The following is a 55,286-nucleotide window of genomic DNA, read 5'->3' as shown; positions in this document are numbered from 1 at the left end:
TCGCGCTCAACCATTCAGAATGGCCCCCTCCGCTTCTCGCGGAGAGGGCCACTGAGGCACTGCGGGCATGAGCCGGTGGAATCAGCCTCCGGCGACGGCGGGGATGATCGAGACGCCCGCGCCCTCCGGGGTGGCGGTCTCCAGGCCCTGCTCGAAGCGGACGTCGTCGTCGTTCACGTACACGTTCACAAAGCGGCGCAGCTTGCCCTGGTCGTCCAGGACGCGGGCGGCGATGCCGGGATGGCCGCTCTCCAGGGACTGGATGACCTCGGAGAGGGTCGCGCCCTCCGCCAGGACCTCGGCCTGACCACCGGTGTAGGTGCGGAGAATGGTGGGGATGCGGACCTTGACGCTCATGGTGGGGTGCCTTCCTTCAGTGGTGGGCGGTGCTCAGCGGGCCAGGCCGGCGTCGCGGAACGCGTCGAGGCTCGGGCGGATCGTCGCCGTCGGGCCGGTCGTCGGCGCCACGGCGTCCAGTGTCTTCAGGCCGTCACCGGTGTTGAGGACCACGGTGGTCAGGGCCGGGTCGAGGACACCGGCCTCGATCAGCTTCCTGGTCACGCCCACGGTCACACCGCCGGCCGTCTCCGCGAAGATCCCTTCGGTGCGCGCCAGCAGCTTGATCGCGTCGACGATCTGCTCGTCGTCGACGTCCTCGACGGCGCCTCCGGTGCGGCGGGCGATGTCCAGGACGTACGGGCCGTCGGCCGGGTTCCCGATCGCCAGGGACTTCGCGATGGTGTTCGGCTTCTGCGGCCGTACGACGTCATGGCCCGCCTTGAAGGCGGTGGAGACCGGCGAGCAGCCCTCGGCCTGGGCACCGAAGATCTTGTACGGCCGGTCCTCGACCAGGCCCAGTTTGATCAGCTCCTGAAGACCCTTGTCGATCTTCGTGAGCTGGGATCCGGAAGCGATCGGGATGACGATCTGGTCGGGCAGCCGCCAGCCGAGCTGCTCACAGATCTCGTACGCGAGCGTCTTGGAGCCCTCGCCGTAGTACGGGCGGAGGTTGACGTTGACGAAGCCCCAGCCCTCGCCCAGCGGGTCGCCGATCAGCTCGGAACAGAAGCGGTTGACATCGTCGTAGTTGCCCTCGATGCCGACCAGTTCACCGCCGTAGACGGCGGCCATGACGACCTTGCCCTGCTCCAGGTCGTGCGGGATGAACACACAGGAGCGGAATCCGGCCCGCGCGGCGGCGGCGCCGACCGCGCCCGCGAGATTGCCGGTGGAGGAGCAGGAGAGCGTGGTGAAGCCGAAGGCGCGGGCGGCCTCGACGGCGATGGCGACGACCCGGTCCTTGAAGGAGTGCGTCGGATTGCCGGAGTCGTCCTTGACGTACAGACCGCCGGTGACGCCCAGCTCACGGGCGAGATTGTCGGCCTTGACCAGCTTGGTGAAGCCCGGGTTGATGTTCGGCTTGGTGGCCACGTCGGCCGGGACGGGCAGCAGCGGAGCGTAGCGCCAGATGTTGTCCGGGCCGTCCGCGATGCGCTTCTTCAGCTCTTCCGGGGTGCCGCTCGGCAGGTCGTATGCCACTTCGAGCGGCCCGAAACAGCTCGCACAGGCGAAAATGGGACCGAGGTCAAAACGCTCTCCGCATTCGCGGCACGAGAGGGCGGCGGCGGGGCCGAGATCGACGGATCCGGGAAGGACGTCGGTGTGGTGAACGGTCTGCGCAGACATGGAGGCGAGGCCCTTTCCTCATCTTCCTCACGACGCGTTTCGCCGCGAGACGGAATTGGCACCTTCCCCACCGTGACCTCGCGGTCGGCGGGAGGGTTGCCGGGGCTTCAACGGGCCGTTCCCTCTGCCCCTCTGGATGAGCGCTATGGCACCGGACCCGGGGTCCGGCGCGTTTTTCCACGTAACGACCCCCGACATGCGGTGGCCATTCGTGTTGTTCAAGACTGTAACCGAAGGACCGGACGGTTGAGATAGTCGTCCGCACCGCGAGATGGATCACTTTCAGGGAGTACCGACCGTGCTGGAAGAGGTGGAACGCTGGCTGACCAGGCGTTCCTGGTCCGTCGCCGACCGTACGGTCGACCAGCTTCTGGTGGCGAAGGCCACGTGCGGCAGCACGGTGAGCGTGGTGCTGCCGGCGCTCGACGAGGAGGAGACGGTCGGCGAGATCGTTTCCGTGATCCGTCGCGAGCTGATGGAGAAGGCGCCGCTCGTCGATGAACTGGTGGTGATCGATTCCGGTTCCGCCGACCGGACGGCCGAGGTCGCGGCGAAGGCCGGCGCGCGGGTGGTGCACCGGGACGCGATACTGCCACGGCTGCCCGCGCTGCCCGGCAAGGGCGAGGTGCTGTGGCGCTCGCTGCTCGTGACGAGCGGCGACATCGTGTGCTTCGTCGACGCCGATCTGCGGAACTTCTCGGCGGATTTCGTGTCCGGCACGGTGGGTCCGCTGCTGACCGATCAGGACGTGCAGTTCGTCAAGGCGATGTACGACCGGCCGCTCGGCTCGGAGGCCGGAGGCCCGGCGGGCGGCCAGGGCGGACGGGTGACGGAGCTGGTGGCGCGGCCGCTGCTGAATCTGCACTGGCCCCGGCTGGCCGGCTTCGTCCAGCCGCTGGGCGGGGAGTACGCGGCGCGGCGCTCGCTGCTGGAGCGGCTGCCCTTCCCGGTCGGATACGGCGTGGAGCTGGGACTGCTCGTGGACGCGCTGCACACGGTGGGCCTCGACGCGCTGGCCCAGGTCGACGTGGGAGTGCGCGTGCACCGGCATCAGGACGACCGCGCTCTCGGACGGATGGCCGCGGCGATCTACCGTACGGCTCAGCTACGGCTGTCCCGGGCGCACTTGGTACGGCCGGAGCTGACGCAGTTCGAGCGAGGTGCGGACGGCTTCGTACCGCGCACACACGCCGTGGACACGGAGGAGCGGCCGCCGGTGCGGGAGATCTCGGAGTACCCGGCCGGACGTGCGGCGTAACCGCCGACCGTCATGGTGTCTGCCTAGATTGCGCCTCATGGGCGTGAGGCATCGGTTCGTTGTGGCGCTGACCGTGGCGCTGACCGTGGCGGTGGCGCTGCTGTATCCCGGCTGGGCGAGCGCGGCGGGCCCCGGGCGGCCGGCCGGGACCGGCGCTGTCGCCGAGCGGTGGTGGCTGCTCGGCGGGATGGTGGTCGCGCTGGCCGGCGCCGGAGTGGTCGCGCTGGCCGCGGCCCGTGGCCGCCGCCGGGGCTGAGCCGTCACCGGCCGCGGCCAGGAGTCACCCGCATGGAGTTCCGTCCGTACGTTTGAGCGTTTCCGGGACGGGCTAGGTTCGGCACATGGTCACCGAGCAAGCCGCCCAGGTCCTCGTCGCGTCCAACCGCGGCCCTCTGTCGTACACGCTGCGCGACGACGGCGCGCTGGAGCCGAAGAGGGGCGGCGGCGGGCTGGTGTCCGGCCTGTCCGCCATCGGGCCCGAGACGGACGCGGTCTGGGTGTGCGCGGCGCTCGGAGACGGCGACCGGGAGGCCGTACGCCGCACGGGCGGCCGGCTGGATCCGGCCGACACGGGCGGACAGCGCGTCCGCATGCTGGACATCGCGCCGGAGGTCTACGCGGACGCGTACAACGGCGTCGCCAACTCCACTCTGTGGTTCGTGCACCATCTGCTCTACCAGACGCCGCTGGAGCCGGTCTTCGGCCCGGAGTTCCGCGCCCAGTGGGCCTCGTACGAGACCTACAACCGCGCCTTCGCCGAGGCGCTGGCCGACGAGGCGGGCGAAGGCGCGTCGGTCCTGGTGCAGGACTACCACCTGGCGCTGGTGCCCGGGATGCTGCGCGCGCTCCGGCCCGATCTGCGGATCGGGCACTTCTCGCACACGCCGTGGGCGCCGGTCGACTACTTCCGGCTGCTGCCGGACGACATCGCGCGCCAGCTTCTGCGCGGCATCCTCGGCGCGGACCGCGCGGCCTTCCTGACCCGCCGGTGGGCGGACGCCTTCACCGCCTGCTGTGCGGCGCTGCTGGGCGGGACGGGAAACACCAGGATCGGCGTGCACGGCCTGGGCGCGGACGCGGACTTCCTGCGCGAGCGCGCGCACCGCCCGGACGTGGACGAACGCATGGAGTCTCTCCGGGCACAGATCGGCGGCGCCGACCGGAAGACCATCGTCCGGGTGGACCGCACGGAACTGTCCAAGAACATCGTCCGCGGCCTGCTCGCCTACCGCCTGCTGCTGGCCGACCGCCCGGAATGGCGCGAACGCGTCGTCCATGTCGCCTTCGCCTATCCCTCCCGGCAGGATCTGGCGGTCTACCGCGACTACACCGCCGAGGTGCGGCGGCTGGCCGACGAGATCAACGCCGAGTTCGGCACGGACGGCTGGCTGCCGGTCGTCCTCCATGTGAAGGACGACTTCGCCCGCTCGCTGGCCGCCTACCGGCTGGCGGACGTGGCCCTGGTCAATCCGATCCGCGACGGCATGAATCTGGTCGCCAAGGAAATCCCGGTCGTCTCGGAGCACGGCTGTGTGCTGGTGCTGTCGCGGGAGGCGGGCGCGTACGAGGAGTTGTCCGAGGACGCGCTGGTGGTGAACCCGTACGACATCACGGCCACGGCGTCGGCCCTCCACGAGGCGCTCACCATGGAGCCGCACGAGCGGGCGGAGCGCACCAAGCGGCTGGCCGCCGCGGCGACCGCGCTGCCGCCGCAGCGGTGGTTCCTGGACCAGCTCGACGCGCTGCGGGCCTGACCGTGCGGCGGTCGCGGCCGGCCGCGACCGCCGCACGCGGTCAGGCGTCGGCCGCCGCTCGCGCCACGGCCGCGAGGAAGTCCACCACCGCCGCCGGTCCCGGCAGCAGGAGGTCGGCCCGCTCCGCGAGCTCGGGCACTTCCGTGCCGCTGCACACCAGCAGGCCCGGATGGCCTTCCTCGCGCAGCGACTCGACGGCCGCGTACGCCGGGAGGTCTCCGAGGTCGTCGCCCGCGTAGAGGACCGTCTCGGCGCCGGTCTCGCGTACGTACTCCGCCAGCGCCACGCCCTTGTCCATTCCGGGCGGGCGCAGTTCCAGGACCATGCGGCCCGGTTCGACGATCAGGCCGTGCCGGGCGGCCAGCTCGCCCAGCGGGCCGCGCAGCGCGTCGAAGGCGGCCTCCGGGTCGGAGGCGCGGCGGGTGTGGACGGCGACCGCCTGGCCCTTCTCCTCGATCCAGGTACCGCGCCAGGCGCCGAACCGGTCGAGGAAGCCGGGAAGTTCGGCGCGGGCCGCCGCCACACCGGGGTTCGCGGCGGGCGCGTGGACGGTGCCGGTGACGGCGTCCCAGCGCTCCGCGCCGTAGTGGCCGAGGACGACGAGATGCTCCAGGCCCGGCACGCCGGCGAAGCCGCCGTACCGGACCGCGACCCCGGCCGGCCGGCCGGTGATCACCGCGACGGACGCGACCCGCGGCGCCAGTGCGGCCAGGGCCGCGGCGGCGCGCGGATGGGCGCGGGCCTGCTCGGGGTCGGGGACGATCTCGGCGAGGGTGCCGTCGAAGTCGAGGGCGACGACGGCCTTGCCCGGCCGGGCGAGAAGCGCGGCCAGACCGTCGGCACCGGCGGAAGTGGCCGGAGCCGGCAGAGGATACGGAGTGCTGCCCATGTCTTCGACCCTATCCGCGGATCCCGGATCACCACCACGGAAGGCGGCAGCCGCGCACCGGACACGGCTCGCACGGCCGGCGGTCTCAGCGGCGCTTTCTGCGCTCGTCCCTGATCCGGCGCAGCCGGTTCACCGTCACCGGATCGTGCGCCAGCGCCCGCGGATCGTCCAGCAGCGCGCCCAGTAGCTGGTAGTAGCGGGTCGGCGAGATACCGAGCCGCTCCCTGACCGCCCGCTCCTTGGCGCCCGGCCCCGGCCAGCCGCGCCGCTCCATGGCGAGGACGGCGCGGTCCCGCTCGGACAGCTCCGCGGGACCGCGGGCATCGTCGGCCCCGGCCGGTTCTCCGGGCTCGGGCGGGTGCGCGGTCATAGGGACGTCACGCTACTCGGCGGCCTCCGCCGACGACGCGTCGCGGGCTATCTGCGCGAGGACGTTCGCGGGGCTGGCGCCGGGTTCGACGGCCTCGCCGATGTTCCTCTTGATGCTCTCGCTGACGCTCGCCCAGGTGTCCTTGCCGTACGGGTACAGCTCGGAATTGGGCAGCGCCGCCAGGAATTTGGCCAGGCCCTTGTACTTCGGGTCCGCCGACATCGCGTCGTCCGCGCTGTAGGTGACGGGCAGCAGGTCGTACTGGCCGACGAAGTCCAGGACGTTCTTGTCCTCGTACACGAAGTCCAGGAACTTGCCGATCTCCACACCGTGCTTGTTCTGCTTGAAGGCCATCATCCAGTCGGCGACGCCCATCGTCGGCATGGGCTTGCCGTCGCTGCCGGGCAGCGGCACCGTACCGACCTTGATGCCCGCCTTCTCGGCGTCCTTCATCAGCGTCGGATGGCCGTTGAGCATGCCGACCCGGCCTTCGGTGAACGACTTGAAGGCATCGGCGCGGTCCAGCTTCGCCGGAGCGACCGGGCCGGTGAGCTTCTCCTCGACGAGATTCTTCTTGAGCCACTGGAAGGTCGCGACGTTCTCGGCCGAGTCGATGCTGTACGAGCCGTCGGCGGTGTCGGTGTAGCCGCCTCCGCCGCTCAGCAGCCACATCATGCTCTCGGCCTGGGACTCCTCGGAGCCCAGCGGCAGCGCGAACGGCGTCGGCACGCCTGTCGCCTTGAGGGCCTCGGCGTCGCTCCTGATGTCGTCCCAGTCCTTCGGGGCGCTGAGCCCGGCCTGGTCGAAGAGCTTCTGGTTGTAGAAGAGCAGCCGGGACGAGGCGATGAACGGCAGTCCGTACTGGATCCGGTTGACCTTGCCGGCGTCGGAGAGCTGGGAGAGGAAGTTCGCCTGCGTCGGTATGGAGAGCGTTTCGTCGGCGCTGTAGAGCTTGCCGTCCTTGGCGTAGTCGGCGTAGGCGCCGATCTGCGCGATGTCCGGCGCGTTGTTCCGCCGCACCATCTCGGCCACATCGCTGTCGACGGTCTTCCACGAGCGGACATCGACATCGATCTTGATACCGGGGTTCTTGGACTCGAACTCCTCGGCCAGCTCGGACCAGTACTTCTCGGAGCTGTTGGCCGCGCCGGTGCCGTAATCGGCCGCCACGAGTCTGAGGGTGACGTCCGCGCTGCCTGCCGTGCCGCCGCAACCGGCCAGCGCCATCGTCATGCCCAGTGCGGCTGAGGCCGCGGTCACTCCCAGATAGCGCTGCTGCACAGGTCTGCTACCGCCTTTGTTCTTTACATTGTCCGTAAGGCTCACGACGGTTTCCCGTGAAGCCCCGTTGTGAAACAGCGATTTTCCCTCATCCGGAGGTTTGCGGTCCACGCGGGGTCGGTTTCGCTTCGGCAACGTCTGTCCCATGCGTAAACCAGCTCGTAAGAAGGCAGGCGTTTGTATGGGCGCACAACAATCCCGAGCAGTGGACTAGACCTTTCCATGGTCGACGCGCGAGACTGTGTCCCGTGAGACACGTCATCGCCCTGGATGTGGGCGGCACCGGCATGAAAGCCGCCCTGGTCGGGTCGGACGGCGCGCTGCTCCACGAGGCGCGGCGGCCGACCGGCAGAGAGCGGGGCCCGGACGCGGTCGTCGAGACCATCCTCGGTTTCGCCGCCGAGCTGCGCGCGTACGGCATCGAGCACTTCGGCGAGAGCGCCGCCGCCGCCGGAGTCGCCGTACCGGGCATCGTCGACGCGGAACACGGGACGGCGGTGTACGCGGCCAACCTCGGCTGGCGCGACGTACCGCTGCGGGACCTGCTCGGTGAGCGGCTCGGTGGCGTACCGGTGGCGCTGGGCCACGACGTGCGCACCGGCGGACTCGCCGAGGGACGGCTCGGCGCGGGCAAGGGCGCCGAGCGGTTCCTGTTCCTGGCGCTGGGCACCGGGATCGCCGGCGCCATCGGCATCAACGGTGTCATCGAGGCCGGCGCGCACGGCTCGGCCGGCGAGATCGGCCATGTCGTGGTCCGGCCCGACGGCCCGCTCTGCGGCTGTGAGCAGCGCGGCTGCCTGGAGACGCTCGCCTCCGCCGCGGCCGTCACCCGCGCCTGGGCGGCGGCGAGCGGCGACCCGCGGGCGGACGCCGCCGACTGCGCGAAGGCCGTGCGGTCCGGCGACCCGGACGCCGTACGGGTGTGGCGGGACGCGGTCGACGCGCTCGCCGCCGGGCTGGTCACCGCGCTCACCCTGCTGGACCCGCGCACGCTGATCATCGGTGGCGGTCTCGCCGAAGCAGGAGAAACCTTGTTCACACCCCTGCGGGCCGCGGTCGAGGAGCGAGTGACGTTCCAGACGCTGCCCGAGATCGTCCCGGCGGCCCTCGGGGACACCGCCGGATGCCTGGGCGCGGGGCTGCTCGCCTGGGACCTACTCGCCACGGAGGTATCCGCCTGATGGCCGTACGCGCCGAAAGCACCGTTCTCACCGGCGCCCGGGTGGTGCTGCCCACCGGGACCGTGGAGGGCGGCCGGGTGATCGTCGAGGGCGGCCGGATCGCGGGCGCCGCCCCGGCCGGCGCCACCACGCTGGATCTGTCGGGACACTGGGTGGTGCCCGGCTTCGTGGACACGCACAACCACGGTGGCGGCGGCGCCTCGTTCACCTCCGGCTCGGTGGACGAGGTCCTCACGGGCGTCCGTACACACCGCGAGCACGGCACCACCACGCTCGTCGCCTCCACCGTCACCGGCGAGATGGACTTTCTCGCCCAGCGCGCGGGCCTCCTCTCCGAACTGGTCGAGCAGGGCGATCTGGCGGGCATTCACTTCGAGGGTCCGTTCATCTCGCCGTGCCGCAAGGGCGCACACAGCGAGTCCCTGCTGCGCGACCCGGATCCGGCGGAGGTGCGCAAGCTGCTCGACGCGGCGCGCGGCACGGCCAGGATGGTGACGCTCGCCACCGAACTGCCGGGCGGCATCGAGTCCGTACGGCTGCTCGTGGAACACGGCGTGATCGCCGCGATCGGGCACACCGACGCGACGTACGAGGAGACCGTCGAGGCCATCGACGCGGGCGCGACGGTCGCCACGCATCTCTTCAACGCGATGCCGCCGCTCGGCCACCGGTCGCCGGGTCCGATCGCCGCGCTGCTGGAGGACGAGCGGGTCACCGTCGAGCTGATCAACGACGGCACCCATCTGCATCCGGCGGCTCTGGAGCTGGCGTTCCACCACGCGGGCGCGGGCCGGGTCGCCTTCATCACGGACGCGATGGACGCGGCGGGCTTCGGCGACGGGCTGTACCAGCTCGGCCCGCTCGCCGTCGAGGTCAAGGAAGGTGTCGCACGGCTGGTGGAGGGCGGCTCGATCGCCGGCTCCACACTGACCCTGGACACCGCCTTCCGGCGCGCCGCGACAGTGGACCGGCTGCCGGTCGAGGACATCGTCCGGGCGGTCTCCGCCAACCCGGCGAAGCTGCTCGGCCTGTACGACCGGATCGGCTCGCTGGAGCCGGGCAAGGACGCGGACCTGGTCGTCCTGGACGCGGACTTCTCGGTCACCGGCGTACTGCGCAAGGGCGAATGGGTGGTTGAGCCCCACCTGGGGTGATTTCGCCATAAGAACATACGAGTACGACGAAGGCGGTCGGCCCGGGGTCTGGGCCAACCGCCTTCTTTTTGACATGATCGCCCCGGTAATCGGCCGAACAAGCTCGTCTCCCGGGGGTGTGACGGATGATCCTGACGGTCACGCTCAACACCGCGCTGGACATCACCTACCGCGTCCCCGCGCTTCTCCCGGCCACCACGCACCGCGTCGGCGAGGTCATCGAACGGCCCGGCGGGAAGGGCCTGAACGTCGCGCGCGTGCTGTCCGCGCTGGGCCACGAGAGCGTGGTGACCGGATTCGCGGGCGGCCGGACCGGCGACATACTGCGGGACCTGCTCGCCGGCTCCGGCGGCGGACGCGGCGCCGCGGCTCCGGGCCCCGTCGACGCGCTCGTCCCGATCGCGGGAGCCACCCGGCGCACCGTCGCCGTCGTCGACGAGACGACCGGCGACACCACACAGCTCAATGAACCGGGCCCGACCGTCTCGGCCGCCGAATGGACCGCCTTCCTCACCGGCTACGAGCGGCTGCTCACCGGCGCCGACGCCGTGGCCCTGTGCGGCAGCCTGCCTCCCGGCATCCATGTCGGCGCGTACGCCGAGCTGATCCGCCGGGCCCGCGCCGCCGGAGTGCGCGTACTCCTCGACACCGGCGGCGAACCCCTGCGCCGGGGCATCGCCGCACGGCCCGACCTGCTCAAGCCGAACGCCGTCGAACTCGCCGGGCTCACCGGCTCCCGCGAACCGCTGCCCGCCGCGCTCGACGCACGCCGGCGCGGCGCCCACTGCGTCATCGCCTCACTCGGCGCCGACGGCGTCCTCGCCGTCACGCCGGACGGCATCTGGCAGGCGGCCCCGCCGGCCGCGGCGCGGGGCAATCCCACGGGCGCGGGCGACTCGGCGGTGGCCGGTCTGCTCTCCGGGCTCGTGGAAGGGCTCCCCTGGCCGGCCCGGCTGGCCCGCGCGGTCGCGCTGTCCACGGCGACGGTCCTGGCCCCGGCCGCGGGCGAGTTCGACGCGCGGGCATACGAAGAGCTGCTGCCGCGCGTCGCGGTGACGGAGCATCGGGCGGCCTGAGCACGGGCCGCACGGCGGGCAATCCTGGGGGACGGACGCATGCCACTGGTCAGCACGGGTGAACTCGTCTCGGCCGCCGCGGCCGGAGGACGCGGGATCGCCGCCTTCAATGTCATCACCCTGGAGCACGCGGAGGCCATCGCCACCGGCGCCGAGCGGGCCGGCGCGCCCGCCGTCCTCCAGGTGTCCGAGAACGCGGTGCGGTTCCACGGCGGAGAGCCCGGTCCCGTCGCGGCGGCCGTCGCCGCCGTCGCCCGTGCCTCCTCCGCGCGGCTCTCGCTCCACCTCGACCATGTCGAGTCGGCGGAGCTGCTGCGGGCCGCGCCCGCCGCGGGCTTCAGCTCGGTGATGTTCGACGCCTCGAAGCTGCCGTACGCGGAGAATCTGAAGGCCACCGCGCAGGCTGTACGCCACTGCCATGACCACGGCGTCTGGATCGAGGCCGAACTGGGCGCGGTGGGCGGCAAGGACGGCGCGGGAAACGACGGACCGTCCCTCGGCGCGCACGCTCCCGGTGTGCGCACGGATCCGGCGGAGGCGCTCGTCTTCGTCGCCGAGACCGGCGTCGACGCGCTGGCCGTCGCGGTGGGCTCCTCGCACGCGATGACCCGGCGCACGGCCGCTCTCGACCACGCGCTGATCAAGGCCCTGCGGGACGCCGTCCCCGTACCGCTCGTGCTGCACGGCTCCTCCGGCGTCCCCGACGAGGAGATCCGCCGGGCCGTCGCGGCCGGCATGGTCAAGATCAATGTCGGCACGGCACTCAACTCGGCCTTCACCGGCGCCGTACGGCGGTTTCTGACCGCGCATCCGTCGACGGTGGACCCGCGGAAATACCTCGTCCCGGCTCGCGAGGCGATGGCCGGGACGGTGGCGGGGTTCCTGCGGGTGATCAGCGGCTCCGGAGAATGATCACGCCTTGGGAGGCGTGACCTCCAGCCAGTCGAGGATGGCGTCGCACTGATTGCCCGGCTCGCAGGAGATCTTGATCGTGTTCTTGCCCTGCTGGAGATCGACCGGCGCCCAGGTGGTCTGCCAGTTCTTCTCCCAGTTGGGGTCATGGGAACTGATGAAGTTCTTCAGACCGAGCGGAGAGGAGTTCGCCTTGCCGTTGACGGTCAGCGTGGCGTTCGCGTCCTTGGCCGGGATGGCGTAGCGCACGGACAGCGCGTACCGGCCCTCCTTCTCGATGTCCGCGGTCCAGGTCACCGAGGCACCCGGGGCGTTGAAGCCCGACACATACGCGCCGCCGGTGCCCTGGGCGCCCTTGATGTCCGTCGCGAGGACGGCGGGCGGCCCGAGCTTGAGGGTGGCCGCGTCCTGCTTGGGCAGCCGCTCCTCCTTGTCCGGCTTCTGGTCCTTGTCGTCCTGCTGGTCGCCGGGCTGCGCCGACTGGCCGACGGTCGGGCCGTCCGACGGCGCCGCGTCATCCAGCTTGTCGTCACCGCCGCCGGAGAGCGCCACCGTGATTCCGATCACCACCACGGCGACCACGGCGATGGCGCCGATCAGCAGGCCCCTGGTGTTGGGGCCGCTGCCGCGTCCGCCGCCGCGCTGAGCGGGCACCTGGCGGGTGGTGGCACCGCCGGGCTGGGTCTCGGGCGCCGCGTAGTTCGTCGGTGGCTGCTGGCCGTAAGGAGCCTGGCCGTACTGCTGCTGGCCGTACTGCTGCTGCCCGTACGGCGGCTGCTGCGGCGGGACCTGCTGCTGACCGTACTGGCGCTCGCCGACCGTTCTGACCTGGTTGTACGAAGTCCTGGGCACGCCGGGCTGCCCGGCCGCCGGACCGGGGTAGCCGTAGCCGCCCTGGCGTCGCTGACCGGTGCCTGCCGCCTGTCCGTCCTCGTACAGATAGCCGAACGGATCGTCGTCCTCGGGCGTGCTAGCGCCGTTGTTCCCGGCCGTCATCCCTGGTCACTCCTTACCATCTCGCCAGCGTCGCCGACCGGCCGAGCCTACCTCGAATGAGCAAGTCCCCGGACGGGCCTTGACTCATGGGAGCCCACTGTGCGGGCCCTTGATGAACAACGCGTCGCGCCCATGTCCCAGCCGTGTCCCGAACACGGCAGGCCGGACCGGGCCACGAAGACCGGCCGGACAGGACGCAGGCCCCGACCGGTCGGACAGGACCTAACCGGCCCGGCGGTGGACCTTGCTACGCGATCGCTTCTCGATGTACATCCGCTGGTCAGCGGATTGCAGTACCTCCTCGACCGACATTCCGCAGCTCGCCCAGCTAATTCCGAAACTCGCGCCGACCCGCACGGCCCGCCCGTCGACCCTGATCGGCGGAATGATCGCGTTCCGCAGCCGGACGGCGAGGTCGGCGGCGTCCGCCGCGCCCAGGCCGTCGGCGAGAACGACGAATTCGTCACCGCCGAGCCGGGCGACGGTGTCTCCGTCCCGTACGCCGGTGGTCAGCCGGTGCGCGACCTCGATCAGCACGGCGTCACCGGTGTTATGGCCGAAACGGTCATTTATCGACTTGAAACCGTCAAGGTCGCAGAAGAGGACCGCGAGGCCCTTGCCGCCGTCGTCGCTCTCCGCGTCCTCGCCGGGCGCGACCATGTGCACATGGTGGTCGAAGGGGCCGCCGTCGGGGCCGAAGCCGCCGTGCGCGCCTCGCTCTTCGTAGCCGTCGTATCCGTCATAGCCGTCGTAGGCGTCGTATCCGGGCTCGTACAGGACGGTGCCCTCATATCCGCCGTACGCCGCGTCCAGGGCCTCGACCGCGGTCTCCCGCGGAGCGTGCGGGCGCGAGCAGAGCCGGGCGCTGAGGCGCGCGCGCAGTTCCGCGCTGTTCGGCAGGCCCGTGAGCGAGTCGTGCGAGGCCCGGTGGGCGAGCTGGAGCTCGCGGCTCTTGCGCTCCTCGATGTCCTCGACATGCGTGAGCAGGAAGCGAGGGCCGTCCGCCGTGTCCGCGACGACGGAGTTGCGCAGCGAGACCCAGACGTACGAACCGTCACGGCGGGCCAGCCGCAGCTCGGCGCGACCGCCTTCGGCGGAGGTACGGAGCAGGGTCCCGATGTCCTCGGGATGGACCAGATCGGAGAACGAGAGCCGGCGCATCGCGGAGGCCGGCCGGCCCAGCAGCCGGCAGAGCGCGTCATTGGTCCGCAGCAGCCGGCCGTGCTGATCACCGCCCATCTCGGCGATGGCCATACCGCTGGGCGCGTACTCGAAGGCCTGCCGGAAGGACTCCTCACTGGCCCGCAGCGCCTGCTGTTCACGCTCCAGACGGACGAGTGCGCGCTGCATGTTTGCTCGCAGACGAGCGTTGCTTATCGCAATGGCCGCCTGGGACGCGTACATCTGGAGGGCCTCCTGGCCCCACGGGCCCGGACGGCGGCCACCGCGCGGCCGGTCGACCGAGATCACGCCGAGGAGCTCGTTCCCGCCTCCCGACGCGTACATCGGGGCGTAGAGACGGTCCTGAGGGTGCCATTCGTCCTCGAACCGGGGGTCGGGGCCCTCGGTGTACCACTGCGGGACGTCGTCCTCCAGCAGGACCCAGCCCTCGGTGTGCGGTATGAAGCGCAGCGAGCCCCAGCTCTCGCCCATCGCGAGACGCCGTTCCCAGGAGCCTCGGGAGCCGACCCGGCCGGTGATCAGCGCTTCCGCGGCGGCGCTGCCGGCGAAGGCGGCGACGACGAGGTCACCGTCGGCCTGGACGACATTGACGCACGCGAGCTGGTAGCCGAGCCCTTCCACCACGCCGTCGGCGACGGTCTGCAGGGTGTCTGCCAGACTCCGGGCCGTGTTGAGTTCGGCGACGGCCTGATGCAGTTGCCGCAGGGTCGCAAGACGGACATACGGCTCCGACTCGGTCTCCATTACTCGCTCTCCCCGAGACCTCGACAGCAACTCCAGGAATCTCATCGGCTCTCGTATCGCACTGTCCTCGCCACTGAATCACAGCGAGCTGTGCGCCCGGTACACAGGGTCAACAAATACTGCACTCTGTGAGTCAAGTCACATCACATGATGAACGGAGCAGCGCGCCCGCCGGAACCGCTCCACAGATTTCCTGAACGCAAATTCCGGCCGTCCGCCGGCCGTTCCCGGCCGCCGGGGAGCGCCCGCCGCGCGCCGACTGCGGCGCTGGTCCTAGGACCAGGCTGGTCCCCTGGCCCGATGCGGCCGCGGGAGAGCCGAGACTAGCGTCTCCTCCGTGTCCCAGACGACCCCCGCTCCCCATGCCGAGGCCATCCCCCATCCTGAGGGGGTGAGCAACGACGAGTTCCGCGCCGCCCTGTCCCGGCTGGCGGCGGGTGTGGTGCTGGTGACGGCGCATGAACCCGCACTGAGTCCTGGCAGTCCTCGCGGCGAGGACGCCGGGATGACGGCGACCTCCTTCATGTCCGTCTCGCTGGACCCGCCGCTGGTGCTGGTCAGCGTCCGCAACGGCTCCCGCATGGACGACCTGCTCGCCGAACAGCCGCTGTGGGCGGCCTCGTTGCTGACCGAGAGCCAGCGCCACATCGCGGGCCGGTTCTCGATGAAGGGCCGGATCAGCGACCGGCTGCTCTTCGCGGACATCCCGTACCGCCGTGGGGAGTTGAGCGGAGCGCCACTGGTCGAAGGAGCGCTGGCGGCGCTGGAGTGCCGTACGGAACAGCGGGTCGAGGCGGGCGATCACACGCTGGTCATCGGCCGCGTCCTGGCGGCGGACCTGCCGAGCACGGAGGGCGGACCGCTGGCTTACTTCAAGGGTCGCTACCGCCGGCTCAGCGAGGGCTGAGCCGCCGGGATCCGGCAGACCGTCCGACGACCGATCCGTCCGACGACTGATCTGATCCCTACGTCCAGTCGCGGCCGGTGCGACCGCGCTTGGTCTGCGCGCGCTGCTTCTTCTCCCGCAGCCTGCGCTCGTTGATACCGCGCGGGATCTTCGTCGTGCGGCGCGCTCGCGGCGGCGGCGCCGTCGCCTCGGCGAGCAGGGACACCAGCCGGACCGCCGCCGTCTCGCGGTTGCGCCACTGAGAGCGGTGCTCCGACGCGCGTACGGTGATCACGCCGCCCACCAGCCGGTTGGCGAGCCGCTCCAGCGCCCGCTCCTTCCACACCGGCGGAAGCGCCGCCGTCCTGGCGAGATCGAACCGCAGCTCCACCTGCGAGTCGCTGGTGTTGACGTGCTGGCCGCCGGGCCCGGACGAACGCGAAAAACGCCACATCAGTTCGGTCTCCGGCAGGGAGACCGAACCGCGGATGACATACGAAGGCCCGGACATACCTCCATGGTCCCGTGTCCGCGGCGTCCGCGTCACCCTCTTTTCCCGGCCTGCCGTCCACTTGGGTAAAGAAAGTAAAGCGTCAGGAACCTCCGGGTCCTCTGTCTGCGTTATGCCGGGTGACGGTAACTTCGGGAGTGCTCGAAGCCCGCAGACGACAACGAAAGGGACATCCCATGGCTGTAAGCCTGTCCAAGGGCGGCAACGTCTCGCTCACCAAGGAGGCACCTGGCCTGACCGCCGTCACGGTGGGCCTCGGCTGGGACGTCCGCACCACCACCGGCACCGATTTCGACCTCGACGCCTCGGCCATCGCGGTGAACCCGGGCGGAAAGGTCGTCTCCGACAGCCACTTCGTCTTCTTCAACAACAAGTCGACGCCGGACCAGACGATCGTCCACACCGGTGACAACCGCACGGGCGCGGGCGAGGGCGACGACGAGGCGATCAACGTCAATCTGGCGGGTCTGCCGGCCGATGTCGACAAGATCGTCTTCCCGGTCTCCATCTACGACGCCGAGACGCGCAGCCAGAACTTCGGCCAGGTGCGGAACGCGTACATCCGTATCGTCAACCAGGCCGGCGGCACCGAGATCGCCCGCTACGACCTGAGCGAGGACGCCGCCACCGAGACCGCCATGGTCTTCGGCGAGCTGTACCGCAACGGTGCGGAGTGGAAGTTCCGCGCGGTCGGCCAGGGTTACGCCTCGGGTCTGGTGGGCATCGCCACGGACTTCGGCGTCAACCTCTGACACGTACGCCGCGGTGACAACGGGTGGGTTCCGGCCTCGGCCGGGCCCACCCGTTCGCGTCCGCGCCGGACACGAACGGATGGGCCCGGGCGCGCGACACCGGAGCGGACAGCGGCCGGGCCAGTCCTCGCCGGGCCAGTCCTCGCCGGGCCAGTCCTCGCCGGGCCAGTCCTCGCCGGGCCGCGCCGCTGATCGGTAGCCTGCGCCGCATGATCGTCGAACCGCTGACGCCCGTGGACGGCGCCCTTCCCGGGCCCCTGCTCACCGAACTCGCCGCGCTGTACGCCTCCAACCATGAATTCCAGCAGCTCAGCGGCGACTTCCCGGATCCCGACGAGATCCGTCCCGAGCAGGTCGCGGCCTCCCTCGCCGATGAACTGGCCCATCCGGACGCGGAGGTGCTGCTCGCCCGTTCGACAGGACGCCTGGTCGCGATCGCCGTCACTCTCGCCCGCCACCCCGACCCGGACGACCCCGATGCCTGGATCGGCCTGCTGATGGTGCACGCGCGCGAACAGCGCTCCGGTCACGGGCGGGCGCTGGCCGGAGTGATCGAGGAGCGGTTCCGGACGGCTGGGCGCACGGGCGTCAGGATCGCCGTACCGGAGAACAACCGGAAGGCCGTCGCCTTCTGGACCGCGCTCGGCTACACGGAGATCGACCGCCGCCAGGACCGCGCGCGGGACCACCTCTGTCTGGTGCTGCGCAAGGCTCTCGGATGACGGACCCGGGCGCGGGCCTCAGTCGCGGGCCGGCCTGCCGTGGCCGTACAGCCATGGCTCCCACACGTCCCGGAGATCCCGTCCCGACTCCCGCTCCGCGTATGCCGTGAAGTCGTCGGTGGAGGCGTTGTCGTGACGGCGCGTCCGCAGCCAGCCGCGCAGGATACGGAAGAAGGTCGTGTCGCCCACCGTCTCCCGCACCCGGTGCAGGACCATGGCGCCGCCGCCGTACACCGGCGGCCGGGAGATGTCCGCGGTGGAGGGCGGATCGGCAGGAGGGAAGACCCAGTTGTCGTCGTCGTCATACGCCTCGTCGAAGCTCTGCCGCACCGGTACGTCCTTGGTGTCCTCCTCCCAGAGCCATTCCGTGTACTCCGCGAATCCCTCGTTGAGCCACATGTCGTGCCAGGACTTGGGAGACACGGAGTTGCCGAACCACTGGTGGGCCAGCTCGTGCACCAGCGTTCCCACACTGGTCGGGCCGGGAAGGAAGGGCCTGTTCTGGGTCTCCAGGGCATAGCCGGAGTCACGCGGCCGTCCGATGATCACACCGGTGGAGGAGAAGGGATACGGGCCCAGAGTCCGCTCGGCCCACTCGATGATCCCCGGAACCGCCGCGACCAGATCCGCGCTGTCCTCGGCGACGGTCGGATCGACCGCCGTATAGACGGGCACCGAGATCTTCTTGGGCCGCTTCCTGGAATCCTTCGACGCCTTGGCCCCGTTGTCCGGTTCGGCCGCGCTGGTCGACACGGTCCGGTACGGGCCGATGGCGACCGTGGCCAGATAGCTCGCCATCGGCTCGGCCGAGTGCCAGACGAAGGCGGTCCTGCCGCCTTCCGTCAGCTCATTCGTCAGCTCACCGTTGGAGACGGCCTTGAGCCCGCGCGGGACGGTGATCCGGATGTCGTACGCCGCCTTGTCGCTCGGATGGTGATTGCCCGGAAACCACGCCATGGAGCCGGTCGGCTCGCCCAGCGCGACCGCCCGGGACCCGGATCTGAGCCAGCCCTCCTCCGAGGTGTCCGGATCGGTGATCTTCTCCGGCGTACCGGAGTAGCGGACGACCGTACGGAAGGTGTCGCCCCGGTCGATGCCGTCGCGGGGCCGCAGCGTGAGTTCCGTACCGGCCCGGTGGACGGCGGCCTTGTCACCGTCGACGGTCGCGGAGTCGACCGACATCCCGGCGAAGTCGAGATTGAAGGCGCTGAGGTCCTGGGTGGCGCGAGCGGTGATCTCGGCGACGCCCTGGAGCCGGCCGGTGGCCGGGGCGTAGTCGAGGGTCAGGCCGTAGTGCCGGACGTCGTAGCCGCCGTTGCCGAGCCGTGGGAAGTAAGGATCGCGCAGGCCCGCGGCACCGGGCTTGCCGTCGTTGGCGCAGCCGGTGAGGACGAGCAGAGCGAGAGCGAGGGCTACAGGAGTGCGCTGGTCCACGCGGTGATCGTAGGCCGCGAAGCGCTCCGGCGCGGCTCCACGGCGCGGCGGCGCCCGCCGGCCGCCCGGCCGTGCGGACGGGCGTTCGGAAGCGGTCCCGGCCCGGTACGGCGGGCGGTCGCGGCCCGGTACACGGAGCGCGGGCGCCATGGTCGGCAGCCGGTGGGAGCTTTTACCTCGTTGCGGTGAACGCACGACTGATCACGGTTGGTGACGCACCCCGCGTAGGAGATCTTCCTCTGAACGGGCGCCTCCCGCGCCCAGACGGAAGGACATCACCATGCTGCGCACCGTCGCTGGAACGCTCGCCGCCGTGGCGGCCCTCGGTATCGGCATGGCCGCCCCCGCGGTGGCCGCTCCGCTCCCGAAGGCCGCTCCGGTCCCGGTGACCGGCTTGACCTGTGACGGCGATACCTACAAGTGCACGGCGGCGCTCAAGTTCGGCGACGGCAACTGGAAGGCGACCTGGGCGGTGGCGGTCGCCCACCAGGCCACCAGCACGGCCTCCACCAACACGACCACGAACAACACGGCCACGAACAACATCGCCGGCAGGACGCCGACCAACACGGCCTCTATGACGCCGGCCATGACGGCCACGACCGGTCCGGCCGCGGCCAACACGGCGACGCTGGGCTTCAGAGCCCTGGCTCCGGTCCCGGCCACCGCCGTGACCTGTGACGGCAACACCTACAAGTGCACGGCCGCGCTCAAGTTCGGCGACGGCAACTGGAAGGCGACCTGGGCCGTGGCGGTCACCCACCAGGCGACCAGCAGCACGGGCACCACCAACACGACCACGACGCACAAGACGCCTACCACCACGACCAACACGACCAGCACGACGCCGACCACCACTCCGGCCAACACCGTCACACCGGGCCTCAGGGCCGCGGCTCCCGTCCCCGCCACCGCCGTGACCTGCGACGGCGACACCGGCAAGTGCACCGCCGCGCTGAAGTTCGGCGACGGCAACTGGAAGGCGACCTGGAACGCCACCATCGCCCACCAGAAGTGACGGCCCGCTCCGCCGCGGCGGACGCTTGGTGACAGCGCGCGGCGGGCGAGGGACCGGATACTCTCGCCCGCCGGCGCGGATCGAGGGCTCAGCCGGGCTCAGCCAACGAGGTCGTGGCCGGCCTTGACCGCGTCGGATCCGGCCTTCACCGCGCCCTTCACGGCGCCCACCTTCTTGCCGACCTTGTTCCCGATGACGCCTTCGGCCACCGGCTTGGCTTTTTCACCGGCGACGGTCGCGGTCTTCGCCGCTCCGCTCAGGGTCCCGCCGAGGTCGGACGCGTGGGCACAGGGAGCGACAGCGGCAAGGAGCGCGGAGCCCGCCGCCGCGGTGGTGAGAAATCGACGTACGTTCATGGTCGGTACAACGCGCGGAGAGGCCGCAGGACACGCGGCCGCGGACCGGTCCGGCCGTCCGCGTCCCGTACCGGCGCCGCCGGACACGGGCTCCGGAGAGGTACGGCCGTCCGCCTGCCGGGCCGCCGCGAGGCCATGACACCATCGGGCGGTGCTCGACATCGGCTACTCACTCTCCCGCCGCTTCCCCGATCCGCCACAGACGGACTACCGGCTCGCGGACGTCCGCGCGCTGCGGCACGACCTCTTCTGCGGAGACGTCTATCTCGCCGACACCAACGCGGACCGCGAGGTGTCCACAGCCTGGGGATGGGTGCCGGTGCTCGACTTCGCCTGGGCGCTGTGCGACATCGTCGAGCAGCTCGACCGCGACCCGCGCGGCAGCCGCTCGTCCAAACCTCAGTACGCCGAGCTGGACTTCACGGAATCGGCGGACCGCATGCTCTTCCAGCGGCGCTTCGGCTGGGTCGATGTGGAAGCCGACTGGATGCCCGGCGACGAGCCTCCGCTGACCTTCAGCCACCGGCTGCTGCGCCGTGAGGCACGTGACTTCCTGCACGACCTGATCGCGGACCTCGCCGATATGCACGAGGGCCTGGCCGACAACCCGATCGTCTGGGATCTCCAGTCGCGCTTCTCCCGCGTCTGAGCCTTCTCCCGCGCCGGAGCTTCCCGCGCCGGGCCTGCCGCGCTTCCGAACAGCTCGGTCCGCCCGCAGGCGCTGCCGTTGATGCCACTGCCGGTGTACCGCCCACGTAACTTCCTCACACGGTGGTCACAGAGCCCACCCAGTGAATTCCGCGTCGGCAGGCGTACATCCTTCGACGCCGGGCACACGAGCATGTGCCGGGGCACTGCCGGGAACCGGGCGACCGCTTCCTCCCCCCACACAGGCCGTGTCTCTGGAGCACACGAAGACCCCGACCCCATCCCCCCAGGTCGGGGTCTTCGAAGTATGTGGCCCCGCACCTCACCCGGCCTGATCCTCCACTCGCACACCTATCTGGGCAGCGAACGCCGGTGCGAGCTGGAGCAGTTGAGCCGAGCTGATGACGGCGCCCGCCAGCCGGTCCAGACCTCGCGCGATATCCAGCTCGGCCACCGTCCGCAGATCGACGTCCTTCATCCGGACGCTGCTGAAGTCGGCCCGCCTGAGCACACAGCCACGGAACTCCACCCGCTCCAGCTCCGCTCCTCCGAAGTCCGCCTCGGACAGGACGCAGCCCTCGAACACCACGTCCTTCAGCCGGGCCTTGCGCAGATTCAGATAGTCGATCTTTCCACCGCGGAACAGCACCCGCTCCAGCACCGCGCCATGGGCCTGCGTCCCGCCCAGCCGCGCGTCCACCACCTCCACGTCCCGCAGCGACGCCCCGGCCAGCTCCGTGCCGACTCCTCGCACACCGCTGAGCAGGCAATCGATGAACCGCGCCCGCCCCAGCGCCGTCTCGTCCAGCACGCACTCCCGCAGCGCGCAGTCGATGAACCGCGATCCCGGGCCGCCCTGCCCGCTCAGGTCGAGATCCTTGAACTCCAGCCCGTCGTAATCACCGTCCGGCTCAAGACCGCCGCGGTACGGACTCAGCGGCGGCAGCCGTACCTCCGCACGGCGTACCGCCACCGGTTTCGATGCGGTCCCGCTCCTCGTCGTCTTCCGTGCCATGCACCCATGGTGACGCACACCACTGACGGCGTCCCCGATGTCACGGATCACGACCCGTCAGCCACCGTGCCGGCGGGACCGGACACCAGGTCCCTCACGCCCTGTCGGGCCCGGGACGGTCGAGAAGACTTGACCTCAAGCCGACTTGAGGTCGGAGGCTGGTCGCCCGCGACCGGACGATCCCAGGGAGCCCGCATGCACGCCGTCCGCCTCCACGCCTTCGGCCCCGCCGAGAACCTCACGTACGAGCGGACCGACGACCCGGCGCCCGGTCCCGGCCAGGTGCGGATCGCCGTCGCCGCCGCCGGCGTCCATCTTCTCGACACCGCTCTGCGCCAGGGCCTGACCGGGCCGTATCCCGCGCCGGCCGTGCTGCCCACGATCCCGGGCCGCGAGGTGGCCGGTACGGTCGAGTCGCTCGGCGAGGGCGTCGGCGCCGACTGGCTCGGCAAGCGTGTCGTCGTCCATCTCGGGATGGTCCCGGGCGGTTACGCCGAACTGGCCGTCGCCGACACCACCCGGCTCCATGAGATCCCCGCCGGACTCGGCGAGGCCGAGGCGGTAGCCATGATCGGCACGGGCCGTACGACGCTGGGCATCCTCCAGTTCACCGACCTGGGCCCCGATGACATCGCTCTCGTACCGGCCGCGGCCGGCGGCATCGGCACGCTCCTGGTGCAGTACGCGAAGAACGCCGGCGCCACCGTCATCGGCCTCGCGGGCGGCCCCGCGAAGGCCGCTCTCGTCGCGGCGAACGGCGCCGATCTCGCCGTCGACTACACCCGGCCCGACTGGGCCGGCGAGGTGAGCGCCTATCTGGGTGACCGCGGCGCGACCGTTGTCTTCGACTCCGTCGGCGGCGCGACCGGACTGGCGGCCGTCGGACTCCTCGCCAAAGGCGGCAAACACCTTGTCTTCGGCTGGTCGGGCGCGGGTCCGCACGACGGAGAGCCGCTGTCCTTCACCGAAGAGGAGCTGACGGAGCGCGGCATCACCTCGGAGTCGGTCCTCGGCCCCGTGATGCTGGAGAAGGCGGGCGGTGACATACGCGTACTCGAAGAGCGTTCACTCGCCGAGGCCGCCGCCGGCCGGCTGCGGCCCGCCGTACAGCGCTTCCCGCTCGCGGAGGCCGCGCGCGCCCACCGGGCGCTGGAGACGCGGGGCACCGTCGGAAAGGTCGTCCTGGAGCCGTGAGGCGACCAGGGCCCGGACACCGTACCGGCGCGGGCACGGGGGTCTCGCGCCGGTACGGAGGCCGGTCCATGGACGGCGAAGCGAGCGGAAAGCGCGATTCGAGACGGTAAGGAGCGAAGAAGAACGATTCATGATGTTCTGGGCGGAGCTTCCGGCGAGACGCCGGGAGTGAACAGCAGAGATCCACTGCGCGGAGATCCACTGTGAGGGAAGATCTCTATGAGCGACCCGGCGATGTCCGGCCGACCGCCCGGCCCCAGGACCGGTCCTCCGCCCGGCACCTCGGGCCCCGAGGCCGACGTCCACCGCTGGTGGGCGCTGGCCGTCATCGCGACCGCCCAGCTCATGGTCGTACTCGACGCGACGATCGTGAACATCGCTCTGCCGTCCGCCCAGCGCGAGCTCGGCCTCACCAACGGCAACCGGCAATGGGTCATCACCGCCTACACGCTCGCCTTCGGCGGGCTCCTGCTGCTCGGCGGCCGGATCGCCGACCTCGTCGGCCGTAAACGCACCTTCGTCATCGGGCTCATCGGCTTCGCCGCCGCCTCCGCGCTCGGCGGCGCGTCCGTGAGCCCGCTCATGCTCTTCGCGGCCCGCGCGCTCCAGGGCGTTTTCGCCGCGCTCCTCGCGCCGTCCGCGCTCTCCCTGCTCACCACCACCTTCACCATCGGCAGAGAACGCGCCAAAGCCTTCGGGATCTACAGCGCCATCGCCGGCGCCGGCTCCGTCATCGGCCTGCTCCTCGGCGGTGTCCTCACCGAATACCTCTCCTGGCGCTGGTGCCTGTACGTCAATGTGCCGATCGCCGTCCTCGCCGTCTTCGGCGCGTTCGCGCTGCTGCGCGACCGGGCCGGCCAGCGGGGAGCACACCTCGACATACCCGGAGCCGTCCTCGGCTGCGGCGGGCTCGTCGCGCTCGTCTACGGATTCAGCGAGGCCGAATCCGCCGGCTGGACGGCTCCGCTCGTCCTCGGCCTGCTCGGCGGCGGCATCGCGCTCCTCGCCGCCTTCACCTGGTGGGGAACCCGCGCGCCGGGCCCACTGCTGCCTCCGCGCGTCATCAGCGAACGCAACCGCGGCGGCTCCGTACTCACCATGTGCCTGACCACCATCGGCCTCTTCGGCGCGTTTCTCTTCATGACGTTCTTTCTGCAGAACATCCTCGGCTACTCGCCGCTCAGAACCGGCCTGGCCTTTCTGCCGATGTCCGCCGGAATCATCGTCGGCTCGACGCAGATCTCCGCACGGCTGCTGCACCACGTACCGCCGCGCCTGCTCCTGGGCCCGGGACTGCTGCTCGCCGCGGCCGGGCTCTACTCGCTGACCTTCATCGACACCCACTCCAGCTACTCCGGACACATCCTGCCCGGCACCCTGATGCTGGGCCTCGGACTCGGACTCACCTTCATGCCCGCCATCGCGACCGCCACCGGCGGAGTCCCGCCGAAGGACGCGGGCGTCGCCTCCGCCACCGTCAACACCGCCCAGCAGGTCGGCGGCTCCATCGGTACGGCCCTGCTCAACACCATCGCCGCGACCAGCACCAGCGCCTATCTGGCCGACCGCCTCGGCGACCCCGCCCGGCGGAACAACCTCACACCGGCCGAGCGGACCAGCGTCGTCAACACCGCCGTCGTCCACGGCTTCACCGTCGCCATCGGCTGGGCGGCGGTCATCCTGCTGGTCGCGGCCGTCCTCGCCGTACTGCTGGTCAACGCCCGCTCGCCCAGCCACCGCGAGTCCGCCGAAGCGAAACCGGAACCCACCGCGGTCCGACCACCCGCGTGAGCGAACCCGCTCAATGACGGATCCACCGGCCCGTCATCGACCGCCCAGCTAGGCCAAGGCGTCGTCCGTCAGCCGGAACACCGTCCACCCGTCCTGCGGCCGCGCGCCCAGCGACCGGTAGAAGGCGATCGACGGCTCGTTCCAGTCGAGGACTCACCACCGCTCTTTCTGTGCCGTGTCACGGCCCCCAGTAGACGGAGGAAAGTCCGGGACCTGAACAGTGGTGGGTGGCTATGCCTCAGAGTGTTGCTTGTGCCGTCGCGGTGCTTTACCTGCGGCTTTCACATGAGACGTTCGCGTCCGACTCCCTGGAGGGACAGGAAGCGGACTGCATCCGGCGGGCCAGGGAGCTGGCCGGGCCGGACGCCAAGATCGTGATCTTCCGAGAGGTCGTTTCCGCCTCCAAGGCCAAAGTGCGGCGTCGCGAGTTCGACGCAATGGCCGAGTACATCAAGGAGAACCGCCCGGCGTTCCTGATCGCACCGGCGTTGCTGGACGCAGTGTTCTTGTCCGCTGGGCGTGCACTGCATCTGGCCAACGCTTTCGAGTCGAAATGCCAATACGTGCTGCGGATCGCCAACCTGATTGAGGCGGTGCAGGCGGACCCGGTGCTGACCCTGCAAGAGGCGATTGAAGCTGCCCCGGCGGACAAGATGCTTGGGGGCACCCTGCGTGGTCTGACGAACCACTCGCTGGGCGTCCCGTCCGAGGGTGTCGCTGTGCTCGACAAGGCCAGGAAAGCCCGGAACTTCATCGCCCATGAAGGCGCTTCGGTGGGCACGATCTGGACGGCAGACAGGGACCGCATTCTGGGCCACGCGATCCGGCTCCGTGCTGCCGTGACGGATCTGGCGTTTGGGGACAACGTCATCTCGCTGTGGTGCCACGAGATCGACGAACCGAAGGAGTCCCCGCCAAGGCTCTTGATCGATGCCTATCCGAAGATGGTTGACGACTGGGTCTTTGGCCACTTCGGCGGACTACTCGACGCCCAGGGAGCGTGCGACGAGGTGGAGCCTTCGGCTGGCGAACAGAACGCGCCATGAACTCGTAGACGACCTGGGGAGGACCCCTCAAGCAGGGGGCTGGGGCATCGAAACGTGATAGCGGCTCTGTCTCTGTACGGGTTCCAAGGTCTGTGAGAGGCCGGAACGGCCGTTAGAGGCGGCCCCTGGCCTGGGCGGATGCTGTTCCGATACGCGCGATGGAGTGAGCCTTAACAGGGCTTTCAGCGAGTCAGCCAAAGGGCCCCGACCGTTCCCCCTTGGGACTGGTCGGGGCTCTTTGGCGTACCCGGAGCCGGTTACGGAGCGCTCAGCCGGCCGTCAAGCCAGAGTGATCACACTCGCTAACTGTCCGTCTTCCAGGCACTCTTGACGGCCTCCGCCTGTCGAGTGAAGGTCGTGGAACGTTATGGAACCCACGAGAGGGCGGAGGCAGTCATGGCGCTACGGTTCATCGCCAAGGACCCGAACACGAACGGCACGCAGTGCCCCACGGCTTGGGTGGACGACGAAGCGGAGGAGATCGTCATTCAGGGCTGGAAGGCGGGGGAAGCTCTCTTGGTGCAGTGCCGGGAGGCGGGCCCGATCCCGGAGACGGAGGCGGTCGTGCGGCTGCCGATCCGCATGGTGCCCGTACTGAGGGAGGCGTGTGATGTCGCAGACCGACTTGGCGTTCACTGACCTGCTCGCCAACACCCACCACTCGGCCGTCCACCTGGAGATGCGTGACTCGTACGGGATCCGGGAGGAGGCGGCCGAGTCCGAGAGGTGGCGTTCCGGCTGGCGGCCCGACCCGGACCCGGCCACGTGGTGGAACGACTTCCATACCTGGGTTCGTGACGCGACGGCCCGTGGCGTGGTGTTCCGCCGTGCCCGCATCGTGTCTGAGCCGGTGAGCGACTACATCGGCTATGAACACGCGTGTACGTACCAGAACCTGGCCGCCGGAGAGCTGGTCCGGTGGCTGCCCCGTCGGAAGGCGTCGGACATTGCGCTCCCCGGGAATGACTTCTGGCTCTTTGACGGGCGCGTGATCATGTGGAACCACTTCACGGGTGAGGGTGGTTCGGCTGGGCCGGAGCTGGACGAGCGTCCTGAGGTGGCGAAGCTTTGCGCGTCGGCGTTCGATGCCGTGTGGGAGCGCGCGACGCCGCACGAGGACTACCAGATCCGATAGACCGATCAGCACATGCCCGCGTCCCCGTCATCAAGCGTCCAGGCTGCCCGTAAGGCAGTTGCCGACCAGCTCCGGGAACTCCGGAGGGACGCGGGTCTGTCCGGCCATGACTTGGCCGAGATGGCCGGTTGGTACAAGTCCAAGGTGTCCCGGCTTGAGAACGCTGTCACCCCGCCGTCAGACGACGACATACGCCGATGGTGTGCCGCGTGCCAGGCGGAGGGCCAGGCCGCCGACCTGATCGCGGCGGCCCGGTCCGCTGACAGCATGTATGTGGAATGGCGGCGAGTCCAGCGCACGGGCCTGCGCAGGCTCCAGGAGTCCTACGTCTCCCTCTACGAGCGCACGCGAGTGTTCCGGACCTACTGCGCCAACGTTGTCCCCGGCGTCCTCCAGACGCACGAGTACGCCACAGCCCTACTGCGGTCCATCTCCCAGTTTCACGAGACGCCGGACGATGTACCGGAAGCCGTGGCGGCTCGGTTGGCCCGGTCGGCGCGAGTTGTGCGGGAGGGGGACCATCGGTTCGCCCTGGTCCTGGAGGAGTCGGTGCTTCGGCACCGCGTGGGCGACGCGGAAACGATGGCGGGCCAGTTGGGTTATCTGCTGTCCGCCATGGCGTTCCCGTCCGTCTCCCTGGGAGTGATCCCGTTCGCCGCCGAACGCCGCATGTGGATGATTGAAACGTTCACTGTCTACGACGAGGGACAGGCGGAAGCGGAGTTGCTGACGGCCCGTGTGAACGTGACCGCGCCCACGGAGGTACGCCAGTACCTGAAGGCGTTCGGGGAGTTCTCCCGTCTGGCGGTCTACGGAACCGAAGCACGGACCCTAATCACATCAGCCATCGACGCCTTGGAGTGACCCGCGTGGAACTCTGTGGAACTCCCTTGGGATGGATCCTCCGGCGTCTCTAGCGTGCTGGTCATGGCAACTACCGAGAGAGGCCACGACACGACGGCCGGTAGCGAAGCGCCGGAGGTCGGCCAGTTGGTCCGTGACACGACCCGGAACAAGGTGGGCGTGGTCATGGGCGAATGGGCCGGGCGGTATTCACTCCGCCCGGTGGGGGGTGGCCTGGAGTGGGAAGCGGTAAACGTGCTCCCCGTGCCTGCCCGGGAGGAACTGAGTATCCGCCTGGCAGCGAAGAACTCCGGGGATCGGTGGGGGAAGTGATCCGGGTGTTAGGCCGGTACGCGGGTGTCCTGTTCATTGTCATGGTGGCCGGGTCCTGCGGATTGGTCATCGGCGTGGCCATCGCCCAATCCGGACCGTGAGCGGCCCGCCCTGGGGGTGCCGGAGCGCTTCCCGGGCGGGTCATTCAGACACGACCAAGAGAGGGCACACCATGCAGACCACGATCACCGCCCAGCAGCGCGTTCCCTGGGGCATCAGTCGGATGCGCCCGTACCCCAGCATCTACCAGCCTGGCTACATGACCGCCGAACTCGACCACGCCAGCCAGACCACGGTCTTCCGCAACGCGCGGGGTGGCGTCGTGGAGATGGGCAAGCACGGCACCAGCAAGGGAACCGAGACCAACCCGCAGTCCACCAACCAGGACAGCCGCAACGACACCGACCACGACCAGGACAGCGAGCAGGACTGATGAGCGACGCTGGACCGGTCGCGGTCGTCACCGAAGTGGACGACGTAACCGCCGACATGGTGATCACCGAATTGAACAAGCGCGGTGTTCCGGTCGTTCGGTTCGACCTCTCCGATATCGGTGACCGGCTCTTACTGTCGGCCCGGTTCGGCGCCTGCCCGGCCTCACCAGCCGGCCACCTCCGCACCCCCTCCAGAACCACCGCCCTGGAGGGGGTGCGGTCCGTGTACTGGCGCCGTCCCACCTGGCCCCACTTCGAGAACATGGACGACCCGGACGCCCGGTTCGCGGCAGCGCAGGTCCGTCACGGCCTCGGCGGCACCCTTTACGCCCTGCCGAACTGCCGCTACGTGAACCACCCGCTCCACAACTACGGGGCCGAACACAAACCCCTGCAACTGGCCGTAGCCGAACGCCTCGGTCTCACTGTTCCGCCCACCCTGATCTCCAACGACCTGGACGCCATCCGTGCGTTCATCACCGAACGCGGTCAGGTGGTCTACAAGGCACTGCGCTGGACCCCCTACCGGCGCAGCGACGGCGTGGGTCTGACCACGTGGACCGAACCGGTCACCGCCAGCGAAGTGGACGAGAGCGTGACCGTGGTCCCGCACCTGTTCCAAGCGCGGGTCAACAAGGTCGCGGACGTGCGGGTGGTCGTCGTCGGGCCGAAAGTGTTCGCCATCCGCATCGACTCCGACTTGTTGGACTGGCGCGCGGATTACAGCGCCCTCACGTACAAGCCCGTGACCCTCCCCACCGGAGTGGAAATGGCCCTGACTGCCCACCTGGAACACTTCGGCCTTGCTTCCGGCAGCTTTGACCTGTGCATCACCCGTGACGGTGACCTCCACTGGCTGGAGCTGAACCCGAACGGCCAATGGGGTTGGCTCGAAGACGAAACCGGGCTACCAATCGCATCCGCGTTCGCTGACCTCCTGGAGCTAGGAGCCACACAGTGACCTCTCTCGACCCCGCACGCCTCCGCCGTACTTTGGCTGACCACCTCGAAGATGGCGGCGTCCTGGAAGCCCCTGCATGGCGGAAGTCCGTTGAAGACGTGCCCCGGGAGCTGTTCCTCCCGTCGTTCTTCAAGGACGGGCCCGGCCCAGACGGCATCACCCGGTACACGCCCGTCAGCCGGGATGCCGACGAGGACGAGTGGCTGTCCCTCGTCTACCGGAACGAAACCTGGGTGACCCAGATCGATGGCCGCGTCACGGCCGACATCGCCAACGGCCCGGTAACCGGCTTCCCCACCTCGTCCTCCACAATGCCCTCCACTGTCGTGGGGATGCTCGAATCCCTGGACGTGGACGAGGACATGAGCATCCTGGAAATCGGCACCGGCACCGGCTATTCAACCGGCCTCTTGTGCCACCGCCTGGGAGAGGACAACGTCACCAGCGTGGAAGTGGACCCCGCCGTATCGGAGAGGGCGGACCAATCCCTGGAGGCGGCGGGGTACTCGACATGGACCGTCACCGGTGACGGCCTCCTGGGACACCCCCGCCGCGCACCGTATGACCGGACCATCGCCACCTGTGCGGTCCGCCGCATCCCGTACGCCTGGGTCAGGCAGACCAAGCCCGGCGGGATCATCCTCGCCACAGTGGGCCCCAGCGCCTGGTCCTACGGCACCGGCCTGGCGAAACTCACCGTCAAGGACGACGGCACCGCAGAGGGCCGGATCATCGGCCGAACCTCGTTCATGCCCGCCCGAGCGGAGGCGGCGGTCCCATTCTCCGGAGACCTCTCCGCCCGCGCGGCCTACGCCGACACCGAGCGGAAGACCAGCCTCTCCCCCGACGTACTGAACGACTGGATGCCCGCGTTCCTGGCCCAGCTCGCCGCGCCGGGGGCCCAGCTCGTGCGTGCCGTCAGCGACAGCCGAGAGACCGTGTACCTGCTCGACACCGGCCGCGAAGCGTTCGCCGCGCTCATCGCAGATGGAGACGAGTGGACCGTACGGCAGGGCGGGCCAGTGGCCATCTGGGACGCCATCGAAAGCGCGCTTACCGCCTGGCAGGACGCAGGCGAACCGGACATCAGCACTGTCCGCCTGGAGGTCAGCCCCGAGGCACACGCCTACTGGATCGGCGGCCAGCAGATCACCACTGATGCCCGCTCCTACTGGATCGGTGAGAAACCGGCCCTCCGCTGGAAGCACCAGCACCAGCCGCTGAGCCGCTGACCGCGCACCATCCCTGACCGGCCCCGGTCGTCCGCACCCCCGTGGCGGATGGCCGGGGCCTTTGCGTGTGCCTGGCCTACTCCGCCGTACCCAGCTTGACCAGCGCGTCATCCGTCAGCCGGTTCACGGTCCACTCCGACATTGACACCGCTCCGAGTGATCGATAGAACTCCACGGCAGACAAATTCCAGTCCAGGACAGACCATTCGAGCCGCTCATAGCCGCGCTCCACACAGATCCGCGCCAGCTCCGTCAGCAGCGCCTTGCCGTATCCGCCGCCGCGCCGCTCCGGACGGACGTACAGGTCCTCCAGATACAGGCCGTGGACCCCACGCCACGTCGAGAAGTTCAAGAACCACAGCGCGAAGCCGACCGCCTCTCCGTCCTCCGCCTCCGCGATGTGCGCGAACGCCGCCGGCCGCTCTCCGAACAGCGCCTCACGAAGCTGCGCCTCGGTCGCCCGCGCCTCGTCCAGGGCCTTCTCGTATTCGGCCAGCTCCCGGATCATCGCGTGGATCACCGGGACATCGGCCTCTGTGGCAGTACGAATCATGAGCGCAGCCTGCCCGCTCCGCTCCTACCGTGCCAACAGCGACCGAGCGATGGACTCCTGGACCGGATCCGGCGTCCGCTCTCCGTCACGCATCCGCCACAGGCTGTTCCGCAGCACCCGCCCCAGCGTCAGCGTCCAGGCCCGCGCGCGCTCCCGGTCCAGGCCCAGCACCTCCGTCATCAGATCGAAGCGCCACCGCGTCCCGGCCGCGTCGAAACGGTTGTGCAGCGCCGGCAGCAGCTCGAATCCCGGATCTCCCGCCAGCGGCTTCGGATCGATCGCCAGCCATGGCTCCCGGTCCGCCGCCAGCACATTCCCGGCCTCGCCCAGGCACTTCGACTGTGTTTCCGCCGACTCCGCCGGAATGTCCATCACGCGCGGATCCTACGACCGTGCGTGAATCTGCCCATGCGCCGCATTTCTCCCAAGATCCGCGCCTGGATCACCAGCGCGCCCGGCACCTACCTCTGGCTGGCCGCACTCTTCGTCACCACCGTCGCACTCCACCGCATGTCACCCGAGTTCGAACGGGAACTCCTGCTCCAGCACTCCACCAATATTCACGAACTCTCCGTCGACCCCGTCCGCGTCCTCATCACCAGCGCCTTCTGGATCGACGGCGGCACCTGGCTCCCGTATGTCCTGCTCTACACCGCGCTCCACGCGCCCGCCGAACGCTGGCTCGGCACGCCTCGCTGGCTCGGCGTCGCCGCCCTCGCCCATATCGGCGCCAGCCTCATCAGCGAAGGCGTCCTCGGCTGGGCCATCCACCACGGCCACGCGCCGCAATCCGCCGTCAACACCCTCGACGTCGGCGTCAGCTACGCCCTCGCCGGTATCGCCGGCATCCTCATCTACCGCGTTCCCCGCCCCTGGAATCTGCCGTACACCACCGCCGTCCTCGTCTTCTACGGCACACCTCTCCTCGCCGGCCGCACCTTCACCGACCTCGGACACCTCACCGCCGCACTCATCGGCCTCGCCTGCTACCCGCTCACTCCGGCCCACGGCCCACGCCAAAACCTCGACAAAGGTACGGAGAGCGGTGTACGAACACCCTCATGACCAGCACGATCAACGGCGGTATCTCCTTCTGGTACGCGCAGGACGGCATCCCCGCACCACGGGAACCTCTGCCCGGCGACGCCACCGCCGACGTGTGCGTCGTCGGCGGCGGCTACACCGGCCTCTGGACGGCCTACTACCTCAAAAAGGCCGTCCCCTTCCTCAACATCACCGTCCTGGAGAGCAAGTTCTGCGGCTACGGAGCCTCCGGACGCAACGGCGGCTGGCTCTACAACGGCATCGCGGGCCGTGACCGCTATGCCCGGCTGCACGGTCACGACGCCGCCGTACGCCTCCAGCGGGCCATGAACGACACCGTCGCCGAAGTCATCCGCACCGCCGCCGCCGAGAACATAGCCGCCGACATCCACCAGGGCGGCGTCCTGGAAGTCGCCCGCACTCCCGCCCAGCTCACTCGCCTCAAAGCCTTCCACGCCGTCGAAACAGCCTTCGGCGAGACCGACCGGATCCTGTGCGGCGCCCGCGAAACCGCCGACCGCGTCCGCGTCACCGGAGCCGTCGGATCGAGCTGGACCCCGCACGGCGCCCGGCTGCACCCCGTCAAACTGGTCAAAGGACTCGCGGCCGCCGTCGAGGCACTCGGCGTCACCATCCACGAATCGACACCTGTCACCGAGATCAGACCCAAACACGCCGTCACGCCGTACGGCACCGTCCGCGCGCCCTACGTCCTGCGCTGCACGGAAGGCTTCACGGCGGCGCTCAAAGGCGCCCGCCGCACCTGGCTTCCCATGAACTCCTCGATGATCGCCACCGAACCCCTGTCCGACGACATCTGGGACGCCATCGGCTGGGACGGCCGCGAAACCCTCGGCGACCTGGCCCACGCCTATATGTACGCCCAGCGCACCGCCGACAACCGCATCGCCCTCGGCGGCCGTGGCCACCCGTACCGCTACGGCTCGAAAACCGACAACGACGGCCGCACCCAGGCCGCCACCGTCGAAGCCCTCCGCGACCTTCTCGTCCGCTTCTTCCCCGCCACCGCCGGAGCCCGCGTCGACCACGCCTGGTCCGGCGTCCTCGGCGTTCCTCGCGACTGGTGCGCCACCGTCACCCTGGACCGCACCACCGGCCTCGGCTGGGCCGGCGGCTACGTCGGCTCCGGCGTCGCCACCGCCAATCTCGCCGCGCGCACCCTGCGCGACCTGATCCAGCAGGACTCCGGCCAGGCCGGCGCCACCGAACTCACCACCCTGCCCTGGGTCAACCACAAGGTGCGCACATGGGAACCCGAGCCCTTCCGCTGGCTCGGCGTCCACGGCATGTACGCGGCCTACCGCACCGCCGACCGCCGCGAATCGACGGCCGCGACCGCCGACACCAGCCGCATGGCCCGCGCCGCCAACCGCGTCTCGGGCCGCTGACCGCCGGACGGTACGCGCGTACGGTGGCGAGGCGCGGCGCCCACGCCGAGTGCCGGCCGGTGATCGCGTGAGGTGCGCGGGTCCGTGGCCGGCGCACCTACGCCGGCTGAGGTGTCAGTTCCTGTTCGGCCCAGACGGTTTTGCCGTCCGCCGTGTACCGCGTGCCCCGCCGGTGGGACATCTGAGCCACCAGGAAGAGGCCCCGGCCGTCCTCGTCGGTGGTCCGGGCGTGCCGCAGGCGCGGGACGCTGTTGCTGGTGTCGTGCACCTCGCAGGTCAGAAGCTGATGCCGGATCAGGCGCAGGCCGATGGGGCCGGTGGCGTGGCGGATGGCGTTGGTGACCAGTTCGCTGACGATCAGTTCGGTGGTCGTGGCCAGATCCTGGAGTCCCCACTGTGTGAGCTGGCGGAGGGTCAGGGACCGGGCGGTACTGACGACGGCCGGGTCGGTCGGCAGTTCCCAGGAGACCGTCTGGCTCGGGCTGAGGGCCCGGGTCCGGGCGAGGAGCAGGGTGACATCGTCGTACGGCGCCGGTGACGGCAGCGAATCGACCACGGTCGAGCACAGGTCTTCCAGCGGTAGGCCGGGCTGTGCCAGGACGGCGCCGAGGCGGTGCATCCCGGTGTCGATGTCCTGGTCGCGGGTCTCGACGAGGCCGTCGGTGTAGAGCGCGAGCGTGCTTGCCTCGGGCAGTTCCAGCTCCACGGCCTCGAAGGGCACCAGGCCGAGGCCGAGCGGTGTTCCCGCCGGAAGGTCGGCGAAGCTGACCTGGCCGTGCGGGCCGATGATCGCGGGCGGTGGATGGCCGGCCCGTGCCATCGCGCAGCGCCGGGTGACCGGGTCGTAGACGACGTAGAGGCAGGTGGCTCCGAGGAACGCGGTGGCCGTGCCGTTGTCGTCGACGTCCTCTCCGATGAGACGGATGGCCAGGTCGTCGAGGTGGGCCAGCAGTTCGTCGGGCGGCAGGTCCATGTCCGCGAGCGTGTGTACGGCGGTGCGGAGCCGGCCCATGGTCGCCGCGGCGTTGATGCCGTGTCCGACCACATCGCCGACGACCAGTGCGACCCGGGCCCCGGACAGCGGGATCACGTCGAACCAGTCGCCGCCCGCGCCATGGCGGCTGTCGGCGGGCATGTAGTGCGAGGCGACGTCGACGGCGGTCCCGCCGGCGAGGCGCTGCGGCAGCAGATTGCGCTGGAGCGCGAAGGCCGTGGCGCGTTCGCGGGTGTACCGATTGGCGTTGTCCAGCGACAGCGCGGCCCGGTTGACGAGTTCCTCGGCGAGGAGCAGATCGTCCTCCTCGAAAGGCACCGGGTCCTCCGTACGTGCGAAGACCGCCACACCCAGGATCCGGCCACGCGCGTGGATCGGCACGTACATACAGGAGTGCATCCCGGACTCGTGGATCTTCTCCGCCCGTGCCGGGTCCTGGCCGAGCCACGACCCGGGAGAGATGTCCATGACCGGTTCCAGGCGGGACTTCCCGGAGGACAGGACGCGGGCGAACGGCGAGGCCGGCGGGACGAAGACCTCCGCGCCCCGTTCCCACAGGGCCTCCGGCGCTCCCGGGCGGACCGATGCCACGCCGGCCCGGCAGACCACCGGGACGCGCCCGCCCGTCGGCCCCGGCCGGACCGGCGGCTCCTCACCGAGCGGGACCGACACCGTGAGGTCGACGGCGGCGAAGTCGGCGAGGAGCGGTACCGCGAGGTCGGCCAGCTCCTGCCCGGTCCGCATGACGTCCAGAGTGGTGCCGATCCGCGTGCCGGCATCGTTGAGGATCGCCAGACGCTCGCGGGCCCGCTCTCTGCGGGTGACGTCCACCCACATGGCGCATACGCCCAGCGGCTGGCCGTCCGCGTCCTCCAGGCGGAAGAAGGAGACGGAGAAGGCGCGTCTGCGGTGGCGGTCCACCGGCAGCCAGGCCCAGAACTCGAAGTCGATCACCGGGCTGCCGGTGTGCAGCACGCGCCACATGATGCCTTCGGCCGCCTCGGCCTCGGCGACGCCGGGCAGCGACTCCGTCAGCCGGCGGCCCAGTCTCTCTTCGCGAGGGATGCCGTCCTGCTGCTCCAGGACATCGTTCACCCAGGTGCAGCGGAGATCCAGATCGCGGACGATGACTCCGATCGGCGCACCGGCCAGCATTGACTCCAGTCCACTCGCCGCGCCCGGCGGGACGCCGGGCGTACCGGACACCGAGACCAGCCAGGACGTCTTTCCGTCCGCTCCGGACAGCGGCGAGACCCGCAGGCACATATCGATCCGGTGACCGTCTCGGTGGCGAAGCGCCGCACGACCGGACCAGCCGCCGCGGGTCCGGCACTCTTGCGCCGCCAGTGCTTTCAGCAGGTGCTCCGCGGTAAACAGCAGGGCTCCGGCCGGCCGGCCCATCACCTCCTCGGCCGAGTAACCGGTCAGCCTCTCGGCGGCGGGCGTCCAGCCGGCCACCGCTCCTCCCTCGTCCACGACCGCTGTAGCCGCGCCGTCCGTCCGCATGTCGGGGAACACGCGCTCAGGGTTGTCCACCATGGCCATCCCGCCTGCGAGGTACCTCCCGTACGGCCGGCGTCGTTCCAGCCGTACGGTCAAGCCGGTCGACTCATATTGTATACACAAAGGTATAATTGATACTTTAACATGTTTTATGTCTTGTATGCGGCCGTCGGGGGCGGTGACGGCGACCGATCCCTGAGGCGCGCGCGTCGGCTCGTCAGTGCTCATGATCGACAATTCCGACCTCGCGCCACCGCGTGGCGGACCCCGGCGCGCGCGGCCGGTCGACTCATGCGGTGACCTTGGCGATGAACGCGGCGACATTCGCGACGGTCCGCTGGATCTTCTCCTCCACGGTGAGCGACTCGGGAAGCCGCGCGCCGACGCCCGCGTCCTTCTTGCCCCGCACATACAGCGAGCAGGCGAGGTCGCTGCATATGTAGGCGCCCACGGAGTTTCCCTGCTGCCCGGCCTTGCCTGCCTTCGCGGCGACCATGAGCGAGACGCCTCCGGTGTGCATGGTCACGCACATCGAGCACATGCTGCGCCGCGTCTGCCAGGAAGTGCCACTGGGACAGCGCAGCGCGAGCGCCACCGGGCGGCCGTCCAACTCGGTGGCGAGGTAGGCCCGGTCAGGGGCCTGTGGGTCCCGCCAGCCGAGGAAGTCCAGGTCGTCCCAGGGCCGCTCGGCCAGGTCGCGCGGGATAGACAGGCGCTTCGTCTCGCCTTTGGTGCAGTTCACGAACGCGGCGCGGATCTCTTGCTCAGTCAGCGGTTTCATGAATGGCAGGCTAGTTTGCCTAAAACTATTAGGCAAATGCATAATGGTGATCGCTGAATGAGAGGAAGATTATGGCGAGAGCAGGACTGACTCCGGAACGTCTGACCCGGGCCGGTGCGGAGCTGGCTGACGAGGTCGGCTTCGACCAGGTGACCGTCTCGGCGCTCGCCCGGAGGTTCGATGTCAAGGTCGCGAGTCTCTACTCGCACCTGAAGAACTCCCAGGACCTCAAGACGAGGATCGCCTTGTTCGCGCTGGAGGAACTCGCGGACCGGGTCGGCGCCGCCCTGGCCGGACGCGCCGGCAAAGACGCCCTGGCCGCCTTCGCGGATGCCTACCGCGACTACGCCCGGGAGCATCCCGGTCGCTACGCCGCCGCCCGCCTCAGGCTCGACCCCGAGACGGCGGCCGCCAGCGCCGGGGTGCGGCACGCACAGATGACGCGGGCGATCCTGCGCGGCTACGACCTGACGGAGCCGGACCAGACGCACGCGGTCCGGATGCTGGGCAGCGTCTTCCACGGCTACGTCAGCCTGGAGATGGCCGGAGGCTTCAGCCACACCGCCATCGACTCGCAGGAATCCTGGGCCTGGATCCTGGACTCCCTCGACGCACTGCTGCGCAACCGCACCACGCCTTGACCAGCGGGAGCCGCGCCGCCGAGCGGGCCGCCGTACCGCGCACCGGCGCACCTGAACCGTCCGGAAACTTTGATCAACAGGCTGGGACAATGAACACTGAGCGCGACTGGATCACCACACCTGTCACCACGGACATCCTGCGCGGTTTCCTCGACGTGGAACCGACCGCGCACGGCCTGCTGCCGCATCGGCTGCCCGCGCGGGCTCGTCGGCAGATCCCGGACGACCAACTGGCCGTGGCCGAGGCGCAGCCCTCCGGCGTGCGCCTGGCATTCCGTACCCGGGCCACCACCGTCGAACTGGACACGCTGCCCACCAAGCGGGTGTACCAAGGCTTCCCACCTCCGGCGGACGGTGTGTACGACCTGCTGGTCGATGGCCGTCTCGCCGCCCAGGCCACCGTGCCCGGCGGTAACGTCCGCACGATCACCGACATGGTCACCCAGTCCGCCGAACTGTCCGAGGGACCTGCCGGCACCGCCCGGTTCACCGATCTGCCGGCGGGTGACAAGGACGTCGAGATCTGGCTTCCGCATACGGAGATCACCGAGCTGATCGCCCTGCGCACCGATGCCCCGGTCGAGCCGGCGCGGGACAGCGGGCGCAGGGTGTGGCTGCACCACGGCAGTTCCATCAGCCACGGCTCGAACGCCGCCCATCCGACCGCCATCTGGCCGGCCCTGGCCGCGGCCCGGGGCGGCGTGGAGCTGGTCAACCTCGGGTTCGGCGGCAGCGCGCTGCTCGACCCGTTCACCGCCCGTGCGATGCGGGACACCTCCGCGGACCTGATCAGCCTCAAGATCGGCATCAATGTCGTCAACGCCGACGTGATGCGCCTGCGCGCCTTCACTCCCGCGGTACACGGCTTTCTCGACACCATCCGCGAGGGGCATCCGACGACGCCGCTGCTGGTCGTGTCTCCCCTCCTGTGCCCGGTCCAGGAGGACACTCCCGGCCCTCTCGCGCCCGACTTCGACGGCGAGACCTTGCGGTTCAAGGCCACGGGCGATCCAGCCGAACGCGCCGCCGGGCGCCTGACGCTCAACGTCATCCGCGACGAACTCGTCCGGATCGTCGGACAGCGGGCGGCCGACGACCCGCACCTGCACTACCTCGACGGCCGTGACCTTTACGGCGAGACGGACTACGCCGAATTCCCGCTGCCCGACGAGGTCCATCCCGATCCCGCGGGCCACCGCCGCATCGGCGAGAACTTCGCGCGGCTCGCGTTCGGCGACGGCGGCCCCTTCGCCGCCAAGACCGGCTGACCACATCGCGACCACGCGGACCGCGACGGCTCCCGTTTGCTGTCTCCGTCCGCTGTTGTCTCCGTCCGCGCGATCCGGACGCGGTCGCGTGGGACGGTGACGACGGCGGTCACGAGATCTGACACCGTGTCCGGTGACATCAGCGCCGGAGTGCGGTCCGCCGCCTCATGCCGCGCGGAGGCAGAAGGGGTGCCCGGCCGGGCTGGCATAGACCCGGGAGCCGGTAGCCGGAGAGGCGGCGACACCGCTTTCGGGCGTGAGGCGACGCGCTCCGGCGGCGACCGCCAGATGATCCGCCGCCTCCAGAATCACCTGCTCACGGCAGGCTCCGTGGCAGGCGAGATCCGTACCGACATCGACGGCAGGACTCTCCTGCGCGCGATGGGCGGCGTCTGCAACCTGCGTGCCACGAAAGGCTGGCGCGAGGACGCCGCACGGATAACGGCGCTCCTCTTCGACGGCCTGCGATACCCCGCCGACCTCACAGCGGCCCGGGCCTGAGCTCGCGGAAGCACTCTCAGAGACCCACGTCGGCCGGCCGCCTGCTGCGGAGTGGGGAGACTTGAGCTGGTAGTGGTTCGCCGGGATAAGGCGGCGTGGGCAACGGCGCGGCCCCGCGCTGTCTCTCAGTCCTCGCTGTCTCTCAGTCCTCGAAGACGAGCACCATCCGGCCTCGCACGCCGCCGGCCTCCAGCCTGCGGTGGGCCGTGGCGGCCTCCCCCGGTGGCAGCGTCTCGGCCACCCGGGGGGTGAGCGTCCCCTCTTCCACGTACTCGCGCAACGTGTCGAGTCCCGCAGCGGCATCGGCGTAGGCGCTGACCATCACCGTGTGCAGCGAGATGCCGCGTCCAGGCTGCCCGTCCCAGTACCGGAAGGTGGCCATCCCTCCGCCGTCCTTCACGGCCGGGGCGGCCTGCTCGTTCTGGGCGGCGCAGTCGGCGAGCGCGTCCACACCCCCGCCGGTCGCGTTCCGCATCGCCTCCGCCACCTTCGGGCCGCGCGGCACAACGTGGTGCGCGCCCAGTTCGCGTACCAGCGCGGCGTCGGTGTCGGACGCGTCGGCGACGACGCGCAGCCCTGACGCCACGGCGAGCTGAACGAGGTAGCCGCCCACCGCGCCGGCGGCGCCTGTCACCCCAAGCGTCTCCCCGGGTGCGAGATTCAGCTGGTCCAGCGCCATGAGGGCGGTGAGGCCGTTCATGGGCAGGGTGGCAGCGGCGGAGAAGTCCGAACCCTCGGGGACGGCCGCGATCGCGTGCTCGGACACCACGACTTGCTCCGCGTACGCGCCGTGGGGGCCCTGCGGGACGACGAGCGCCATGACGGCATCACCCACACGCCAACGTGTCGCGCCGGGGCCCACTTCGTCGATCACCCCGGCAGCCTCCATCCCGGGGACCAGCGGGAAGCGGGGTTCTTCCCCGGCGGTGAGGAAGAGGCCGGTACGGACCGCGGTGTCGGCGGCATTGACGGCTGCCGCCCTGACCCTGACGCGTACCTCGCCGCTCCCGGCCCGCGGCGCCGGGAGCTCGACGAGCTCCAGCACATCGGGACCACCGAGCCGATGCAGTGCGACGGCTTTCATACGATCAATACCTCCTGTGTGTACCGTGCGCCTCCGGGTGCCGCGCGCCTCGGGACGCGCCCCGCCGCGTACGACGCCGGACCCGGGAACGGGCCCTGCGACGATGGTCCTGGTATGACACTGGTGTGAAGGCAAGCCGGGCTCTGGACGGCTGCCGGAAGGAGGCGCGGTGCTGATCGGGGAACTGGCGGACGCCACCGGAGTACCGGCCCGTCTGCTGCGCTACTACGAGGAGCAGGGCCTGCTCCGCCCGGAGCGAACGGAGAGCGGATACCGGGAGTACGACCCGTCCGCGGTGGTGCGGGTACACCAGATTCGTGGCCTGCTCGATACGGGTCTGCCGACGCGTATCATCCGCCCCATCCTGCCGATTCTCGATCGGAGCGCGGACGGGCTGGTCAGGCCGGCGGACCTCCCACAGGAGGTCGTCGACCTCCTGGAAGAGGAAGCCGCCCGGCTCCGGGAGCGCGTCGCCCGTCTCAGCCGTGACCTGGAGTCCATCGAGATCTGCCTGAAAGCGGTGCCGCCCCGTCCCGCTCCGTAGGCACACCGCGGGTCGGGCACCCGGATGAGTGTCCCAGTAATCGGTTCACTCAGCGACGGCGCGGCGCTGCTCGGACCTCGACCCACCGCGGAGGCCGCGCCCCCGCACCGTCCGTCCTATCCGAGCCCTCTACTGCGCCTGGCTCGCGAAAACCCCACCTGGGGAAACCGGCGCCTACAAGGCGAACTGCCCATCCTGGGAATGAGAGTAGCCACATCGGCCGTCTGGGAAATCCTGCGAGACGCTGGAATCCCCCGACCCCTGCGCGGGCCTCGACTCACCTGGGCGAACTTCCCACGCTCGCAAGCCGACGCGCTTCTGGACCACCCGCCTGTCCGGAGCCCGGCTGTACGTACTCGCGGTGATCGAGCACGTCAACCGACGGATCCGGATCCCGGACGCCACCGCGCACCCAGCCTCGGCCTGGGTAAAGCAGGCGGCGAATAACCTCCGCTCGACGCGATACCTCACCTCAGAGGCAGGACCGGCCGTCCCCGCCACCGGCCACGCCAACCACACCGCGAACCGCCGGCGAGCGCAGCGGTACAACGCCACCGCGGGCCACCCTCTCCGAGGGCGGTCCTGCCTCGCTGGGGGGTGGACTGCGCCGGGGCCGGGCCGCAGATGCCCGGCTAGAGTTCGTTTCGTTGCAAAGACAACAGAATTACACCAGGGGGCGGGATAAATGAGGCACATCCGGGCCGGGGCGTGGGCGGGGATCACCTTCGCCGTGCTGGCCGTGACCTCCGCGTGCGGCGCGGAAGCCGTGAGAAAGACCGCTGACGCTGTCGGCCACGCCGACGCGGTCATGGGGGCGCTGACCCGCGCATCGGACAAGGCGTCGAAGCTCGGTTCGGCCGAGGTCGAGACGACGACGGTGATCGTCGCGGCCGGTGGCAAGCCGGTATCCATGAACGGCACCTACTCCTGGGGCGGCGGCGCCGCGCTCGACGTCGAGATGGACACCGCGAACGCGCAGATGCAGGCTCTCCAGGATGACCCCACGCTGACGATGAAGATGGTCGACGGGGCGTACTACTACGAGGTGGACCCGCAGCCCAGTGGCCCGCTCAAGGGCAAGCACTGGATGCGCATCGACGTCTCCGCCGTGATGGGGGAGGCGGGCGCGAACAGCGTCGCGGACAACGCCGACCCGACGGCGGGTCTGCGCTACATCGGGGCCGCGAAGGACGTGAAGAACCTCGGCGAGGAGACCGTCCACGGCAAGAAGGCCACCCACTACCGGGGGAGCGTCGGCGCGCAGCAGATCAACGCGTCCGGCCTCACCGCTCAGGAGAAGAAGGCCGCCGTCAACTCCCTGAAGGCAAGCGGCGGGAAGATAAGCCTCGACATCTGGGTCGACGGAAAGGATCTGCCCGCGCGCGTGAAACAGAGCGGCGGCGGGATGACAGTCACCATGGACTTCCTGAAATTCGGTGGCATCAAGCCGATTACCGCTCCGCCGGCTGCTGACACGGGCGACCTCACTGCCGAGGTCAAAAAGCAGCGCGATCAGTCGCTGGGCCAGTGAGATATTGACGCGCGCCGAGGTGGCCCAGCCGTCGGAATGATGCTGTTGGCCCATTCGGGCCCGCGCGTGACGTCGGATCCCAAGGCAGGGTGTGCTTCTGAGATCCGACGTTGCCCTCGTGGACGTTGTCGTACGGGGCGGGTGCCCATGCCTACGCAGCCGAAGGATCTCTCGATGGTTCGATCCTTCAGCCGGTCCGGGAACCGGCCTGCTGACGCCCGCGGCCGCGAGGCTCGGCTCGGCTCGGCTCGGCTCGGCTCGGCGGGATCGTCACAGCCACACCAACTCGCAAGTCGACTTCCCCGTCATGTTTTTCGCGGTCCTGCGATGGGGCCGCTGGCCTCCGGGCCCGGTATGACTGTTTCCCCCTGTCGAAGGGATGGCCTGGGGGGTGTCACCGGGCCCGAGGGGTGCCGTTGGAGACGCTGATGGGAGGGACCCCAGCTTGGAGCGCGTCCTCGGGCCCCGCCTGGACCACCAGACCGTCACCTGGCTCCTCGAACGCCACGGCTCCCCGGCCGCCCTGCGGAGAGCCAGCCGCCCCAGACTCGTCGAAGTGATCCGGCCCAGGGCCCCGCGCATGGCAGGGCGGCTGATCAACGAGGTCTTCGACGCGCTCGACGAACAGACCGTCGTCGTTCCCGGGACCGGCACCCTCAAGGCGAGCTTCTGGGCGTCTCCGATCTCCAAGACTCCTCCAGCGTCGGTACAGCAAAAGCTACCCAGTCGACCGGAACGAGGAGTCCTAGCAACGATGGGCATCCGCTTCTTGCCCGTCCCCCAGAACCACACTGAGGCCGGCTGAACCCTTACAGGCAGCCCTGCTTGGCGACCCTTGTGGGAATGGAACAACGACAAAGCAGTCGGCGAGATGCCTCTGAGCATCCTCTTGGCCAACGCCGTGCACGCCCCTTGCCCGTTTGGCCACCAGTCGGCCACCGGAGGGCGCGCGGCCGGGCTCCAGAGCTCACGCAGCACGGAAAGTAAGGTCACAGAACAATAAAAAGGCCAGGTCACGGGCTACGCGACCTGGCCTTCCACAGAGCCCCCTGTCGGATTCGAACCGACGACCTACGCATTACAAGTGCGTTGCTCTGGCCATCTGAGCTAAGGAGGCATTTCATGCACGTCAAAGCCACGCGCGAAGGTTCTGACACTCTACACAGCGCCCGGCCGCCCCAGCCACCGAAGTTGTGCGTCTCCGGAGAGGTCGCGAGTGCGCCGCGCCGGCCCGGGTCGGAACCGGGTCAGAAATGTCACCGTCCCCGGACTACTGACAGATCCCTGATCCGGGAGTACCGTCACCTCCAGTTCACCCAGGTGGACTAGACCCTTCTTCCGCCCTCCGGCGGGAGACCCATTCCTTTACTCGGATCGTCCGGCACGTTCCTGCCGGTGAGGGGAAGACAGCGCCATGGCAACTGTTTCGTTCGACAAGGCAACCCGTATCTACCCGGGTTCCACCAAGCCCGCCGTCGATCAGCTTGAGATCGAGATCGCGGACGGCGAGTTCCTCGTGCTGGTCGGGCCCTCCGGCTGTGGCAAGTCGACCTCCCTGCGCATGCTCGCGGGTCTTGAGGACGTCAACGGCGGCTCCATCCGCATCGGTGACCGCGATGTCACGCACCTGCCGCCGAAGGACCGGGACATCGCCATGGTGTTCCAGAACTACGCGCTGTACCCGCACATGTCGGTCGCCGACAACATGGGCTTCGCGCTGAAGATCGCCGGTGTGAACAAGGCCGAGATCCGCAAGAAGGTCGAAGAGGCCGCGAAGATCCTCGACCTCAGCGAGTACCTGGACCGCAAGCCGAAGGCGCTCTCCGGTGGTCAGCGCCAGCGTGTGGCGATGGGCCGCGCCATCGTGCGTGAGCCGCAGGTGTTCCTCATGGACGAGCCGCTGTCGAACCTCGACGCCAAGCTCCGTGTCTCCACCCGTACGCAGATCGCGTCGCTCCAGCGCCGTCTCGGCATCACCACGGTGTACGTGACCCACGACCAGGTCGAGGCCATGACCATGGGTGACCGGGTCGCGGTCCTCAAGGACGGTCTGCTGCAGCAGGTGGACTCGCCGCGCAACATGTACGACCGCCCGGCCAACCTCTTCGTCGCCGGCTTCATCGGCTCCCCGGCCATGAACCTGGTCGAGGTGCCGATCATCGACGGCGGTGTGAAGTTCGGCAACAGCGTCGTCCCGGTCTCCCGTGAGGCGCTCGCCGCCGCCGCGGAGAAGGGCGACAAGACCGTCACGGTCGGCGTCCGCCCGGAGCACTTCGACATCGCGGTCGACGGCGACGGCGGTGCGCTCTCCAAGGACGCCCCGGCCGGTCTGGCCGTGACCGTCAACGTCGTCGAGGAGCTGGGCGCCGACGGTTACGTCTACGGCACCGCCGACCTCGGCAGCGAGAAGAAGGACCTCGTGGTCCGCGTCAACGGCCGCGCCGTGCCGGAGAAGGGCGCCAAGCTGCATGTCGTGCCGCAGGCCGGCGAGACGCACGTCTTCTCCACGTCGACGGGCGAGCGCCTCACCGACTGACAGCCTTCGGCCGGTTCAAACCACTGACGCGCCCGCGTCGGACAACGGCGCGAAATCGTCCGCACGGCCCCGCACTCCGGTGCGGGGCCGTTTGCGTCTGTCGACAAATACCCTGACACACTGGCCATTTCGGACAGGGGTCGTCCACGCTCAATTCGAAAAGACCTATCGAACCATCCCTCGGGCGAGTGACTAAATGTCGCCAAATCATCACTGGCCGCTACGCTCGCTGCGTGACCCACACTGCCCGCCGTATCGGCCGAACTCTTGCTTTCGTACTGCCCGTCGTCCTGGTGCTCTCCGGGACCCTCGCGGTCGCCCGTGTTCCGTGGGCGTCCGGCAACTCCGAGTCGCAGATCCTGACCGCTTCCTCGGACACCGCCTCGGTCCGGGCCAAGTCCCGTACCCCGCAGGACATTCTGCGCGACAAGCTGCTCGCGGAACTCCAGGAGAAGGACCCGGGGATCGCTCTGACGCATCTCCAGCGCCAGGTCGAGGAGCGTCCGTCGCTCGCCAGGCACTGCATGTCGATCGCCCGCGCCCTGGGCCGCGCCGCCGTGGCGACGTACGGTCCCACCCGCGCCCAGTCGTTCTCGCGTCCCGTGTGCGACACGTCGTTCGCGTACGGGGTGTCCCAGCAGACCGCGGGGAGCTGACCGCTTCCTCCCTGTCCGCCCCGCCTATCGTTCACGGCATGCATACGTTTCCGACGCAGGCCGTGGTCCTCGCGGGCGGCCAGGGGTCGCGGCTGCGCCCGTACACCGACGACCGTCCCAAGCCGATGGTCGAGATTCCCGGCACGGGGACCCCGATCATCGGCCATCAGCTTGCCTGGCTGGCCGCCGAGGGCGTGACCGATGCCGTCATCTCGTGCGGCCATCTCGCCGAAGTCCTGCAGGAGTGGCTGGACTCGGCCGACCTTCCGCTGCGTGTGACCACCGTGGTGGAGCCCGAGCCTCTGGGCCGTGGCGGAGGCCTCAAGTACGCCGCCGCCAGGCTGCCGGAGCCTGAGCGGCCCTGGTATGCGACCAACGGCGATATCTGGACGCGTTTCTCGCTGCGCGACATGGCGGCGTTCCACGCCGAGCGTGACGCCACGGCCACACTGGCGCTGGCCCGGCCGCGAATTCCGTGGGGCGCCGTCGAGACGGATGAGTTCGGCCATGTCCTCGACTTCATCGAGTCGCCTCCGTCGCCGTATCTGATCAACGCCGGCGTGTATGTGTTCTCCGCGGCGTTCGTCGAGCTGCTGCCGGACCGCGGCGACCATGAGCGGACGACGTTTCCGCGGCTCGCGCGTGAGCGGAGGCTGGCGGGTTTTCCGCTGCCGAACGGAGCGTACTGGCGCGCCATCGACACGGCGAAGGACCTCACGGAAGCCGCCAAGGAGCTTGGCGCCACGGCCCGCTGAGGCCGTACGAGATCCGCCGTACGAGACCGCCGTACGAGACCGCCGTACGGAGATCCGATGTACGGAGATCCGATGTACGAGATCCGCGCCACGGAGACCCGCCGTACGCGGACATGGCGACGGTCCTGAGCGCGGACGAAGGGGCGGCCTCCCTCACCGGTGGCCGCCCCTCCGTCGTCCGTACCCCGGCGTCAGCCGAGAAGGCCGCCGATGGGGTTGCTGTTGCTGCCGCCGGAGGAGGAGCCGCCGCCGGATCCGCCGCCGTCGCTGCCGCCGGATCCGCCACTTCCGTCACCCGGCCCGCCCGAGGCGGACGGTCCCTGGCTGCTGGACGGAGGCGGGGCCTGCTCGACCGGCTGCGAGGGTCCTCGGCCCGTGCCCTGGGTCTGGCTGGGCTGCTGCCGGCTCTGCCCGGCGCCGCCGGTCTCGCGGACGCTGCCCTGGCCCGGCATGGACTGCTCGGCCGAGGGACTGCCGGATCTGGTCGCGGACGGCTCGGACGGCTTGCCGCTCTTCGGGTCGTCGCTGTCGGGCGAGCCGGACGCGCGGCTGCCGCGCGGGGTCTCGGGCAGCGGCACACCGGGAAGCTGGTTGACCGGGTCGTGGTTGGGTCCCGGCACGGTGACCATGTCGGAGGACCGTACGGCGCCGCCGAGGACCGAACCGATCAGCAGGGTGAGGCCGATGACGACGGTCGCGACGGCGGCGCCGCGGCGCAGGACATGGCGCCGGAGGTCCCAGATCTCCGAGCGCGGTCCGAGCTTGCGCCAGGCCTCGCCCGCGAGACGCCCGTCGATGGAGTAGACGGGCGCGCCCGCGATGATCAGCGGCGACCAGGCGGCGAGATAGATGATGTCCGGCGCGTCGTACGCCGGGACGGTCCGCCAGCTCACGGTGAGCAGCAGCGCGGCCGACAGCAGCGCGCCGAGGCAGCCGGCGACCCGCTGCCAGAGGCCGAGGACGGTGAGTACGCCGGCCACGATCTGGAGGAAGGAGATGCTGAGGCCGGCGCCGACGGGATGGGAGAGCGCGAAGTCCCTGAGAGGTTCGGCGAGGGCCCACGGGTGCAGGGAGTTCAGCCACTTGACCATGGAGCCGCGTTCGCCGCCGTCGAAGTAGACGGGGTCGCAGAGCTTGCCCATGCCGGCGTAGATGGAGATGAAGCCGAGGAAGACGCGGAGCGGGAGCAGTACGACGCCGAGGTTCATCCGGCGGCCGGGGTAGTAGGCGTGCCGGACGGTGGCGGCGTCGGCGGCCCGGGTGCCGCCCGCCGCGTGCCGCTGCGGGCGGGACCGGTCGGCGAAGTCGGTGGTGAAGTCCCGGTCGAGGCCGAGGCCCGCGGTGTCGTACGGCTCCGGCTCCGGCAGGTCGTACGCGCCGACGGCCTGCCGCATCGGCGGCAGCAGCGGCGTGCGAGCGGTGCGGGGCCGTGCGCCGCCGACGAGCGGGGTCGGCATCGTACTGTCGTCGTCGAGGTCGAGCCGGGGGATGACCTGGGTGGCGCCGGTGTCGTAGCCCCTCTCCGGCACATCGTGGTAGGCGCCGCGCGGCCGTAGCACGGAGGAGTTCCGTACGGCCTGGAGAAGTCGGGTCGCTCCGGGATCGCCCGGCTCGGACTTGCCGCTCCAGACGACGGGGGCCCGGCGGCGCGCCGTCCCACCGGCGCCGCTCATGGCGGGAATGCGTGCGGTGCTGGGGCGCTGGGCCGATGCGAGCTTCACCCGGAAGCTGGCGTGGTTCACGATGACCTGCGCGGGATCGGAGTCCACTTTGAGCATGCTCAGCGGGGGCTGATCATCGAACCCGGGCCGGGGCGTTCTGGTGTCCACACTCATCTAACCGAGTGACTTGTGTTTAGGACACTGCCTTGACGCGCGGGAAATGTCCGAGGCCCGTCAAGATCACCAAGCAGGGCCGTTCGGGTGGTGGTTCCGGCGCGCGGCGAAGGCGCCCGAGTCCGCGGCGAGGCCCTGTCGCGGAGTCGGGCGGGCCCTGGTCAGAGCCCCGGCGGGAGCCGCGCGCGGCCTCAGACGCGGCGGCGGGACGCCTCGTACAGGACCACTCCGGCCGCGACTCCGGCGTTCAGCGATTCCGCGCCGCCCGGCATCGGGATCCGTACGCGGAAGTCGCAGGTCTCGCCGACCAGCCGGGACAGGCCCTTGCCTTCGCTGCCGACGACGATCACGACGGGACCGCCGAGGGCTTCGAGGTCGCCGACCTCGGCCTCGCCGTCCGCCGCGAGGCCGACGACCAGCAGGCCGGCCTTCTGGTACGCCTCCAGCGTGCGCGTGAGGTTGGTGGCGCGGGCGACCGGCGTACGGGCCGCCGTGCCGGCCGAGGACTTCCAGGCACCGGCGGTCATACCGGCGGCGCGCCGCTCCGGTACGACGACACCGTGGCCGCCGAAGGCGGAGACGGAGCGGACGACGGCGCCGAGGTTGCGCGGGTCGGTGATGCCGTCGAGGACAACGATCAGCGGGTCCTCGCCCTCGTCGAAGGCGGCGGCGGCGAGATCATCCGGGTGCGCGTACTCGTAGGGCGGGACCTGAAGGACGAGCCCCTGGTGGTTGAGGCCGTTCGTCATCCGGTCCAGCTCGGGCTTGGGCGCCTCCATCAGATGGATGCCGCCGCGGTCGGCCGCGAGCTGGAGCGCCTCGCGGACGCGCTCGTCGTTGTCGATGAACTGCTGGACGTAGAGGGTCGTCGCGGGCACGCCGTCGCGCAGCGCCTCGAAGACGGGGTTGCGGCCGACGACCATCTCGCTGCTGCCCTTGCCGCCGCGGCGGGCGATCTGGCGCCGGGTGGTATGCCGGGCCTTGGCGTTGGCGGCACGGTTCTGGACATGGCCCTTGCGGGCGGACGCGGGCGGCGTCGGGCCCCTGCCCTCAAGGCCGCGGCGTCGCTTGCCACCGCTGCCGACCTGCGCGCCCTTCTTGTTGGACGTGCGGCGGTTCCTGCGCTGGCTGTTTCCGGCCATGACCTACCTGTTTCGTTGCTTCTCGTTGTTTCCGGCGTGTCCGGCGTGTCAGACGTGTCAGACGTGCGTACGAGCCGTACGCGGCGTTCCTGTGTGTATCAGCGTACGTAACGGTGCCGCCCGGGCGGACCGGGCGGCACGGTCGGCGGGATCAGCGCGGGCCGAGGGTCCAGCGCGGCCCCGAGGGGCTGTCCTCGATGACGAGGCCGGTCTGCTGGAGCTGGTCCCTGATGGCGTCCGCGCTGCCCCAGTCCTTGCGGCCGCGCGCGGCCTCGCGCTGTTCGAGGACGAGCCGTACAAGGGTGTCGACGACGCCGTGGAGGTCTTCGCCGCGGTCGGCCTCGCCGGCCCAGTGCGGGTCGAGCGGGTCCAGGCCGAGGACGCCGAGCATCGCCCGCACCTCGGCGAGCCGGGCGACGGCGGCTTCCTTGTCATCGGCGGCGAGCGCGGAGTTGCCCTGGCGGACGGTGGTGTGGACGATCGCGAGGGCGCCCGGGACGCCCAGGTCGTCGTCCATGGCCTCGGCGAAGGCGGGCGGCACCTCGACGGCGGGATCGACGACTCCGCCGGCCTTCTCTGCGACGCGCTGGATGAAGCCCTCGATCCGCGCGAAGGCGGATTCGGCCTCGCGCAGCGCTTCCTCGCTGTACTCGATCATCGAGCGGTAGTGCGGCGTGCCGAGGTAGTAGCGCAGGACGATGGGCCGCCAGTGCTTGACCATCTCGGAGACGAGCACCGAGTTGCCGAGGGACTTGGACATCTTCTCGCCGCTCATGGTGACCCAGGCGTTGTGCACCCAGTACGCGGCGAAGTCGTCGCCGTACCCCTTGGCCTGCGCGATCTCGTTCTCGTGGTGCGGGAAGATCAGGTCGAGGCCGCCGCCGTGGATGTCGAAGGCGGCGCCCAGGTACTTGTGGGCCATCGCGGAGCACTCCAGGTGCCAGCCGGGACGGCCGCGTCCCCAGGGCGTCTCCCAGCTCGGCTCACCGGGCTTGGCTGCCTTCCACATCGCGAAGTCCCGCGGGTCCCGCTTGCCGGTCTCGCCTTCACCGGACGGCTGGCGCAGATCGTCGAGGTCCTGGTTGGACAGCTCCAGATAGCCGGGAAAGGACCGGACGTCGAAGTAGACGTTGCCGTCGGCCTCGTAGGCGTGGCCGCGCTCGATGAGGCCGCGCATCATCTCGGTCATCTCGGTGATGTGGCCGGTGGCGCGCGGTTCGTAGGTGGGCGGCAGGCAGCCGAGGGCGTCGTAGCCCGCGTTGAACGCGCGCTCGTTCTCGTAGCCGATGGCCCACCACGGGCGTCCCTGCGCGGCCGATTTGGCGATGATCTTGTCGTCGATGTCGGTGACGTTGCGGATGAACGTCACGTCGTAGCCGCGGTACTCGAACCAGCGGCGCATGATGTCGAAGTTCAGTCCCGACCTGATGTGCCCGATGTGCGGTGCGGCCTGCACGGTGGCGCCACACAGGTAGATCGAGACACAGCCCTGCGTGAGCGGGACGAAGTCGCGGATCTGCCGGGCGCCGGTGTCGTACAGCCGAATAGTCACCAGACAAGGGTAGTGCGCCTGGGGTAGTGCCCCGCGACCCTTTGGGCCGCGGGGACACACAAGCGTGACACTTATGGCCTCTCGGCCGTGTCATTCGTCATGCCCCGGGCATACCTCCGGCGTTGTCTCAAGGGCTGAGACATCAGATCCGGCCGACGACCTTACGCGGAGTGACACGGATGACGACGCGCTCGTTGTCCTGCGCGGAGTCCGGGTTGAACTCGGCGTACGGCTTGCCCATGTACTTGAGGGACAGCTCGTCGATCAGCTCCTGGCCTCCCTCGGTGGTGAGGGTGGCGGAGCCGCGGATCTCCGCGTAGGTGTACGGCGCGTCGACGGGCTGTACGACGACCGTCACCCGTGGGTCGCGGCGCAGGTTCTGTTCCTTGCGCCGGCCGACGGTGGTCGAGATGAGCAGTTCGTCTCCGTCGCGCTTGACCCAGACCGGCGACACCTGAGGACTGCCGTCGGGCTGGATGGTGGCGATGTTGACGAAGACCGGCCCGTCGAGGAGTTGCTTGAGCTGGTCGGAGAGTGCGGCTGCCATGGGTGCCTTCCTGCAACTGAGGCGATGGCCTCAGGCGCGGAGCCCGCGCCTGAGACCGGTGGTCACGGCTGTACCAATACCCAACGACGTCCCGCGGCCCAAGCCCCATGGAGGCATTTCGGCCTGTCAGCGCGTACGGACCAGCAGCGCCGTGGCGATGGCGGCCAGCCCTTCGCCGCGGCCGGTGAAGCCGAGCCCGTCCGAGGTGGCGGCGGAGACCGAGACGGGAGCGCCGGCGGCCTCGGAGAGGACCTTCTGCGCCTCTTCCCGCCGTTTGCCGATCTTCGGCCGGAGTCCGACGACCTGTACGGCGACATTGCCGATCGTGAAACCGGCGTCCCGCACGATCCTGGCGGCCTCCGCGAGGAGGGTGAGCCCCGGCGCTCCGGACCACTCGGGCCGGCCGGTGCCGAAGTGCGCGCCGAGATCGCCGAGGCCCGCCGCGGAGAACAGCGCGTTGCAGGCGGCGTGGGCGACGACGTCCGCGTCGGAGTGGCCGGCCAGGCCGGGGCCCTCGTTCTCCCAGCGGAGTCCGGCACACCAGAGCTCGCGGCCCTCCTCGAAGGCGTGGATGTCGGTGCCGATCCCGACGACCGGAAGCACCATGGACGGCGAAGTCGCGTCAGAAGCCATCGTTGGCCCTCCTCCGGGCGAGAACCGCCTCGGCCAGCACCAGGTCCAGCGGCCGGGTCACCTTGAACGCCTCCTCGTGGCCGGGCACCACCACGACCGGGGCGCCGAGCCGCTCGACCATACCGGCACAGTCCGTCGCGCCCTCACCCACCGCCGGCACGGTCCGGTGGGCGCGCTGGAGCGTGTCGCGGTCGAAGCCCTGCGGCGTCTGTACGGCGCGCAGCAGGGCCCGGTCCGGCGTGGCGACGACCGGTTCCGGCTCACCCTTCGCCCGGGGCTCGACCTGCTTGACGGTGTCCGCGAGGGGCAGCGCGGGCACGACGGCCGGCGCTCCGTCGCGTACGGCCTCGACGACGGCGTCCACGGTGTCGACGGGCACGAGCGGGCGGGCCGCGTCGTGGACGAGGACGGTGGTGATGCCGTCGGGGAGGGCCTCGACGCCGAGTCGTACGGATTCCTGGCGGGTCTCTCCGCCGGGCACGACGAGATAGTCGGTGCGCTCGGGCAGCGCGTGTTCGTCGAGGAGGTTCTTCACCTCGGCGGCGCCGTCCGGCGGCGCGACCACGACGACGAGCGAGACCGCGCGGGAGGCGGCCATCGCGCGGACGGCGTGGACCAGCATCGGTGTGCCGCCCAGCGCCCGGAGCGCCTTGGGGGCGCCCGGGCCGAGCCGTACTCCCCGGCCTGCTGCGGGGATCACCGCGGCGGTGCGGTGCGGACTGGCTTGGTCTGACATCGGTTGCACTCCGGCAGGTTTGTTTCCTCGGCCGACATGGGTATGGCCCCTGCGTGCCTGGCGCGACGCCTTGACCGGACCCTTCCGTGACACATGGTTGAGGCGGGCCGCGCGGGCAGCCGGGCCGGGCTCGCCGTAACCGGAACACGGTATCGGCGGGACGGCGCGGATATCTGGACAGCGCGGGATATCGGTTGTGCCGAATGCGCCGATGTGTACGGGAGATGTGCACAGAATGTCGGCCGGGATGCGGGTATACGGACATGCCGCAGCGCCCGGCGACACAGCTTTTCCTTATTGCTGGTCAGCGGGCACCGCGGCATTCACTGCGTTGTACGACACGCGCTGCTGGAATGGCAGCGTCATGATTCAGGACGCGAGGACCTCGTCGAGCAGAGCCTCGGCCTTGTCTTCATTCGTGTTCTCCGCGAGAGCCAGCTCGCTGACAAGAATCTGCCGCGCCTTGGCGAGCATGCGCTTCTCACCTGCGGAGAGTCCGCGCTCGCGCTCCCGACGCCACAGGTCGCGAACCACTTCAGCGACCTTGATGACATCGCCGGAGGCGAGCTTCTCCAGATTTGCCTTGTATCGACGGGACCAGTTCGTCGGCTCTTCGGCGTAAGGCGCTCTGAGCACCTCGAAGACCCGGTCCAGCCCGTCCTGACCGACCACATCGCGTACGCCGACGAACTCCGCATTGTCCGCCGGAACACGCACCGTCAAGTCGCCTTGGGCGACCTTGAGCACCAAGTAGGTCTTGTCCACGCCTTTGATCTGGCGAGTTTCGATGGCCTCGATCAGCGCGGCCCCGTGATGGGGATAGACCACGGTGTCGCCTACCTTGAACGTCATGTGACAGGTACCCCTTCCGTGGCTATCCAGGGTAACACGAGAATGGCTTCTTCTGAATGGCGTTTTCGCAGGTCAGGGCGCATCTCAGGGCTTGACAACAGCGACACGAACGTGCTGCGGACGGCTTCCGGAAGGGGGTATTCGCAGGTCGGAGCCACTGCGCGGGCGCGCGGAAACGCGCGCGTCACCCACCGCACAACACCCCGCGAAGAGGTTGAACGTCCCGATTTGCCGGATTCCAGACGGGGAACTTCATGTACTCCGTTCGGATGTCGCTCACCCGTACGGACGGAACTGAGACGGAAGTACGACGGAAGTGTGAGAGTTTCTGAATTTGATCACCACGGCTCCCGGCACGGTATTCGTAAGGAATGTGTGGCGCCCGGAGGAATTGATCACCGGCGTTATGTGAACGGCCGCGAAACCGCCTGATGAGGACGCATGGCGGCCGGGCCGGAGCGGGCCGACGGCGGCAGGAGGCGGGTCGGGTGCGGGGCGGCGACGACGGCTCGGTAACCTGAGCCCGCTGAACACCTTCAGCTCGTCCACCAGCCCCTCCGTCCGTACGTCCTAGGAGTTGCCGCCGCCGTGAGCCGCAGCCTTCGACGCGGCGCTCTCGCCGCTACTGCCATCGTGTTCTCGCTTGCCTCGCTCTCCGCGTGCGCGGCCGGCAACAACGCGCAGACACTCGGCGTCAAGCCGGACAGCGCCGCCACCTCCGTCGACGAGATCACCATCCAGAACGCGACGGTCGTCACTCAGCCCGAGGCCGACGCGGAAGGTCCGGCGGTCGTCACCGGCACGGTCTTCAACAACGGCCGCGGCGCGCAGACGCTCGACGCGATCAAGCTTCCCGGCACCACCGCCACGGTGACGCTGTCGCCGGCCAAGGGCTCGGGCCCGGTCACCGTGCCGGCCGGCGGATGGGTGCGGTTCGGCGGCGCGGGCAACGCCTCCGCCATGATCGAGAACGGCCGCGAGGCCGCGCGCAACGGCGATGTGCAGCAGGTCGTCTTCACCTTCAGCAAGACCGGTGACGTGGGCCTGCGCGCCCTTGTCTCGCCCGCGACGAGCTACTTCGAGGGCGTCGGTCCGAGCACGCTGCCGACACCGTCCACGCCGCCCGCCGCGCCCGGTGGCGAGTCACCCTCCGGGTCTCCCTCGGGCACGCCGTCGGACTCCGCGTCCGGCGCCACCACGGAGTCCGGCGAGACCGGCTCGCCGGAGACACCGACGGACTCCGCGTCCGCGTCCTCCTCGCAGAACACGGTCGGCTGAGACGCCGGCACCGTAAGGGCCACAGCCATACGTGTCACCACGCGGTTTACGGCTCGAACTTGTAGCCCAGGCCACGCACCGTCACCAGATACCGCGGCGCGCCCGGGTCCGGCTCGA

At 69.8% G+C, this 55,286-nt stretch carries 54 protein-coding genes, 1 tRNA gene, 3 pseudogenes and 1 riboswitch; of the genes and pseudogenes, 33 read left to right on the top strand and 25 right to left on the bottom strand.

All coding sequences use genetic code 11. From position 1 onward, the window contains the following. Positions 1-81 precede the first annotated feature (81 nt). The gene (locus tag PV679_RS24735; RefSeq protein ID WP_319682582.1) at positions 82-357 is read right to left on the bottom strand and encodes a ubiquitin-like small modifier protein 1; all 276 of its coding nucleotides are present in this window, start codon (positions 355-357) and stop codon (positions 82-84) included. 33 nt (positions 358-390) lie between these two features. Next, the gene (thrC, locus tag PV679_RS24730) at positions 391-1,686 is read right to left on the bottom strand and encodes a threonine synthase (protein WP_319682581.1); all 1,296 of its coding nucleotides are present in this window, start codon (positions 1,684-1,686) and stop codon (positions 391-393) included. A 15-nt stretch (positions 1,687-1,701) separates the two neighbouring features. Beyond that, positions 1,702-1,829, bottom strand: a riboswitch (SAM riboswitch). 155 nt (positions 1,830-1,984) lie between these two features. Between thrC and PV679_RS24725 the strand changes: the two genes are divergently transcribed. The 3 genes from PV679_RS24725 to PV679_RS24715 all read left to right on the top strand — a co-directional run bounded on the left by PV679_RS24725 (position 1,985) and on the right by PV679_RS24715 (position 4,698). Next, on the top strand, positions 1,985-2,944 hold the full coding sequence (locus tag PV679_RS24725) for a glucosyl-3-phosphoglycerate synthase (RefSeq protein WP_319682580.1): 960 nt from the start codon (positions 1,985-1,987) through the stop codon (positions 2,942-2,944). A 37-nt stretch (positions 2,945-2,981) separates the two neighbouring features. After that, positions 2,982-3,200, top strand: a complete 219-nt coding sequence (locus PV679_RS24720; RefSeq protein ID WP_319682579.1) for a hypothetical protein — start codon at positions 2,982-2,984, stop codon at positions 3,198-3,200. A gap of 85 nt (positions 3,201-3,285) precedes the next feature. Beyond that, the gene (locus PV679_RS24715) at positions 3,286-4,698 is read left to right on the top strand and encodes a trehalose-6-phosphate synthase (protein WP_319682578.1); all 1,413 of its coding nucleotides are present in this window, start codon (positions 3,286-3,288) and stop codon (positions 4,696-4,698) included. Between the two features lie 40 nt (positions 4,699-4,738). Here the strand turns inward: PV679_RS24715 and otsB are convergent, their stop codons facing one another. The 3 genes from otsB to PV679_RS24700 form a co-directional block, all read right to left on the bottom strand. Beyond that, positions 4,739-5,587, bottom strand: coding sequence for a trehalose-phosphatase (gene otsB, locus PV679_RS24710; protein ID WP_319682577.1), 849 nt, complete (start codon positions 5,585-5,587; stop codon positions 4,739-4,741). A gap of 85 nt (positions 5,588-5,672) precedes the next feature. Further along, positions 5,673-5,957, bottom strand: a complete 285-nt coding sequence (locus tag PV679_RS24705; protein ID WP_319682576.1) for a DUF3263 domain-containing protein — start codon at positions 5,955-5,957, stop codon at positions 5,673-5,675. 12 nt (positions 5,958-5,969) lie between these two features. After that, the gene (locus PV679_RS24700) at positions 5,970-7,190 is read right to left on the bottom strand and encodes an extracellular solute-binding protein (protein ID WP_319682613.1); all 1,221 of its coding nucleotides are present in this window, start codon (positions 7,188-7,190) and stop codon (positions 5,970-5,972) included. Positions 7,191-7,525: 335 nt separating this feature from the next. On the opposite strand from PV679_RS24700, the gene PV679_RS24695 reads away from it, so the two are divergent. The 4 genes from PV679_RS24695 to PV679_RS24680 all read left to right on the top strand — a co-directional run bounded on the left by PV679_RS24695 (position 7,526) and on the right by PV679_RS24680 (position 11,561). Beyond that, the gene (locus PV679_RS24695; RefSeq protein ID WP_416069792.1) at positions 7,526-8,419 is read left to right on the top strand and encodes an ROK family protein; all 894 of its coding nucleotides are present in this window, start codon (positions 7,526-7,528) and stop codon (positions 8,417-8,419) included. Continuing rightward, positions 8,419-9,573, top strand: a complete 1,155-nt coding sequence (gene nagA, locus PV679_RS24690; protein ID WP_319682574.1) for an N-acetylglucosamine-6-phosphate deacetylase — start codon at positions 8,419-8,421, stop codon at positions 9,571-9,573. The genes PV679_RS24695 and nagA overlap by 1 nt, the downstream gene beginning before the upstream one ends. 125 nt (positions 9,574-9,698) lie before the next feature. Further along, positions 9,699-10,649, top strand: a complete 951-nt coding sequence (locus PV679_RS24685; RefSeq protein WP_319682573.1) for a 1-phosphofructokinase family hexose kinase — start codon at positions 9,699-9,701, stop codon at positions 10,647-10,649. Positions 10,650-10,688: 39 nt separating this feature from the next. Next, positions 10,689-11,561 (top strand): class II fructose-bisphosphate aldolase, encoded by an 873-nt coding sequence (locus PV679_RS24680; protein WP_319682572.1) that lies wholly within the window; start codon positions 10,689-10,691, stop codon positions 11,559-11,561. Here PV679_RS24680 and PV679_RS24675 read toward each other — a convergent pair whose 3' ends face one another. Together PV679_RS24675 and cdgB are read right to left on the bottom strand one after the other, a co-directional pair. Next, positions 11,562-12,557 (bottom strand): CBM35 domain-containing protein, encoded by a 996-nt coding sequence (locus tag PV679_RS24675; RefSeq protein ID WP_319682571.1) that lies wholly within the window; start codon positions 12,555-12,557, stop codon positions 11,562-11,564. It lies immediately after the preceding gene. Between the two features lie 222 nt (positions 12,558-12,779). Beyond that, entirely contained in the window at positions 12,780-14,483 is a 1,704-nt protein-coding gene (gene cdgB / locus PV679_RS24670; protein ID WP_319682570.1) for a diguanylate cyclase CdgB, read from the bottom strand. A 337-nt stretch (positions 14,484-14,820) separates the two neighbouring features. Between cdgB and PV679_RS24665 the strand changes: the two genes are divergently transcribed. Continuing rightward, positions 14,821-15,390, top strand: a complete 570-nt coding sequence (locus tag PV679_RS24665; RefSeq protein WP_319682569.1) for a flavin reductase family protein — start codon at positions 14,821-14,823, stop codon at positions 15,388-15,390. A gap of 58 nt (positions 15,391-15,448) precedes the next feature. Here the strand turns inward: PV679_RS24665 and arfB are convergent, their stop codons facing one another. Beyond that, positions 15,449-15,880, bottom strand: a complete 432-nt coding sequence (arfB, locus tag PV679_RS24660) for an alternative ribosome rescue aminoacyl-tRNA hydrolase ArfB (RefSeq protein ID WP_319682568.1) — start codon at positions 15,878-15,880, stop codon at positions 15,449-15,451. Positions 15,881-16,056: 176 nt separating this feature from the next. Here arfB and PV679_RS24655 point away from each other — a divergent pair, with 176 nt between their 5' ends. Both PV679_RS24655 and PV679_RS24650 read left to right on the top strand, forming a co-directional pair. After that, the gene (locus tag PV679_RS24655) at positions 16,057-16,632 is read left to right on the top strand and encodes a TerD family protein (RefSeq protein ID WP_319682567.1); all 576 of its coding nucleotides are present in this window, start codon (positions 16,057-16,059) and stop codon (positions 16,630-16,632) included. Positions 16,633-16,841: 209 nt separating this feature from the next. Continuing rightward, entirely contained in the window at positions 16,842-17,354 is a 513-nt protein-coding gene (locus PV679_RS24650; RefSeq protein WP_319682566.1) for a GNAT family N-acetyltransferase, read from the top strand. Positions 17,355-17,372: 18 nt separating this feature from the next. On the opposite strand, the gene PV679_RS24645 is transcribed toward PV679_RS24650, so the two are convergent. Next, on the bottom strand, positions 17,373-18,788 hold the full coding sequence (locus tag PV679_RS24645) for a M1 family metallopeptidase (RefSeq protein ID WP_319682565.1): 1,416 nt from the start codon (positions 18,786-18,788) through the stop codon (positions 17,373-17,375). Between the two features lie 280 nt (positions 18,789-19,068). Between PV679_RS24645 and PV679_RS24640 the strand changes: the two genes are divergently transcribed. Next, positions 19,069-19,806: a hypothetical protein gene (locus PV679_RS24640; RefSeq protein WP_319682564.1), complete on the top strand. Its 738-nt coding sequence runs from the start codon at positions 19,069-19,071 to the stop codon at positions 19,804-19,806. Between the two features lie 98 nt (positions 19,807-19,904). Here PV679_RS24640 and PV679_RS24635 read toward each other — a convergent pair whose 3' ends face one another. Further along, a complete protein-coding gene (locus PV679_RS24635) occupies positions 19,905-20,162 on the bottom strand; it encodes a hypothetical protein (protein ID WP_319682563.1) in 258 nt (85 codons plus the stop codon). A 151-nt stretch (positions 20,163-20,313) separates the two neighbouring features. On the opposite strand from PV679_RS24635, the gene PV679_RS24630 reads away from it, so the two are divergent. Continuing rightward, positions 20,314-20,811: a hypothetical protein gene (locus PV679_RS24630; RefSeq protein ID WP_319682562.1), complete on the top strand. Its 498-nt coding sequence runs from the start codon at positions 20,314-20,316 to the stop codon at positions 20,809-20,811. A 321-nt stretch (positions 20,812-21,132) separates the two neighbouring features. Here the strand turns inward: PV679_RS24630 and PV679_RS24625 are convergent, their stop codons facing one another. After that, positions 21,133-21,825, bottom strand: a complete 693-nt coding sequence (locus PV679_RS24625; protein ID WP_319682561.1) for a pentapeptide repeat-containing protein — start codon at positions 21,823-21,825, stop codon at positions 21,133-21,135. 195 nt (positions 21,826-22,020) lie between these two features. On the opposite strand from PV679_RS24625, the gene PV679_RS24620 reads away from it, so the two are divergent. Further along, on the top strand, positions 22,021-23,019 hold the full coding sequence (locus PV679_RS24620) for a zinc-binding dehydrogenase (RefSeq protein ID WP_319682560.1): 999 nt from the start codon (positions 22,021-22,023) through the stop codon (positions 23,017-23,019). Between the two features lie 219 nt (positions 23,020-23,238). Continuing rightward, entirely contained in the window at positions 23,239-24,810 is a 1,572-nt protein-coding gene (locus tag PV679_RS24615) for an MFS transporter (protein ID WP_319682559.1), read from the top strand. A gap of 48 nt (positions 24,811-24,858) precedes the next feature. On the opposite strand, the pseudogene PV679_RS24610 reads toward PV679_RS24615, so the two are convergent. Continuing rightward, positions 24,859-24,963, bottom strand: a pseudogene (locus tag PV679_RS24610) (GNAT family N-acetyltransferase); the annotation flags it as partial. Positions 24,964-25,043: 80 nt separating this feature from the next. Between PV679_RS24610 and PV679_RS24605 the strand changes: the two are divergent. From PV679_RS24605 to tgmC, 7 genes are all read left to right on the top strand, one after another. After that, entirely contained in the window at positions 25,044-25,856 is an 813-nt protein-coding gene (locus tag PV679_RS24605) for a recombinase family protein (RefSeq protein WP_319682558.1), read from the top strand. A gap of 396 nt (positions 25,857-26,252) precedes the next feature. Further along, positions 26,253-26,495, top strand: a complete 243-nt coding sequence (locus PV679_RS24600) for a hypothetical protein (protein WP_319682557.1) — start codon at positions 26,253-26,255, stop codon at positions 26,493-26,495. Next, positions 26,467-26,991, top strand: coding sequence for a DUF6879 family protein (locus PV679_RS24595; protein ID WP_319682556.1), 525 nt, complete (start codon positions 26,467-26,469; stop codon positions 26,989-26,991). The genes PV679_RS24600 and PV679_RS24595 overlap by 29 nt, the downstream gene beginning before the upstream one ends. A 12-nt stretch (positions 26,992-27,003) precedes the next feature. After that, positions 27,004-27,855 (top strand): helix-turn-helix transcriptional regulator, encoded by an 852-nt coding sequence (locus PV679_RS24590; RefSeq protein WP_319682555.1) that lies wholly within the window; start codon positions 27,004-27,006, stop codon positions 27,853-27,855. Between the two features lie 484 nt (positions 27,856-28,339). Continuing rightward, positions 28,340-28,600: a putative ATP-grasp-modified RiPP gene (gene tgmA, locus PV679_RS24585; protein ID WP_319682554.1), complete on the top strand. Its 261-nt coding sequence runs from the start codon at positions 28,340-28,342 to the stop codon at positions 28,598-28,600. Further along, positions 28,600-29,562 (top strand): ATP-grasp ribosomal peptide maturase, encoded by a 963-nt coding sequence (gene tgmB / locus PV679_RS24580; protein WP_319682553.1) that lies wholly within the window; start codon positions 28,600-28,602, stop codon positions 29,560-29,562. The genes tgmA and tgmB overlap by 1 nt, the downstream gene beginning before the upstream one ends. Further along, entirely contained in the window at positions 29,559-30,794 is a 1,236-nt protein-coding gene (tgmC, locus tag PV679_RS24575) for an ATP-grasp peptide maturase system methyltransferase (RefSeq protein ID WP_319682552.1), read from the top strand. The genes tgmB and tgmC overlap by 4 nt, the downstream gene beginning before the upstream one ends. Positions 30,795-30,870: 76 nt before the next feature. On the opposite strand, the gene PV679_RS24570 is transcribed toward tgmC, so the two are convergent. Both PV679_RS24570 and PV679_RS24565 read right to left on the bottom strand, forming a co-directional pair. Beyond that, the gene (locus tag PV679_RS24570; protein ID WP_319682551.1) at positions 30,871-31,347 is read right to left on the bottom strand and encodes a GNAT family N-acetyltransferase; all 477 of its coding nucleotides are present in this window, start codon (positions 31,345-31,347) and stop codon (positions 30,871-30,873) included. 24 nt (positions 31,348-31,371) lie between these two features. Next, positions 31,372-31,665: pseudogene (locus tag PV679_RS24565) on the bottom strand (aminoglycoside phosphotransferase family protein); the annotation flags it as partial. Positions 31,666-31,755: 90 nt separating this feature from the next. Here PV679_RS24565 and PV679_RS24560 point away from each other — a divergent pair. Both PV679_RS24560 and PV679_RS24555 read left to right on the top strand, forming a co-directional pair. Next, positions 31,756-32,412 (top strand): rhomboid-like protein, encoded by a 657-nt coding sequence (locus PV679_RS24560; protein WP_319682550.1) that lies wholly within the window; start codon positions 31,756-31,758, stop codon positions 32,410-32,412. After that, positions 32,409-33,800: an FAD-dependent oxidoreductase gene (locus PV679_RS24555; protein ID WP_319682549.1), complete on the top strand. Its 1,392-nt coding sequence runs from the start codon at positions 32,409-32,411 to the stop codon at positions 33,798-33,800. Before PV679_RS24560 ends, PV679_RS24555 begins: the two co-directional genes overlap by 4 nt. A gap of 97 nt (positions 33,801-33,897) precedes the next feature. Here the strand turns inward: PV679_RS24555 and PV679_RS24550 are convergent, their stop codons facing one another. Next, entirely contained in the window at positions 33,898-36,333 is a 2,436-nt protein-coding gene (locus tag PV679_RS24550) for a SpoIIE family protein phosphatase (RefSeq protein ID WP_319682548.1), read from the bottom strand. Positions 36,334-36,586: 253 nt separating this feature from the next. Beyond that, positions 36,587-37,078, bottom strand: coding sequence for an FBP domain-containing protein (locus tag PV679_RS24545; RefSeq protein ID WP_319682547.1), 492 nt, complete (start codon positions 37,076-37,078; stop codon positions 36,587-36,589). Between the two features lie 71 nt (positions 37,079-37,149). Here PV679_RS24545 and PV679_RS24540 point away from each other — a divergent pair, with 71 nt between their 5' ends. The 3 genes from PV679_RS24540 (at position 37,150) to PV679_RS24530 (ending at position 39,488) form a co-directional block, all read left to right on the top strand. Continuing rightward, complete coding sequence (locus PV679_RS24540) at positions 37,150-37,719, top strand: TetR/AcrR family transcriptional regulator (RefSeq protein ID WP_319682546.1); 570 nt, start codon at positions 37,150-37,152, stop codon at positions 37,717-37,719. 89 nt (positions 37,720-37,808) lie between these two features. Continuing rightward, positions 37,809-38,987: a GDSL-type esterase/lipase family protein gene (locus PV679_RS24535; RefSeq protein WP_319682545.1), complete on the top strand. Its 1,179-nt coding sequence runs from the start codon at positions 37,809-37,811 to the stop codon at positions 38,985-38,987. 330 nt (positions 38,988-39,317) lie between these two features. Continuing rightward, on the top strand, positions 39,318-39,488 hold the full coding sequence (locus PV679_RS24530) for a hypothetical protein (RefSeq protein WP_319682544.1): 171 nt from the start codon (positions 39,318-39,320) through the stop codon (positions 39,486-39,488). Between the two features lie 142 nt (positions 39,489-39,630). On the opposite strand, the gene PV679_RS24525 is transcribed toward PV679_RS24530, so the two are convergent. Then, positions 39,631-40,572: an NADP-dependent oxidoreductase gene (locus PV679_RS24525; RefSeq protein WP_319682543.1), complete on the bottom strand. Its 942-nt coding sequence runs from the start codon at positions 40,570-40,572 to the stop codon at positions 39,631-39,633. 169 nt (positions 40,573-40,741) lie between these two features. Between PV679_RS24525 and PV679_RS24520 the strand changes: the two genes are divergently transcribed. The 3 genes and pseudogenes from PV679_RS24520 to PV679_RS24505 form a co-directional block, all read left to right on the top strand. After that, positions 40,742-41,116: a MerR family transcriptional regulator gene (locus PV679_RS24520; protein WP_319682542.1), complete on the top strand. Its 375-nt coding sequence runs from the start codon at positions 40,742-40,744 to the stop codon at positions 41,114-41,116. A 685-nt stretch (positions 41,117-41,801) separates the two neighbouring features. Further along, entirely contained in the window at positions 41,802-42,647 is an 846-nt protein-coding gene (locus tag PV679_RS24510) for a hypothetical protein (RefSeq protein ID WP_319682541.1), read from the top strand. Positions 42,648-43,086: 439 nt separating this feature from the next. Continuing rightward, a pseudogene (locus PV679_RS24505) lies at positions 43,087-43,305 on the top strand (IS110 family transposase); the annotation flags it as partial. A 385-nt stretch (positions 43,306-43,690) separates the two neighbouring features. Here PV679_RS24505 and PV679_RS24500 read toward each other — a convergent pair. Continuing rightward, positions 43,691-43,764, bottom strand: a tRNA-Thr gene (locus PV679_RS24500). A 297-nt stretch (positions 43,765-44,061) separates the two neighbouring features. Here PV679_RS24500 and PV679_RS24495 point away from each other — a divergent pair. The 3 genes from PV679_RS24495 (at position 44,062) to PV679_RS24485 (ending at position 46,594) form a co-directional block, all read left to right on the top strand. Further along, positions 44,062-45,183: a sn-glycerol-3-phosphate ABC transporter ATP-binding protein UgpC gene (locus PV679_RS24495; RefSeq protein WP_319682540.1), complete on the top strand. Its 1,122-nt coding sequence runs from the start codon at positions 44,062-44,064 to the stop codon at positions 45,181-45,183. A 233-nt stretch (positions 45,184-45,416) separates the two neighbouring features. Then, the gene (locus tag PV679_RS24490; RefSeq protein ID WP_319682539.1) at positions 45,417-45,839 is read left to right on the top strand and encodes a hypothetical protein; all 423 of its coding nucleotides are present in this window, start codon (positions 45,417-45,419) and stop codon (positions 45,837-45,839) included. A gap of 38 nt (positions 45,840-45,877) precedes the next feature. After that, positions 45,878-46,594 carry a nucleotidyltransferase family protein gene (locus PV679_RS24485; protein WP_319682538.1) on the top strand — a complete coding sequence of 239 codons (717 nt, stop codon included), beginning with the start codon at positions 45,878-45,880 and terminating at the stop codon, positions 46,592-46,594. Between the two features lie 191 nt (positions 46,595-46,785). On the opposite strand, the gene PV679_RS24480 is transcribed toward PV679_RS24485, so the two are convergent. The 7 genes from PV679_RS24480 to PV679_RS24450 all read right to left on the bottom strand — a co-directional run bounded on the left by PV679_RS24480 (position 46,786) and on the right by PV679_RS24450 (position 53,891). Beyond that, positions 46,786-48,372: a DoxX family protein gene (locus tag PV679_RS24480; protein ID WP_319682612.1), complete on the bottom strand. Its 1,587-nt coding sequence runs from the start codon at positions 48,370-48,372 to the stop codon at positions 46,786-46,788. Positions 48,373-48,620: 248 nt separating this feature from the next. Beyond that, positions 48,621-49,571 carry a 23S rRNA (guanosine(2251)-2'-O)-methyltransferase RlmB gene (rlmB, locus tag PV679_RS24475; protein WP_319682537.1) on the bottom strand — a complete coding sequence of 317 codons (951 nt, stop codon included), beginning with the start codon at positions 49,569-49,571 and terminating at the stop codon, positions 48,621-48,623. 151 nt (positions 49,572-49,722) lie between these two features. Next, positions 49,723-51,123: a cysteine--tRNA ligase gene (cysS, locus tag PV679_RS24470; protein ID WP_319682536.1), complete on the bottom strand. Its 1,401-nt coding sequence runs from the start codon at positions 51,121-51,123 to the stop codon at positions 49,723-49,725. 142 nt (positions 51,124-51,265) lie between these two features. Further along, positions 51,266-51,670 (bottom strand): PPOX class F420-dependent oxidoreductase, encoded by a 405-nt coding sequence (locus PV679_RS24465; RefSeq protein ID WP_319682535.1) that lies wholly within the window; start codon positions 51,668-51,670, stop codon positions 51,266-51,268. A 126-nt stretch (positions 51,671-51,796) separates the two neighbouring features. Next, positions 51,797-52,303 (bottom strand): 2-C-methyl-D-erythritol 2,4-cyclodiphosphate synthase, encoded by a 507-nt coding sequence (gene ispF, locus PV679_RS24460; RefSeq protein ID WP_319682534.1) that lies wholly within the window; start codon positions 52,301-52,303, stop codon positions 51,797-51,799. Then, on the bottom strand, positions 52,293-53,039 hold the full coding sequence (ispD, locus tag PV679_RS24455; RefSeq protein ID WP_319682533.1) for a 2-C-methyl-D-erythritol 4-phosphate cytidylyltransferase: 747 nt from the start codon (positions 53,037-53,039) through the stop codon (positions 52,293-52,295). Before ispD ends, ispF begins: the two co-directional genes overlap by 11 nt. A gap of 369 nt (positions 53,040-53,408) precedes the next feature. Continuing rightward, positions 53,409-53,891: a CarD family transcriptional regulator gene (locus tag PV679_RS24450; protein ID WP_003953493.1), complete on the bottom strand. Its 483-nt coding sequence runs from the start codon at positions 53,889-53,891 to the stop codon at positions 53,409-53,411. A gap of 588 nt (positions 53,892-54,479) precedes the next feature. Between PV679_RS24450 and PV679_RS24445 the strand changes: the two genes are divergently transcribed. Next, positions 54,480-55,169 (top strand): DUF461 domain-containing protein, encoded by a 690-nt coding sequence (locus PV679_RS24445; RefSeq protein WP_319682532.1) that lies wholly within the window; start codon positions 54,480-54,482, stop codon positions 55,167-55,169. The last annotated feature ends 117 nt before the right edge of the window (positions 55,170-55,286 follow it).

It is taken from the genome of Streptomyces sp. AK02-01A (assembly GCF_033795305.1).
GTDB lineage: Bacteria > Actinomycetota > Actinomycetes > Streptomycetales > Streptomycetaceae > Streptomyces.
Note: the sequence above shows the minus strand (reverse complement) of the source record. Positions and strands in the feature narration are given on the sequence as shown.

Bases quoted from the DNA above. Each gene is read 5' to 3' on its own strand.
- PV679_RS24735 (WP_319682582.1), bottom strand. From the start codon at position 357: ATGAGCGTCAAGGTCCGCATCCCCACCATTCTCCGCACCTACACCGGT.
- thrC (WP_319682581.1), bottom strand. From the start codon at position 1,686: ATGTCTGCGCAGACCGTTCACCACACCGACGTCCTTCCCGGATCCGTC.
- PV679_RS24720 (WP_319682579.1), top strand. From the start codon at position 2,982: ATGGGCGTGAGGCATCGGTTCGTTGTGGCGCTGACCGTGGCGCTGACC.
- PV679_RS24715 (WP_319682578.1), top strand. From the start codon at position 3,286: ATGGTCACCGAGCAAGCCGCCCAGGTCCTCGTCGCGTCCAACCGCGGC.
- otsB (WP_319682577.1), bottom strand. From the start codon at position 5,587: ATGGGCAGCACTCCGTATCCTCTGCCGGCTCCGGCCACTTCCGCCGGT.
- PV679_RS24705 (WP_319682576.1), bottom strand. From the start codon at position 5,957: ATGACCGCGCACCCGCCCGAGCCCGGAGAACCGGCCGGGGCCGACGAT.
- PV679_RS24700 (WP_319682613.1), bottom strand. From the start codon at position 7,190: ATGACGATGGCGCTGGCCGGTTGCGGCGGCACGGCAGGCAGCGCGGAC.
- PV679_RS24695 (WP_416069792.1), top strand. From the start codon at position 7,526: ATGAAAGCCGCCCTGGTCGGGTCGGACGGCGCGCTGCTCCACGAGGCG.
- nagA (WP_319682574.1), top strand. From the start codon at position 8,419: ATGGCCGTACGCGCCGAAAGCACCGTTCTCACCGGCGCCCGGGTGGTG.
- PV679_RS24685 (WP_319682573.1), top strand. From the start codon at position 9,699: ATGATCCTGACGGTCACGCTCAACACCGCGCTGGACATCACCTACCGC.
- PV679_RS24680 (WP_319682572.1), top strand. From the start codon at position 10,689: ATGCCACTGGTCAGCACGGGTGAACTCGTCTCGGCCGCCGCGGCCGGA.
- PV679_RS24675 (WP_319682571.1), bottom strand. From the start codon at position 12,557: ATGACGGCCGGGAACAACGGCGCTAGCACGCCCGAGGACGACGATCCG.
- cdgB (WP_319682570.1), bottom strand. From the start codon at position 14,483: ATGGAGACCGAGTCGGAGCCGTATGTCCGTCTTGCGACCCTGCGGCAA.
- arfB (WP_319682568.1), bottom strand. From the start codon at position 15,880: ATGTCCGGGCCTTCGTATGTCATCCGCGGTTCGGTCTCCCTGCCGGAG.
- PV679_RS24655 (WP_319682567.1), top strand. From the start codon at position 16,057: ATGGCTGTAAGCCTGTCCAAGGGCGGCAACGTCTCGCTCACCAAGGAG.
- PV679_RS24650 (WP_319682566.1), top strand. From the start codon at position 16,842: ATGATCGTCGAACCGCTGACGCCCGTGGACGGCGCCCTTCCCGGGCCC.
- PV679_RS24640 (WP_319682564.1), top strand. From the start codon at position 19,069: ATGCTGCGCACCGTCGCTGGAACGCTCGCCGCCGTGGCGGCCCTCGGT.
- PV679_RS24635 (WP_319682563.1), bottom strand. From the start codon at position 20,162: ATGAACGTACGTCGATTTCTCACCACCGCGGCGGCGGGCTCCGCGCTC.
- PV679_RS24625 (WP_319682561.1), bottom strand. From the start codon at position 21,825: ATGGCACGGAAGACGACGAGGAGCGGGACCGCATCGAAACCGGTGGCG.
- PV679_RS24620 (WP_319682560.1), top strand. From the start codon at position 22,021: ATGCACGCCGTCCGCCTCCACGCCTTCGGCCCCGCCGAGAACCTCACG.
- PV679_RS24615 (WP_319682559.1), top strand. From the start codon at position 23,239: ATGAGCGACCCGGCGATGTCCGGCCGACCGCCCGGCCCCAGGACCGGT.
- PV679_RS24605 (WP_319682558.1), top strand. From the start codon at position 25,044: ATGCCTCAGAGTGTTGCTTGTGCCGTCGCGGTGCTTTACCTGCGGCTT.
- PV679_RS24600 (WP_319682557.1), top strand. From the start codon at position 26,253: ATGGCGCTACGGTTCATCGCCAAGGACCCGAACACGAACGGCACGCAG.
- PV679_RS24595 (WP_319682556.1), top strand. From the start codon at position 26,467: ATGTCGCAGACCGACTTGGCGTTCACTGACCTGCTCGCCAACACCCAC.
- PV679_RS24590 (WP_319682555.1), top strand. From the start codon at position 27,004: ATGCCCGCGTCCCCGTCATCAAGCGTCCAGGCTGCCCGTAAGGCAGTT.
- tgmA (WP_319682554.1), top strand. From the start codon at position 28,340: ATGCAGACCACGATCACCGCCCAGCAGCGCGTTCCCTGGGGCATCAGT.
- tgmB (WP_319682553.1), top strand. From the start codon at position 28,600: ATGAGCGACGCTGGACCGGTCGCGGTCGTCACCGAAGTGGACGACGTA.
- PV679_RS24570 (WP_319682551.1), bottom strand. From the start codon at position 31,347: ATGATTCGTACTGCCACAGAGGCCGATGTCCCGGTGATCCACGCGATG.
- PV679_RS24560 (WP_319682550.1), top strand. From the start codon at position 31,756: ATGCGCCGCATTTCTCCCAAGATCCGCGCCTGGATCACCAGCGCGCCC.
- PV679_RS24555 (WP_319682549.1), top strand. From the start codon at position 32,409: ATGACCAGCACGATCAACGGCGGTATCTCCTTCTGGTACGCGCAGGAC.
- PV679_RS24550 (WP_319682548.1), bottom strand. From the start codon at position 36,333: ATGGTGGACAACCCTGAGCGCGTGTTCCCCGACATGCGGACGGACGGC.
- PV679_RS24545 (WP_319682547.1), bottom strand. From the start codon at position 37,078: ATGAAACCGCTGACTGAGCAAGAGATCCGCGCCGCGTTCGTGAACTGC.
- PV679_RS24540 (WP_319682546.1), top strand. From the start codon at position 37,150: ATGGCGAGAGCAGGACTGACTCCGGAACGTCTGACCCGGGCCGGTGCG.
- PV679_RS24535 (WP_319682545.1), top strand. From the start codon at position 37,809: ATGAACACTGAGCGCGACTGGATCACCACACCTGTCACCACGGACATC.
- PV679_RS24525 (WP_319682543.1), bottom strand. From the start codon at position 40,572: ATGAAAGCCGTCGCACTGCATCGGCTCGGTGGTCCCGATGTGCTGGAG.
- PV679_RS24510 (WP_319682541.1), top strand. From the start codon at position 41,802: ATGAGGCACATCCGGGCCGGGGCGTGGGCGGGGATCACCTTCGCCGTG.
- PV679_RS24495 (WP_319682540.1), top strand. From the start codon at position 44,062: ATGGCAACTGTTTCGTTCGACAAGGCAACCCGTATCTACCCGGGTTCC.
- PV679_RS24485 (WP_319682538.1), top strand. From the start codon at position 45,878: ATGCATACGTTTCCGACGCAGGCCGTGGTCCTCGCGGGCGGCCAGGGG.
- PV679_RS24480 (WP_319682612.1), bottom strand. From the start codon at position 48,372: ATGCTCAAAGTGGACTCCGATCCCGCGCAGGTCATCGTGAACCACGCC.
- rlmB (WP_319682537.1), bottom strand. From the start codon at position 49,571: ATGGCCGGAAACAGCCAGCGCAGGAACCGCCGCACGTCCAACAAGAAG.
- PV679_RS24465 (WP_319682535.1), bottom strand. From the start codon at position 51,670: ATGGCAGCCGCACTCTCCGACCAGCTCAAGCAACTCCTCGACGGGCCG.
- ispF (WP_319682534.1), bottom strand. From the start codon at position 52,303: ATGGCTTCTGACGCGACTTCGCCGTCCATGGTGCTTCCGGTCGTCGGG.
- ispD (WP_319682533.1), bottom strand. From the start codon at position 53,039: ATGTCAGACCAAGCCAGTCCGCACCGCACCGCCGCGGTGATCCCCGCA.
- PV679_RS24450 (WP_003953493.1), bottom strand. From the start codon at position 53,891: ATGACGTTCAAGGTAGGCGACACCGTGGTCTATCCCCATCACGGGGCC.